The organism is Robertmurraya korlensis (assembly GCF_023715225.1).
Classification (GTDB): Bacteria; Bacillota; Bacilli; order Bacillales; family Cytobacillaceae; genus Robertmurraya_A.
On sequence record NZ_JAMBNS010000007.1, the window covers coordinates 115343 to 173013 of the forward strand.

Consider the following 57671-nt stretch of genomic DNA (forward strand, 5'->3'; position numbering starts at 1 on the left):
AACAAAAGTACATTCAAAACCTCCCCTTTAAAGATGCTGTTTATGTTAATTGGTTAAGAGAAAAGCATGTGGCATTGAATCAAAAAGTAGAAGAGGATGGAAATTTAATTGCTGTAGTAAAGTTATCTACTCCGAAGGTTCAGGTCCAATATGAAGATAATCTTAGTGCGCCTGTGTTTTCTTTAAACATCTCAGTAGAAGCGGATCTATTAGAAAAATTAAAAGAGGTTCCTATTAAAAAGGTAAAAGAAATTATTCAGAAAGATATCCAATCGAAAGTAAGAGAGCTTTATGGTAATGGAGTTGAAAAGAGGCTTGATGTTCTTAATCTAGGAGAAAGATGGTACAGAGCAAACCCAAAGAAATATCAAGAACTAAAAACCACCAAACGCTTTTATTTAGAAAAAAATTCGTTAAAGAATGTTAAAGTTACTGTTAAGATTCTTCATTATAATGGTTATAAATATGAAAAACGAGTCCATGAGGATTTTGAATAAGGTGAGACACTTTGTCAGGAGAGGCAAGGTGTTTTCTTTTTATATATATAAAAGTAGAACAAGCAATTGTTCATAAAACTCAACATAGGATAATAGCATTATGTTCTCTAAAAAGATTTTTCGTAGGTGTAGGGGGGGCACGATGAAAAAGACATGGCTGTTAGGCTTTGGTTTTTTTAGCATTAGCATCGGTTGGTCGCTGTATAACGGATTTGTACCATTTTTTCTTGAAAATTATTTAACGAGCACCGCATTGATTGGTTTTTTAATGACCATTGATAACTATATTGCTTTATTTTTACAGCCTTATATTGGCCAACGCAGTGATCGAACGAATACAACCTATGGCAGGCGAATGCCTTACTTGCTTGTGGGAATCCCACTAGCTGCTTTGTTTTTTGCACTAATTCCTTTTCACAATAGTCTTTTAACTTTAATTATTTTTATGTTGTGCATGAACCTGTCCATGGCTATATTTAGATCTCCGACCATTGCTCTCATGCCTGATATCACACCAGAATACCAGCGAACAAAAGCAAATGGAATTATTAATTTTATGGGTGGCGTTGGTGCCATATTGGCATTTAGTGTGGGCTCTTATTTGTTTAGTGTGAATGAATCCACGCCTTTTTTAGCCGTTAGCGTCATATTTTTGGTAGCATTATGGGTTTTGTACAAAAACATTATTGAAAAACGGGATGCCCTCTTCTATTCAGTTACAACTGCACCGAAGCTCAGCTATAAAAATGAGTTAAATCGTCCAACGATCATTTTATTAACGGCAATCTTTTTCTGGTTTATTGCGATACAAGGAATGGAAGCTTTGTTTACTTTATACGGAGTAAGTGAACTAGGATTAACCAAAAGCGCATCTGCCTTTTCATTAGCCTTCTTTTCATTAAGCTTTGTCTTGTCGGCCATTCCGTCGGGGTTGCTAGGGGCTAAGTATGGAAAGAAAAGAATTATTATGATAGGAATAATGGGTTTGATTTTTGTGTTTTTATTGTTAACTACTGTTCAAACCGTTCTATTTCTTCGGATCCTTTTATTCGCGGGTGGAGTTTTTTGGGCCTGTATTAATATTAATGCTTACCCATATATTGTCTCGACAGGTAGCGAACATAGTTTTGGAACTAGAACGGGTTTATATTATTTAGTTTCTTCGCTGTCGGCCATTATTTCACCACCTACATTAGGGGTCTTTATTGATCTCTTTGGTTTTGGAATTTTGTTCTATGCTGCTGCGGGAAGTATGGTTGTTGCGTTGGGGTGTATGGTGAAGGTAAAGAATTCGGATAACAATATGGTTTTGAAAGATAAGAGCTCTTGAACAATCAAGAGCTCTTTAATAAATTAAACACCTGGAAACCAACCAGGGCTATTCATAATGGCATTCCATAAAGGGTCAGGAATAACTAATTCCTTCTGCTTCTCTTTGTTCAGTTTGGTTACAATCTCATTCTCTCTATTTTCGGAGATTTTTTGAACCCAGTCTGGATCAATTATTAGTTCTCTTCCTAGAGCAAGAAGAGGAACCCCCGTCGCAAAAGCTTTACGAGCATCTTCTGCCGTGTAAATAGAACCTACTCCAATCAAAGGAACACGATCTTTTATGGTTTCTAGTAAATACTCTATTCTGCTCTTAGAAAGGTCTTCTACTCCTCTATGTGGGGTGGAAAAGAAATTCATTAATGATACATGTAGATAATCAAGGTCTTTATCAGCTAAGGCATCAACTAATTTCAAGGTGTCATCCATTGTAATTCCTGGCGTTTCAGGTTCCTCAGGGGAAAAACGATATCCTATTAAAAAGGGAGATTGTGCTTTTTCTCGGACAATACGTTTTACTTCATTTACAACTTCCAGAGGAAAAGTCATCCGTTTTTCCAAACTGCCACCGAACCGGTCTTCCCTTCGATTGGAATGAGGGGAAAAGAATTGCTGTATTAAATAGCCGTTTGCTCCATGAATTTCAACCCCATCAAACCCGGCTTCAATCGCTCGACGGGTAGTTTCACCAAACGCTTTGACCATTTCTTGAACTTCCTCTTCTGTTAAGGCTCGGGGATTTACATTTGGTTCTTCTGTGGAGACACCGCCTCTTTCAGCTGGAATATCACTGGCACTTACAATTTCACCGTTTGGAACAAGCTCGGGAGGACACATTCTTCCTCCGTGAAAGATTTGGAGGATTGCTTTTGCCCCTTGCTGCTTTATTGCTTCGGCTATACGACGTAAACTAGGAATCATTTCATCACGATCTCCACCAAACTCTCCGTGAAATCCCTTCCCATTTGCTGTTACATATGTACAGGCAGTAATAACCATGCTAACACCTGCTGAGCGTCTCGCGTAATAAGAAACTTCAGCATCGGTCACTGTGCCGTCTTGATTGGAAGAGAAATTAGTCATGGGTGCCATGACCATTCGGTTTTTTAATGTGATCCCACTCGAAAAACGAAAGGGGGACAACAAGTCTTCATTTTTTACACTCATATAAGAATTCCTCCTAAGTTTTGTACTTTACTATATTCACCTACATATAACATTTTATGTTTAACTGTTATTTTTTCTTGACCGTTCATACACAGACACTTATAATTAGAAAAAATCGTGGTAGCTCTTTTCAATGTAATCGGTACAAGGGGAAGGGAAATCATTTTATTTGTAATTATTACTTTATTTGGTTGCTTATGTAAACACAGTGTTTGTGAGTATAGAAGAGGCCAGCGAGGATGAATGTTCATCACCGCTGGTCTCTTTTTTATTGGGCAATTTTTTAAACTTAAGGAGGTTTTATATTTGAATCGTTGGTTAGTAGTATTGGGGGCTGTTCTTATTCAAATTAATTTAGGGGCGGTGTATGCTTGGAGTCTTTTTAATCAGCCGCTTATTGATAAATTTGGTTGGGCAAGGGAAGATGTAGTTGTGACCTTTTCGATAACGATTGCTGTTTTTGCATTTGCAACGATTTTTGCTGGAAGGCTACAAGACCAAATTGGACCTAGGTGGGTCGCGACGATTGGAGGTTTGCTGCTGGGAATAGGCTTGATGTTATCAAGCCAAGCGACTTCACTTTTACAGCTCTATTTCTTCTATGGTGTAGTCGGAGGAATTGGGATTGGAATGACCTACGTTTGTCCGTTATCCGCATGTGTAAAGTGGTTCCCTGACAAAAGAGGCTTTATAAGCGGTGTAGCTGTTGCAGGTTTTGGACTAGGTGGACTTATTTACAAACCGTTGATTGGATATCTCATTGAATTATCAGGAGTTTCTTCAACCTTTATGTATTTGGGAATCATATATTTATTGTTTGTTATTGCTGGGGCACAGTTGCTGAAAAATCCAACAGAAGAGCAAGTACTAAAGTATCAACCTAAACAACAAACATCTAATAGTCAGGTAAAAACATTTGTAGATGCGAGCAATCAGTTTACACCAAAACAAATGCTTCGAACTCAACAGTTTTATTTATTATGGTTTATGTTTTTATTTGGAAGTGTTTCCGGTTTAATGGTGATTAGTTTTGCGGTCGATATCGGAGTAGATATGGCAAATCTGGAACTTGAACAAGCAGGAAATGCGGTTATGGTGATTGCTTTGTTTAATGCTGCAGGGCGTATTGTATGGGGGAAACTATCTGATCGTTTTGGACGGAAACCTACATTAATCACCATCTATGGCTTAACAGCCGTCATGATGTTTTATATGAGTACTGGAATGATGAACTATCCTCTGTTTTTAATGGCTGTTTCCTTAATCGGGTTTTGCTTCGGTGGTTTTCTCGCTCTTTTCCCATCAGTTACTGCAGACTATTTTGGTGTTAGAAACATGGGAAGTAACTATGGCTTTATGTATCAAGCCTACGGGTTATCTGCTTTTGTTGGGCCGATTGTGGTAAAGGCCCTCCCGTTTACCTCTGCTTTTTTATTAGCGGGTTGTATCTGTATTGTGGCCATCCTTTTGGCCAGAGTAGTTGAAGTACCAAAGGTCATTCCTGGAGAAAGGCTTCTTGAAAGAGAAGCATAATATAAAGAATAAAAACCGAGTACTTTCGAAAAATAGTACTCGGTTTTTTGCATAACATCATAAGGTTTTGAGCTGGTCTTGAACTTTTTGAAATACACGATGACAAAGAAAACTGATACAAAAAGCACAGACACAGTAGATAAATAAAAAGGTAATTTGCCAAAAATAAAGGATCATCCCTGTAGCCACCATACATAGCAAAGACAAAAATGTGGTTGGTAAAAATCGTAGTGAAAAGAAAAATGAGTTTTTTACAATATCAATGGTTTTCATACGATAGTGGGACATCATTGGAAATATATAGATGGTTGTTAGTAATAATATAAATCCGATCAGTAAAAAGATAGAATAGAAGATAGGTTGTAAAGACCCTAGGCTATTCATTAAGGTAAAGTCTAAAAATAAAAGACCGGAGAGCACTAGCCAAATCAACCCAAGCACAAAGCTTTGTTTAAAGTTTTCTTTGAAAAATTTCATATACGAACGAAAGACACTATAGTCCTTGTGGGTAATCCATTGTCGAGTGACGCAGTACATCGCAACGGTCGCAGGGAAAATGGTGATAACGGGAAGACAAAATAAAAGCCATAAAATATTCAGTTGAAAAAAAGCGGTTACAATTTCTAGCATTCTAAAAAGAGCATTATTTTCGTATTTCATTTTTTCACCAAGTTTCTTATTTTCTAGGATTATCATAAAAATAGCATATTCTAACCGATAACAAAAGCTAGAAATTCTGTTATGTATTACGAGAGGAGAAAATGATGATGATTAAAGCACTTTTTTTTGATTTGGACGATACCTTACACGACTCGCAATATCCTTTTGAAAAAACGGTAGAAGAACTGTTTCCAGAAATAGCTTCAGAAATAAATATGAATGATCTATCTATCAAGTTTAGAGAAGCTAGTGACTGGTTGTGGAAGGACTATGTGGCAGGGAACCTATCTCTTGTTGACCTTCGAACGAAGAGGATTATGGTAGCTTTAAAAAGGATGGATATAACGATAGATTCTGAAGAAGCTCGGTTGTTTCAAAATCAATACGAATATAATCAGAGTCAGCTTAAGATGTTCCCTGAGGTACCCAATCTTCTTGGAATGTTGAAAAAAAAGGGGATCACTGTAGGAATGATTACAAATGGTCCAGTCGAGCATCAGCATAGTAAAATTTCTTCCTTAGGGCTGAAAAGTCATATTCCTATCGATCTCATTTTTGTGTCTGATGGAGTTGGGGTGGCCAAGCCTAATCCAGACATCTTTCATCATGTGAGAAAGCATGTAAATCTAGCGCCTCATGAATTACTATACATAGGGGATTCATGGGAGAATGATGTTGTTGGATCCTCTAAAGCGGGTTGGCACTCACTTTGGTTTAACCATCGGAATAAAGAGCCAGAAACAAATCATAAGCCTTTAGCGGTAATCCACAATCTATCAAGCATTTTGGATTATGTATAAATTGTTATGTACAAAAAAATTGTAGGTAAGGTGTTAATTTGCGATTCTACGCTCACACACATTACTAAGAGCGGACCAATCCAACCCAATAAAAAACGAACCCTGCCATAACAGGCAGGGTTCGTACCTTATCTAAATCAAACTCGTCTTTTTCAACTGCATCGTTGAATTTCTTACAACAAGTTCAGGTTCATAAACCTTCGACTGAGGAACTTCTTTATTTTCCACTGCGGATACAATCCATTTTGCTGCTTCAATTCCCATGTCCATTTTTGGATGGGTAACAGTGGTTAGTTTTACTTCTGTTGCTTCTGCTAAGAACGAGTCATCGTATCCAACAATAGAAACATCTTCTGGTACTTTTAAGTCAAGTTTACGGAGAACATCTAACACACTTACCGCCAGCTGGTCATTGTAGCACACAATGGCAGTTGGCTTTTCGTCCTTTGAGAAAAACTCTTCGATTTGTTTTAACGTTTTGCTATTCACATCTTCTGTTGAATAAGTAATGACCATCTCAGGGAAAAAGGTAACACCGTGCTCTCTAAATGCTCGAATAAAGCCTTGCATCCGATGAACTCCTTGCAAGTCATCTGTTTTGAACAAACCGATAATTTTTTCATGCCCCAATTTAATTAAGTGTTCGGTCGCGATAAACCCTCCATGCTCGTCATTCATAATGATATGAGGAGGCATCAGCTGAGAATAAAATTGGTTAATCATTAAATAAGGAATATTGTTTTGTTCGAGTTCAAGATAGTAGTTAATGTTTGGGTTATAGTTGCTACTCTTGGTTGGTTCGACAATAAGTCCATCAATATTTCTGCCTAACATGGTTTGTAAACATTGTCTTTCTTTTTCCACATCATTATCCGTACAAGATAAAGTTAACGTATATCCTTGTGTGGTAAGATACGATTCAATTCCTCTAATAATGGACGGGAAGATATAATCAGAAATATAGGTAGTAATAACACCAATATTTTTTCCTTTTATTACTGAAGAGGAAGATTGATTCTGTTTTGATTGCTTAGGATTATGCGAACAGAAGGTACCAGCACCTTGTTCTCTGTAAAGTAATCCTTCATGAACGAGATCACCCACCGCTTGTCGCACCGTATGTCTACTAACCCCAAATATCTGCACAAGTTCATTTTCGGAGTAAATTTTTTCGCCAGGGTTTACCTTCCCTGTTTCGATCCACTCCACGATTTTTTCCTTAACCATGTTGTATTTAGTTTTTTGTTGTGCCACTGAGGTATCACCGCTTTCTATTCCATGTACATAATGTAAAACAACTTATACGTACAACATATATCTAATAATACCATAGTATCAAATAAAATGGAAAAAAACTATTCCATACAAGTATATTTTATAAATAAACATGAACACGTACGGACATAATAAATATTTTTTGAAAAATCACATTGACATGTACGAACAGGTATATTACTATTTGAATTGTAGGGAATGCGCTTTCATAGAAAGAAACTCTAAAGGGTCAATAGCTTTTACTTGAAAACTACGAAATTACTAGGAGGGATTTATATGTAATCCTCTAACATGTACGTACATATAAAAAGGACTATTAATAAATTAGAGAATAAGCTATTATTTTTTTAATGTAAAGTGTTTGCGCTTTCAATTAGTTTGTCTTGATTTCATTCTTTTATAACTACAATAGGTTGAAGATGGAGGGATTAACTTGTTTAAATCATCTAAAAAAATTGGTGTCATAATGCTTCTAGCAATAATGGTGATTGGTGCCATCCTTAGTGGGTGCTCAGGTAGTGATAAGGCTAGTAGTGACGGCAAGGTTGAGCTTACTTTTATGTTTAGAGGAAATCCTCAAGAACTAGAAGCTTATAAAGCTACTGTAAAGAGATATGAAGAAGCAAACAAAGATGTAAAAGTTACAATGGTTCAAACAGCTCCTGATCAATATGATACGAAGCTAAAATCAGCAATCGCAGGACGTAAGATTCCAGATGTTTTTTTCTATAACCCAGCTCAAGTAAAAGCGTATGTAAACTCTGGAGTTCTATTAGATATTACGGAACAAGTTGAAGGGTCGACGGACGTGAAAATTGATGACATTTGGGAAGCGGGGGTTAATAAGTACCGTTTTGACGGTGAAACTCTTGGTCAAGGTGCCATCTATGGTTTACCAAAAGATTTAGGGCCTTTTGCATTAGGTTACAACAAAACCATGTTTGAAGAAGCAGGAATTCCACTTCCTGATAAAGACAAGCCGTACACTTGGGATCAATTCATTGATGTTGCCAAGCAGTTAACAAAAGATAATGATGGTGACGGCAAAATGGATCAGTATGGAACTGGATTTAACGTAAACTGGGCATTACAACCATTTGTTTGGAGTAACGGCGCAGATTGGATTAACGAAGAGGGAACAAAAGTTACGATTGATGATCCGAAATTTATCGAAGCCTTACAATTCTTTGTAGATCAACAAAACAAATACCAAATCACTCCTTCTATTGGTGATGCACAAACATTAGATACGTACCAAAGATGGTTGAAAGGTCAATTAGCCTTCTTCCCTGTTGGACCATGGGATATGGCTGCTTTTAAAGAACAATTAAAGTTCGAATATGATTTACTTCCTTGGCCTGCAGGTTCTACTGGTGAGTCCTCTGCTTGGGTCGGATCTTTAGGAATTGGTGTTGGTGCAACAACGAAGCATGCAAAAGAAGCAGCTGAACTAGCGATGTACCTATCTGCTGACCAAGAAGGACAACAAGCATTGGTTGATGCACAAGTCCAATTACCAAATAGTGTAGAAGTAGCTGATACATGGGCTGCTGACACATCCATTAAACCTGACAATAAGCAAGAGTTCTTAGATATCATTAATGATTACGGTCGTGGATTCCCGGCTGAAAAAACTTACACAGCTGAATGGTATGATGAGTTCTTCAAAAACATTCAACCAGTGTTAGATGGTAAAACCTCTGTTGAAGACTACGTAAAAGAAGCGCAACCGAAAATGCAAAAACTGTTAGATGCTGCAATCGAACAAGATAAACAAGCTAGTAAGAAATAAAAGACTAGCAATGTAAATGGTGCTAGATTCATAGAATGATAAGCTAGCATCATTTACATCTTTTAATAAAATGTACGTGTAAAAAGTGTATATTTATGCTTTTGTTGAAAGGGTGAGGAAAGATGAAAGCGACATCCAAGCTGTATCGCACAGAACAAAGATATGCCTATTTGTTTATTGCAGCACCAGTCTTAGGATTCCTCATTTTTGCAATGGTTCCTCTTATTTATTCAATGTACGGAGCCTTTACGAATTGGAATGGTCTAGGACAAATGGAGTTTATCGGCTTTGAAAACTTCATAAATTTATTTAAAGACGAGTATTTTTACAAGTCGATGTATAACACCTTCTTTATGATGCTAGGTATTCCAATTGGAATCGTGTTAGCACTTTTACTGGCTCTAGCTCTAAATAGAGGAATCTTTGGAACAAACACCTTTCGCGTACTTTACTATATTCCTGTTATTTCCTCCATTGCAGCGGTATCCATTCTTTGGCAATGGGCGTATAACGGAGATTATGGTTTAGTTAACCAATTTTTAGATCTCATCGGGATTGAAGGTCCTAATTGGTTGCAAAATACAGATACAGTAAAACCGGCATTAATTCTTATGGCAGTTTGGAAAGGGTTAGGTTATACGATGTTGCTGTATTTAGCGGCATTACAAAGTGTCCCTAAGACATTCTATGAAGCTGCGAAATTGGATGGAGCAAACGCTTTTCAAGCCTTCTGGCATATTACACTTCCAATGGTTAAGCCAGTAACATTCTTCATTATTGTTACCAATATTATTGGTGGAGCACAAATCTTTACGGAGATTAACGTTATGACACCTACTGGTGGTCCTGAGTATAGCTCAGCATCAGTGGTTTTCTACATTTGGCAAAAAGCATTTGGTAACTTCCAACTAGGTTATGCATCTGCAATGGCCTTAGTATTAGGACTCTTCATCTTTATTATTACCCTCATCCAATTTAAGATGAACGAAAAATCTTCCTTTGAATTGGATTAAGACTAGGTTAATAAAAAGACTAATAGAAAGGGGCACTTGATAATGGAAGTTGCAGTAGTAGAAAAAGAAGTAAAAGCAGAGCCGATGTCTGAGAAAAAGAAAAATAAGATTACCAATATATTTGTTTTTGTCTTCCTAAGCTTTGGGGCGATCTTTATGGTAGCACCGCTGTTGTGGATGTTCTCCACGTCATTAAAATCGAAGGAAGATGTTTTTGCCTTACCGCCAGTTTGGATTCCGAAAGATATTTCATTTGCTAAGTATTTTGAAATTTGGGATATGGGTCCTCTATTATCTGGTATTTGTAATAGTTTAATCGTTGCATTATCGGTAACGATCGTTGGAACCTTTACGTCAAGCTTGGCCGCTTTTGCTTTTGCTAAGCTACGATTTAATGGGAAAAACAAAATCTTCTTAATGTTGTTTGCGTCCGTTATGATTCCTTACCCAGTACTAATGATTCCACAATTTATCATGTTTTCAAGTATTGGTTGGGTAGATAGCTTACTACCACTTATCATTCCTGGGCTTTTTGGGAACCTGTTCATGATTTTCTTCTTACGTCAATTCTTGAACAGCATACCGAATTCAATTATTGAAGCAGCGAAGATTGATGGATGTTCGTATTTTCAGATCTTTTATAAGATTATCTTTCCATTAATTAAACCAGCTGTTGCTGCTCAGTTAATTTTATGGTTTATGGGAATCTGGAATGACTATTTAGGTCCGATTCTTTACTTGAACTCACCAGAGAAGCAGACTTTGCAGTTAGTTATTGCAAACTTTAACGCATCGTATGCGATCCAAAGCGATTATCCGCTCATCATGGCGGCATCGGTGGTTGCTTTATTACCGATGTTAATCGTATTTATTATCTTCCAGAAGCAGATTATCGAATCGATTGCTATTTCTGGTGTAAAAGGTTGATACATTGATTCAGGAGATGCAAATCAAAATACCGGGAATATTTTGATTGAAAAATTGAATACAAGAAAATGGGAAGGCACTTATCGAAAGTTACGACGGATAAGTGCTTTTGTTTTCATATTTTCATTTTAATTAAGAAACTACAAAGGGAAAGGGTAAGTTTTTGGGGGATAAAGAAAATGATGGGAGACTAGAGTGAAATGAAATTTCCAAAAGAACCAATACAGTATAAATTGTACGACAAGTCAATTATCCACGATGAAAGTCAGTGGAATATTAATAATGCTCACGATCCAGCAAGCTTCAAGGATGGTGATACGTATTATGTATTTTCGACGGATGCGAAGTATGGTGGACCTCCAACGGGTGGAATTCAAATACGGAAATCAAAGGATTTAATAAAATGGGAGTTTGTTGGTCATGCATTTGATGAGATTCCAAAGGATGCGTATGATTGGACGGGTGCTAAAGGTCTTTGGGCACCGGAAGTAGCCAAGTTCGGTGACACCTACTATCTGTACTATGCAGCTTCACAATTCGGAAAAACTCAGTCGTTTATTGGAGTGGCAACAAGTCAAAGTATTGAAGGACCATGGCAGGATCAGGGCGAGGTAGTGAAATCTCAGCAGGGTGTACCTGGGCCCAATGCGATTGATCCGAATATTACTTTTGACCGTGATGGAGATCCGTGGTTAGTCTATGGGAGCTTCTTTGGTGGATTATATGTTTTCCCTATTGACCCGGCAACAGGAAAAAAACGCGCAGGGAGGGAAGAAACCCTAGTTGCTAAAAGGTCTACCAGTGTAGAAGCTGCCATTGAAGGACCTTATATTGTGTATCATCCGGAATTTGATGAATATTACTTATTCGTTTCCTATGATTCCTTATTTAAGAATTATCATATTCGCGTGGGGAGATCTCATTCTATTGAGGGTCCTTATCTTGACTATGATGGGAATGAAATGACCAATTTAGAACTTCCACCAAACGAAGTAGGGATGAAAATATTAGGGGGATATAAATTTGGGGACAAGGAAGGCTGGATTGCGCCTGGGCATAATTCGGTGTTACAAGATGACGAAAATTATTATATCGTTCACCATGCAAGAGGAGAAAAGGATCCCCATTGGCATTATCTCCATGTGAGAAAGATTGTGTGGACAGAGGATGGCTGGCCACTTGTTTCTCCTGAGAGATACGCAGGAGAAGAGGAACAACCTGTTGATCCAGAATGGATGAATGGAAAATGGGAATATATTTGGATGGATAATAATGAACATGAACTGATTCCTTCGCGTACTATAACGCTTCCTGCTAAGGGTGAAGGGGTATGGGAGTATAAAAAAGACAATATTTTTAAAGTTCATTTTGATGAAAGGCTTTGTGAAATCATTGTATTACCAGCTTGGGATTGGGAGAATTGGAATCAAACACTCGTTTTTACAGGTAAGGACCAACAAGGAAATGTCGTTATTGGGAAAAAAGTAGAGTTGTAGATAGGAGTGGAGGAAATGGAGTTAAAGGCTTTTAAGTTAAATCGTGTAAAAGTGACTGGAGGACCACTGAAAAAGGCGATGGAATAAAATAAGGAGTATCTACTACAACTTGAACCGGACCGGTTACTCTCTCGTTTTAGAAAGTATGCTCGCTTAGAGCCAAAGGCTGAGAATTACGAGGGCTGGGAAGCGCAGGGGATCTCGCTAAGTGTAGATCCAGATTCATTACATGGGTTAGTCGCATGTATACGAAAGAGATCGAAACGATGAAGTCCTTTGATTTGAGTATAGAAGAGTATCGGTTGAAAGATGGATTAATAGAATTAGAAGAGATGAACAAGTTTGTACTTGTACGGTACGACATTCCTCGTTTATTAACAGAGAACAAGACAAGTGTCTGTGTACAATTTAAGGCACATAAAGACCGGAAAGTACCGAAAGTATTTGCTGTTCGTATGATAAAGAACTAGTTTTTAGCCAAATATGTCAAAGAAACTTTAATTTATTTTTAAAAATACCATTGAAAATATGGCGATAGGTGGTACAATCAAGTTAAAGGTTATGCGTACAAGTTGAAATAAAAAAGAACGAAAAACAGTCAACTTGTAAGGTTGAGTGTAAGGGATTACATAAAAATTCTCGATTATCTTGTACGCATGACATTAGTTTATAAGTAGAAAAGTTACATTTAATCCGATGATGATAGATAAAATAAATCTCGAATCATCTTTTATCTTAATGTAAACGCATTCTTTCTAAGGGCAGGGTGAGGTTAATGAGTAAGTATTCAATCGGTGTTGATTATGGCACACAGTCGGGAAGAGCGGTACTTGTTGAGATTGGAACAGGCAAGGAAGTGGCAACAGCTGTCAAACCTTATACGCATGGTGTGATGGATGAATTTTTACCAGATGGAACGACGAAGTTAGAACACGACTGGGCACTTCAACATCCAACAGATTATTTAGAAGTTTTGCAGATTACGATTCCAGAAGTGTTGGAGAAAGCTCAAGTTTCGCCTGAAGATGTTGTTGGGTTAGGAATTGACTTTACAGCTTGTACGGTTTTGCCAATTGATGAATTCGGAACACCGTTATGCTTAAAGCCGGAATATCGTGCAAACCCACATAGTTATGTGAAGCTATGGAAACATCATGCGGCACAGGATGAAGCCAATCGTTTGAATGAAATCGCCGAGCAACGTGGAGAGACATTTCTAAAGCGTTATGGTGGGAAGATTTCCTCTGAATGGATGATTCCAAAGGTTTGGCAAATTTTAAATGAAGCACCAGATATATATGAAGCGGCCGATCAAATTCTAGAAGCAACCGATTGGGTCATCTACCAGTTGACAGGTGAAATTAACCGGAATAGTTGTACGGCAGGTTATAAAGCTATCTGGCATAAGCAAGAGGGTTATCCGTCAAAAGATTTTTTTAAGGCATTAGATCCTAGATTAGAGAATGTCGTAGAAGAAAAGCTATCGACTAAAATCGTTCCCATTGGTGCTAAGGCAGGAGAAATTACGGAAGCAGCAGCAAAGCTTACAGGGTTAACGCCTGGTACAGCGGTAGCAGTTGCAAACGTAGATGCACACGTGGCTGTGCCAGCTGTAGGAATCACAGAAGCTGGAAAACTATTAATGATTATGGGAACGTCAACTTGTCATATTTTACTAGGAGAAGAAGAACGAATCGTTCCGGGTATGTGTGGTGTGGTTGAGGATGGTGTTCTTCCGGGCTTTATGGGCTATGAGGCAGGGCAATCCTGTGTAGGTGACCATTTTGAGTGGTTTACAGAAAATTGTGTACCGGAAAGCTATCAGGATGAGGCAAAAGCAAAAGGCTTGAATATTCACCAGTTGCTAACAGAAAAGGCTAGCAAGTTGAAAGTGGGCCAAAGTGGACTACTTGCTCTAGATTGGTGGAATGGAAATCGTTCAACTCTTGTGGATGCGGACTTAACAGGTGTTCTATTAGGAGCAACCCTTCTAACAAAGCCTGAGGAAATCTACCGTGCATTAATTGAAGCAACAGCATATGGAACTAGAATGATTGTTGAGACATTCAGAGAAAATGGCGTACCAGTCAATGAAGTATATGCAGCTGGTGGAATTGCAGAGAAAAATTCATTAATGATGCAAATCTACTCTGATGTGTTAAATATGGATATAAAAATTTCTGCTTCCTCTCAAACACCTGCACTTGGTTCGGCTATGTTTGGAGCAGTAGCAGCTGGTAAAGAACGTGGCGGTTACGACACCATCCCAGCTGCTGCAGAGGAAATGGGAAGTGTGAAAGATGAGTTTTACCAACCGAAGCTTGAGAATGCGGCTGTTTATAATGTGTTATACAGCGAGTATGCTCGACTTTATGACTACTTCGGTCGTGGAGAAAATAATGTCATGAAAACATTGAAAAAGCTTAAGAATGCTAGTTCCTCAGAAAAGAAGGAGGAAACCGTATGCTAGAACAATTAAAGCATGAGGTGTTACAGGCCAATCTAGATCTCCCTAAGCACGGCTTAGTGACATTTACTTGGGGCAATGTAAGTGGAATTGATCGTAAAGAGAATCTAGTCGTCATTAAACCGAGTGGTATTCCGTATGAAGATCTAAAAGTAGAAGACCTTGTTGTAGTTGATTTAGATGGCAATATAGTAGAAGGCCATTTACGACCTTCTTCCGATACGCCTACTCATCTTTCTCTGTATAAAGCCTTTCTTTCTATAGGGGGAATTGTTCATACTCACTCCCCTTGGGCAACGAGTTGGGCTCAAGCAGGACGTTCTATCCCTGCGTTAGGAACGACACATGCTGATTATTTTTACGGAGAAATTCCATGTACAAGAGAGATGACAAAAGAAGAAATTGATCGTGCCTACGAGTTGGAAACTGGAAATGTCATCATTGAGACCTTCGCAGTGGGAGGAATGGATCCAGTAGCGATTCCTGGAGTATTAGTGGCAAATCATGCACCGTTTAGCTGGGGAAAGGATGCCCATCAGGCGGTACATAATTCAGTGGTTCTTGAGGAAGTGGCAAAAATGGCCCTACAAGCGTATCAATTAAATCCAGGTGTTCGTCCAATTGCTCAAGCAATACTAGATAAACACTATCTACGAAAGCATGGGGCAAAGGCGTATTACGGACAAAAATAACATTACTTGTACGTATAACTTAATTATTTCTATCATTCTACCAATACATTTTCCATTTAGGGGGATTTACCTTGTTAACAACAAAAGCTTATGAATTTTGGTTTATTACAGGAAGTCAATTATTGTACGGAGAAGAAGTATTAAAAGCAGTAGAAAGCAACTCACGAGCAATAGTAGAAGGCTTGGATGCTAATGTTCCTCATAAACTAGTATTTAAATCTGTAGTAAAGGATGCAGAGGCTATTCGTAAAGTGATGCTAGAAGCGAATGCGGACGATAATTGTGCAGGTATTATTACATGGATGCACACATTCTCTCCTTCAAAAATGTGGATTGCGGGATTATCATCACTGCAAAAGCCATTTCTACATCTTGCTACACAATTTAACCGTGATATTCCGTGGGATTCGATTGATATGGATTTCATGAACTTAAACCAATCCGCACATGGTGATCGTGAGCATGGATTCATTACTAGCAGATTAAATGTAAAGCGTAAGGTGGTTGTAGGTCACTGGGAAAATCAAGAGGTAAGAGAGCGTGTGGGAAGCTGGATGAGAACAGCGGTTGCTTATTCAGAAAGCCAAATCTTGAAGGTTGCCCGTTTCGGTGACAATATGCGTCAAGTAGCTGTTACAGAAGGTGACAAGGTGGAAGCTCAAATTAAATTTGGTTGGACAGTGAATGGTTACGGTGTGGGAGACCTTGTTCAACGAATGAATGATGTCTCTGAACAAGAAATTGACCAGCTAATGGTTGAGTATGAAGAAAAATATTCAATCGTTCCAGATGGATTAACGGATGGTCCAATTAGAGAATCCATTCGGTACCAAGCGAGAATTGAACTTGGAATGAAGGCATTCCTAGAAGAGGGTGGCTACACTGCTTTCACGACTACTTTTGAAGACCTTCACGGGATACGTCAGCTACCAGGTTTAGCTGTACAACGATTAATGGAACAAGGGTATGGATTTGCTGGTGAAGGGGATTGGAAAACGGCTGCATTGGTACGCTTAATGAAGATTATTGCTGGCAATGAACAAACCTCATTCATGGAAGACTACACCTACCATTTTGAACCAGGAAATGAAATGGTTCTTGGTGCACATATGCTAGAAGTTTGTCCGACCATTTCTGCTACACGTCCAAGAATTGAAGTTCATCCGTTAGGTATTGGTGGGAAGGAAGATCCTGCAAGAATCGTGTTTGATGGAATTGGTGGGTCTGCACTAAATGCTTCCATCATCGACTTAGGACATCGTTTCCGTCTTTTGGTCAATGAAGTAGATGCAGTTCAACCAGAAGAAGAAATGCCTAATCTTCCTGTTGCACGCGTACTGTGGAAAACACAACCTTCTCTAAGCCAAGCGGTTGAAAACTGGATTCAAGCTGGAGGAGCGCATCATACTTGCTACTCTTATAAAGTAACAACAGAACAATTAAGAAACTTTGCTGAATTAACAGGAATTGAAATGGTTGTCATTAATAACGATACAAAAACAAATGATTTTAACAATGAATTACGCTGGAACGAAGTTATTTATCGATAAAAATCTAATAAATGATGGTGGGGCTATTAGGAATAATAGCCCCACATGCCAAAATCAAGGAATGTTTATCTGGGGGTAAAATAATGAGTAATCGTGTAATCGTTAATGCAGACGTGACTAAAGGGAAAATTAATAAAAATATTTATGGCCATTTTGCTGAGCATCTTGGCAGATGTATATATGAAGGAATTTGGGTAGGAGAAGATTCCTCGATTCCAAATACCAAGGGAATTCGAAACGATGTGTTAGCAGCGCTTAAGCAATTAAAGGTTCCGGTTCTTCGCTGGCCGGGTGGCTGCTTTGCTGATGAATACCACTGGAAGGATGGAATTGGTCCTAAGGAAAACCGAAAGCGTATGGTGAACACGCACTGGGGTGGAGTCGTCGAAAACAATCACTTCGGAACGCACGAATTTATGCTTCTTTGTGAATTGCTTGAGTGTGAGCCTTATATTTGTGGAAACGTCGGTAGCGGAACGGTTCAAGAAATGTCTGAGTGGGTTGAATATATGACCTTTGAAGGCGAATCCCCAATGGCGAACTGGCGTCGCGAAAATGGTCAAGAGGAGCCTTGGCCACTGAAGTATTTTGGTGTTGGCAATGAAAACTGGGGCTGCGGTGGAAATATGCGACCAGAATACTATTCGGACCTTTATCGACTTTATCAAACGTACGTCCGTAATTATGGTCAAAACAAGATTTATAAAATTGCTGGTGGTGCCAACGTAGATGACTATAATTGGACCGAAGTATTAATGAAAAATGCTCATTGGTTAATGGATGGTCTAAGTCTACACTATTACACCATTCCTGGTGACTTTTGGCTTGGAAAAGGATCAGCCACTGATTTCCCTGAAGATGAGTGGTTCATTACGATGAAAAAAGCACTTCACATGAACACATTGATTACGAAGCATAGCACCATAATGGATAAATACGACCCCGATAAGCGTATTGGCATGATCATTGATGAGTGGGGTACATGGTTTGATGTTGAACCGGGAACCAATCCAGGCTTCTTATATCAGCAAAATACGATACGTGATGCATTAGTGGCTGGCTTGCACTTTAACATCTTCCATGAACATAACGACCGTGTACAAATGACGAATATTGCTCAAACCGTAAACGTATTACAAGCCATGATTTTGACAGAAGGCGAAAAGATGATTCTTACTCCAACGTATCATGTATTTGATATGTACAAAGTTCACCATGATGCTGAGCGTATTGCAGTAGACTCAACATTCGGTGAGTATGAATACAACGGTGAGAAGCTTCCACAAGTAACGGCTTCTGCATCAAAAAATGCTGAAGGAACGATTCATGTAAGCCTATGTAATATCGATCATAAAAATGAAGCTTCATTAGAACTTGAACTTCGTGGAGTAAGTTCTGAAACGTCTAAGATCGCAGGTATGATCCTTACAGCAGATACAATGAATGCTCATAATACATTTGAACAGCCTGACGTAGTAAAGCCAGTTGAATTTACTAGTTTTAAAGTTGAAAACAATAAGTTAACAATTAAACTTCCACCAATGAGTGTGGTAACTTTGACTCTAGATTAGGCGGTGCATCTCATGAGCGAGAAGAGCTTATGTAAAGGCTGTGTCGAAAGCGTCATTGTTAGCGAGGAAGTCATTGAAGAACTAATTTTAGAAGCAGAAGAGCAAGCTTCACTCATCGTTTCAGAAGAGGTATACAAGGAACGACTACAAATATGTGAGGAATGCCCTTCCTTAAAATATGAATCAACTTGTGCCTATAGCGGATGTATTGTCCGCTATCGGGCGAAGTTTAAAAACAAAGGCTGTCCATATGCGGGGAAACCAAAATGGGAGAAGGTTAGCTAAAACTCGGATACTCTGTATGAAATAGAGAAAGGAACCGATACCATGAAAAATAAAGCGAAAATGATTTTAGAAAAGGACTTTAAAGTCTCTGAAATTGACAATCGAATATACGGATCTTTTATCGAACACCTAGGACGTGCAGTGTACGGGGGAATTTACGAACCAGGTCATCCGACAGCCGATAAAAATGGGTTCCGTCAGGATGTTTTAGAAATGGTAAAGGAACTTCAAGTTCCACTAGTACGTTATCCAGGCGGAAACTTTGTTTCAGGATATAACTGGGAGGATGGAGTCGGACCAGTTGAACAACGTCCAAGACGTTTAGAGTTGGCTTGGAGAACAACCGAAACAAATGAAATAGGTACAAATGAATTTATGAAGTGGGCGAAGCTTGCGAATGCTGAAGTAAATATGGCAGTCAACCTTGGGACGAGAGGAATAGATGCCGCTCGTAACTTAGTAGAATACTGTAATCATCCTGGTGGTTCGTATTATAGTGATCTACGTATCTCTCATGGGGTTAAAGAGCCTCATAAAATTAAGACATGGTGCCTAGGAAACGAAATGGATGGACCTTGGCAGATTGGGCATAAGACAGCAGCCGAGTACGGGAGACTTGCTCAAGAAACAGCGAAGGCAATGAAGTGGGTAGATCCAAGTATTGAGCTAGTTGCTTGTGGAAGCTCACATCGTAAGATGCCGACCTTCGCAGAATGGGAAGCAACAGTTCTTGATTTTACTTATGATCATGTAGAATTTATCTCCCTCCATCAGTACTACGGTAATCGTGATAACGATATTGCCAATTACTTAGCATTATCACTTGAAATGGATGACTTTATCCGTTCGGTTATATCCATCTGTGATTATATAAAAGCAAAGAAACATAGTAAAAAGAAAATTCATTTGGCATTTGATGAGTGGAATGTCTGGTACCACAGCAATGAGGCCGATAAAAAAATCGAGCCTTGGAGCATTGCCCCGCCCCAACTAGAGGATATTTATAATTTTGAAGACGCGCTATTAGTTGGATGTATGTTAATAACCATGCTTAAGCATGCAGACCGACTTAAGATCGCATGTCTTGCTCAGTTAGTAAACGTTATTGCTCCGATAATGACAGAAGATAACGGTGTTGCTTGGAAACAAACGATTTTCTATCCCTACATGCACACATCTGTATTCGGTCGTGGTGTGTCATTAAATCCAATCATTTCTAGTGAAAAATATGATAGTAAAGATTTCACAGATGTTCCTTTCCTAGAGTCTACAGCAGTATATAATGAAGAAGAAGAAACGTTAACCATTTTTGCCGTCAATCGTCACCTAGAAGAAGGGTTGGCCTTGGACGTGGATATCCGTAACTTTGAGGGGTACGAAGTGATCGAGCATATTGTATTAGAAAATGATGACATTAAGCAGACCAACTCGGCACAAGGGACACCAGTTACCCCGCACTCCAATGGAAATGCGACACATGAGAACGGTGGAGTGAAAGCGCTATTACCGAAGTTGTCTTGGAATGTCATCCGTCTAGCAAAGAAAAATTAAGCGGGAGATTCCATATCATCCTTGTGGTGATATGGAATCATTTCTATTCATCGGTGTTAGGAAGGGTGGATGAAAATGAAGGTCAATAAGGAACACTTTGGACAAATCAGTGGAAAAACCGTCGATATATACACGCTTATCAATGATAGCGGAATGAGTGTAAGCTGTATTACTTTAGGATGTATTATCACAAAGATACTTACTCCCGATCGAAATGGAGAGTTTGAAAACGTCGTGATTGGTTATGATTCTATCGATGAATATCTAGAAGACTCGTATTATCTAGGAGCGGCTATTGGTAGATTTGCTGGACGCATAGCGGGTACCTTGAATTAAACGACGAGCTGCTGCCGATACAGGCTTCAGATGTAAAGAATACCCCGTTTGATTTTACAGCTGGACGTGTGATACGAGAAGGAGCGGAATCCCACCATCCGCAAAATAAACTGGCTGGTGAAGGGTATGACCATCCATTTTTATTAGACTCACGTCATGACGATGAGATTGTATTAAAGGACGAAGAAAGTGGTCGTAAGTTAACGATTGAAACAGATGAAGTGGCTGTGGTTTTGTATTCTGGTACACAAATCAAAGCTGAAGGGGAGATCCGAGGTGTTCCCGCTCGAAAGTATCTAGGTCTTTGCTTAGAAACACAAGGATTACCTGATGCGGTTCATCATCCAGAGTTTCCTAGCTGTGTGATTGAGAAGGATCAGCTGTTTACATCAAGTACGATTTATAAATTCGGAACGTTTTAAATAGGCGAGGAAAAGGAGGAGTTCCATAATGGAGAATTATATAGCAGACGTTATGACTTTGAGCCAACAATGTGATTGTGGAAACCATCATAATGTGATTCCAATTGAAGCAATAAAAATAGGAAATGATGCTCTGAAGGAAGCCGCTCAATTTATTCAAAGAAAAGCGTATCAAAAAGTAGTTATTGTGGCAGATGCACATACATACAAGGCTGGAGTCGAAAGGTTCGCTGAACACTTAAAAGAAAAGAGTATTCCTTTTTCCGTAACGATTTTAAAACCGGACGAAAATAATGATGTCGTTGCCGATGAAACATGTCTTGTTCAGGTGTTACTTGACATTCCGGCAGAAGCAGATGTTCTCGTTGCTTTTGGGGCCGGAACGATCCATGACATCACACGTTTTTGTGCGACAAAGATAAAAGTTCCGTTTATATCTGTACCTTCTGCACCTTCCGTTGATGGATTCACGTCATTAGGTGCTCCTCTCATCGTTCGAGGAGTAAAAACGACTTTTCAAATGAGTTCGCCTATAGCTGTTTTTGCTGATTTAACGATTCTCCAGTCTGCTCCAAGAGAAATGATTGCAGCAGGGTTTGGAGATATGATGGCGAAATATACATCTCTAGCTGACTGGAAGCTCGGTCATGTAGCAGTTGGAGAACCATATTGCCCTCTTTCGGCACAAATCACTAGAGATGCTTTAGAGAATTGTGTGGAACATGCGGAGGAAATTGAAGCGGGAGATCAGTTAGGGGTTCGGATTTTAATTGAGGCGCTTATCAAGTCTGGATTAGCCATGCTTTTATTTGGGCAATCTCACCCAGCTTCAGGTGGAGAGCATCATCTTTCTCACTATTGGGAAATGGAGTTTTTAAAGCTTGGCCGCCCTGCCGTTCTTCATGGAGCAAAGGTATCTGTTGCTACTTTACTCTTAACTGATATTTATAAACGCGAGTTTCTAAAGCTTATTACAGAAGAAAAGAATAGGGAGAATGTAGAAGATTCAGTCATAGTTAAAAATATCAAGGAGCATCTTTCAGTGATCCAATCCATCTATGAAGAAATTCCTTCGCCCGAAAGGCTTCAAGAGATACTAGAAAAATTAAATGGTGCAGTGACTCCGGCAGAGCTGGGAATCGGTGAAGAGTTAGTCAATAGAAGCTTACAAGAAGCACATCATCTTCGTAAGCGCTTCACGGCATTGAAATTTCTGAATGAAGTGGCTAAAGTGAGTCCTCAATATGTTTAATAAGGAAAGGTGAAGACGATGCAAAAGGGAGAAACATTAAACAATCCAATTTTATTGCAAAGAGCAGACCCATGGGTGTATAAGCACACAGACGGCTATTATTATTTCACTGCTTCTGTTCCTGAATTTGATTTAATTGAGTTAAGAAGGGCAGAAACGATTCAAGGACTAGGCGAAGCGGAACCGGTTGTTGCTTGGCGAAAATACGGATCAGGACCAATGAGTGCAAATATTTGGGCACCGGAGCTTCATTACATTGATGGGAAATGGTATATCTACTTTGCAGCCGCACGAGCAGATGACATTTTTGACCACCGCATGTATGTCCTTGAAAATGATACAGCTAATCCTTTAGAGGGTGAATGGGTAGAAAAAGGTCAAGTGAAAACAGATTGGGAATCCTTTTCTCTAGATGCAACCACCTTCGAACATAAAGGGGAGAGATACTATGTATGGGCACAACGCGATCCAAACATTGTAGGGAACTCTAACCTATATATCGCTAAAATGGTAAGCCCTTGGGAAATTGAAGGTCCTCAAGTGATGATTACAAGACCAGAATATGACTGGGAAACGATTGGATTTTTAGTGAATGAGGGAGCGGCTGTATTAAAGAGAAACGGTAAGATTTTTATGACTTACTCTGCGAGCAAAACTGATTTCAATTATTGCATGGGGCTTTTAACGGCAGATGAGAATAGCGACTTGTTGGATCCTACGTCTTGGAAAAAAGCTGATCAGCCCGTTTTCCAAACCTGTGAACAAAATGGCCAGTATGGACCAGGTCATAATAGCTTTACCGTTTCCGAAGACGGCGCACAGGATATTCTAATTTACCATGCTCGTAACTACAAAGAAATTGATGGAGATCCACTGTGGGATCATAATCGTCGTACTCGTGCACAGGTGTTTTCGTGGAATGAAGATGGTACACCGAATTTTGGCGTACCTGTAAGGGATGCAAAATAGGAGGAGTCCATGATGGTGAAAACAGAAGATAAAAATCTAATTTTAGAACAAAGAGCTGATCCTTGGGTCTACAAGCATAGTGATGGATATTATTATTTTACGGCATCAGTCCCTGAATACGATCACATTGAGGTTCGACGATCGAAAACATTACACGGACTTGCAGAGGCAGAGCCAGTTGTCGCATGGACAAAACATGAGACTGGGCCAATGAGTTCATTAATATGGGCACCGGAGCTTCATTTTATTAACGGAAGCTGGTATATCTACTTTGCAGCTGCTAAATCAAAAGAAATCATCAACGGATTATTTGATCACCGTATGTTTGTGATTGAAAATAAATCTGCTAATCCATTAGAAGGTACGTGGGAGGAAAAGGGACAAATCAAAACCGATTGGGAATCATTTTCATTAGATGCGACATCCTTTGAGCATAATGGACAGCAATACTTGGTTTGGGCACAGAAGGATCCTCATATAAGAGGAAATTCGAATCTGTATATTGCTCCTTTAGAAAATCCTTGGACAATCAAAAGTCCTCAGGTGATGATTACCAAACCAGAGTTTGACTGGGAAACGATTGGTTTTTGGGTAAACGAAGGTGCGGCTGTAATTAAAAGAAATGGTCGAGTGTTCATTTCATATTCTGGAAGTGCTACCGATGAAAACTACTGCATGGGATTGATTTCAGCCGATGAAACTAGTGATCTATTAGATCCAAGCTCTTGGACGAAATCGGATAAGCCTGTATTTCAAACGAACCGTGAAGCGGGGCAATACGGTCCAGGTCATAATAGCTTTACTGTTTCAGAAGATGGAATGGAGGATATCCTTGTTTATCATGCACGAACCTATACAGAGATCGTTGGAGATCCATTGTACGATCCGAATCGACATACACGTGCCCAAGTGTTTACGTGGAAGGAAGATGGAACACCTTACTTTGGAAAACCTGAGTAATGTTTATATGGCTATAGAAAGAAATTCATATCATAGGTTGATATGGATTTTTTCTATTGCTTTTACCTCAATTTAAAACAGAAGAAGGGTTAACTATGGGAAAATCACTATCATCTAATGAACCACATAAGCTCACCTTAAGAGCCATTACTTGGCCGATTTTTATTGAATTATTTTTACAGACGATTATGGGAAGTACAGACACCATCATGCTCGCTCATATTTCAGATGAAGCGGTGGCAGCAGTAGGTGTCGCGAATCAATTGGTTTTCTTTGCTATTTTAATTTTTGCCTTTACTTCAACAGGGACAGCGGTTCTGATTTCCCAGTACTTAGGGGCAGGTATGAGATTAGAGGCAAAGGAGACCGCGGGTATTTCTATTACGATTAATTTATTGATTGGTCTTGTGGTAAGTGCACTAATGTTTCTTTACCAAGGGCCATTGCTTGACCTCTTTAAGCTCGAAGAACATTTATCGTCTATTGGCCATTCTTACCTTTCGATTGTAGGTGCAACTTTGTTCTTACAAGCCTTGCTTGGGACCGTGTCGTCCATTTTACGAGCTTATGGGTTTACGAGAGATGCAATGTTTGTATCTCTTATAATGAACATCATTCATTTAATAGGAAATGCACTAGTTATTTACGGTTTGTTTGGCATGCCAGTATTTGGGGTCGAGGGAGTGGCGATCTCAACGGCTGTAAGTAGGGCAATTGCGCTAGGTATTGCTCTTTATTTGATGTATAAAAGACTTCCAATTAAAGTCGAGCTTCAGGATTATACGCATTTCGACGCATCTAAGGTCAAAAAGATCTTGCGAATTGGTGTACCCGCTGCCAGTGAGCAGCTTTGCTATAACACCAGTCAAATGGCCATTACCGCCATTACTGCCTTAATGGGTGCTGCGGCTTTAACGACTCGAGTCTATACTTGGAACATTATGACGTTCATCTTATTGTTCGGACTCGCTATGGGGCAAGGAACGCAAATTCTAATCGGTTACCGTGTGGGTGCCGGTGACTTTGACGGAGCGTATCGTCAACTTCTTAAAAGTTTAAAATATAGCTTTATTATCACGATCCTGATTGCGGTCTTTGTAGCAGTATTTCGAATTCCGTTAATGACCATCTTTACAGATAACAAGGAGATTATTCATATGGGGGGTCAACTGTTGCTGCTCTGTTTAATCCTTGAACCGGGAAGAACGTTTAATCTATTAGTGGTCAATGCACTTCGGGCTACTGGTGATGCGACTTTCTCCGTAAAAATGGGAGTTCTGTCCATGTGGGTAATTGGGGTACCTGTTGCATATGTCCTTGGCATCCACTACGGATTAGGGCTTTATGGAGTCTGGATCGCCTTTATTGTTGACGAGTGGCTAAGAGGAATTGTGATGTATTTTAGATGGAGAAGCAGAGTGTGGGAGAAGAAGGTGCTTGTTGTGAAGGAGGAAGTCGCTAGTTTATAAGTAGCATGGAACTCAGGAATTCCTGGGTTCTTTTTTATAGATTCATGAATAGCATATAGGCAGATAAAGCATTAGTTAATGGAGGAGTGTTTATGCAACTTTTTTACACGGTCCGCCCTGGAGATACACTTTTTCAAATTGCCAGTCGTTGGAAGCTATCCTTTCAGTCTCTTGCTGCTGCAAATAATATACAGCCACCCTATACGATTTATGTTGGTCAGCAACTGTCAGTGCCACCGGGAGTGGATCGAGTACGGGTAAAATCAGGTGATACCGTTTTCAACATAGCTCAATCGTTTGGTGTGCCACAATCGGTGATTATACAAGCCAATCAGCTTCAGCCACCCTATACGATACAGGTGGGGCAATTGCTAAAGGTACCTCCAGGGAATTCCTTCTATATCGTTCAGCCTGGTGATACATTATTTCAAATAGCAATCAGATACAACGTCACGACAAGGGGACAAAGTAACTATGAGCTGATTCGACAGGTCAACCAGCTTCCAAATTACAATCTTTCACCAGGAATGCGATTAAGAATTCCGTATGCTCCACCAGGGGATCTTGGTATGATTGCGTATACTTCCAATCGTGGGGGAAGCTACGATCTATGGGTTTATCATCTTAGAAACGGACAAAATATTCAGCTCACTAATGGATTAGGAGAATTATATACAACTCCATTTTGGTCACCCGATAGTACAAAGATTGCTTTTGTAGGAAGAAATGGTGTCTTGTTCATCCTCGATGTGAGGGATGGGAGCACCTCTCAGATTGACCAATTCACTCAAGCAGAAGGGATCTTTTTAGATTGGTCCCCAGACAGCCAAAGGCTTGCTTATGTAAAAGATAATCAAATTAACTTATATCGAGTCTCTAGCCATCAGGCTCAACAAATAGAAGCAGTAAATGCGACGGATGTTCAGTGGTTTCCAAATGGGCGTGAACTCCTTTATCAAGCTCCTGATGAATTGGGGGTTAGTCAGCTTTATCGTATTGCTACGGATGGTACGGATAAACAGCAAATTACTGAAAATACGGGTGGAAGATTGAACAATGTTCGCTTATCTCCGAATGGTTTATATGTCTTATATACAAGTCCAGGTGTGAGTATTTCTATTATCTATACGATTGAACTTACAAGTGGACAAATTTTTGAGGTGAAGGGAGGCCCGCTTGCGAAGAATTATTATCCAATATGGTCCCAAGATTCCTTGACGATTGCTTATAGTGCGACAGCCTTTGAAGATGTAGGCTATTTCTCAATGATTCGAACCACAGGCAGAAAAGGGGAGAATGACCGGACGGTAGCCATATCGTCTTGCTACGCAACTCCTATTACTTGGTCATCAGAATCACCAAAATTAGCTTATCTTTCGGGTTGTAATGGAGAAGGAATAGGGAGAGAAATGTGGGTGCTAGATTTACGCCATCCCGTTCCCATAAAAATTGTGGAGGGAGGACAAATCACCTCATTACAATGGTCACCAGTTCCCATTTCATCTTTGAAAAAGACATTTACAAGTGATTCCTTTAACATTCAATTTCAGTATCCGGCACACTGGAAGCAGCAGAGTGATGAAAGATATGAAGGCCCTGATGGATTTTTTCAAGTAGCTGCCATATCTTCCGATGAACCCATACACGCTGTTTGCCAAAATGAAGCCTTCCACCAATTACTTCCATACGGTACCAAACCACTTATCCTACAAACAAACATACAAGCTCAAGACGCCTGTTATATATTTCCGTCAGAAGATCAACCGTCTGAAATGAGAGGGCAAGCAGCACTAATTGTCCGATACCCAGAACCGATTCAAATTGGAGACACCTTCTATAATTATTTCATTCTATGGGCAGACCAAAACCATCTATATGAAATTAGCTCAACACTTACTTTTTTACGATAGTGATAGACAAAACTAGAAAGATTAACGAAAAAAATCCTCATCTACACTTGATGAGGATTTTTTGATTTCAGTTTAAAATGGTTACTTTTAATTGTTTTACTCCAAAATTAAGTGCATCCTGTTGAGAAGGAATAAAGACATCAATTTTGGTGTTAATCGATTACGGCCATGGCATTTCTATTACAATAATCTTTCTAATATTAATTACCATTTTTAAAAATAAAAATTGAGGCTTGAGGAAAGTTCCCCAAGCCCTTAGAGTGTTTATTATATAAAATAAAATATTAAATTTTATCACTTCTAACCATTGAATTTAGCATTTACTATAGCAAAAACTTGCACCGACAATGATAAGTAAAATAAACAATACTACAATTAAGACAAAATCGTTCCGATAAGTAGGGCATCCATAACTATAAGCAGGAGCTGTATAGGTAGGCATTGGGGCAACATTTGGTGGAACATTAGCACCAAGAGTCGGTGGTGCGTTAAGGTTTGAATACATTTTCACACTTCCCTTCCTGTAAGGAATTTCTCTATATAATACTCTCGAAATAGAGTTTGGAGCCCGTCTATAAAAAAAATGGGTGAATGTCGGGGAGTGTGAAATGAACAAATTTTACATTGAATAATAAAGATAGTGAGCATATGAAATGGAACTTTTGTTATGGTGTACAATTGGACGCTGCATTTTATATGCTCTACCGTTTCTATACCAGCTTGCCACTCGGAATAAATACTTAAAAGAAGGCCTTGTTACCAATTTTGTTATATAAGCTGATTGATGACTGTCCATTTTTCTTTTTTCATTAAGAATTTGAATCATTTCTGTTGATGTCCGTATATTAAATCCATGTCCAAACAATCTCCCATCATTAAGCAGTACGGCATTAAGCCCTCTAAACTGTGGTGTGTTCCGATCAAAATCAGGATTATTAATGTAAAGGACATCTCCAGGTAAAAAATGGTTAGAATGAAAAGTAATGATTCCTAGGTCTGTATCAGTATGCCAGCTGTAGAGATATAGATCACGAAATAGTGAATTAAATAAATGGCTTCCAATACTATTCAATATGGCATGGTAATAGATGATTGGAATAGCTGTTGCACATTCAAATGCATAGAGTGAACTATTCCGATAAATATCCAGAATTGCCTCAGCCGGTTGCACATCGGGTCTTAAAAGGAACCCGCCTGCCTGTGTTAATTGCCAGTACCTGGGGTTGCAGCGGGCATAAACAAAGGTTGTAAACACTGCTTGACTATTGTTCATGTCTTTCGCACTTTGAATTATGTTCTTTCGCACTTTAAGTTCAAATAATAATTCATAATCGGAATAATAAGAATAAAAAACGGGATCATTCTGCATCTGTTGAATAATTGTTTTCTCTATGCTCCCAAGCTGCCAATTTTCATTCTGTTGAAACGGGCCTCCTGATATTTGGATCATACAATCCCCCATTCCTATACGGCTTTTCATCTGCATTCATATCTATCGTATTCTCATTTTTATTAATCATGTTAAGATGTTCGTGAAAAAATCAGCGGGAAGTAAGGATTGGCCTTGCTTAATTCTTCGGTACATTGTACCCAATATTATGGATGAATGGTTACTGCCGTACCGTTTGGGACAATCCTTGCTAATTCCTCAACATCTCTATTGTACATACGAATGCAGCCTTTTGAGACCGCCTTTCCAATCGAGCTGGGGTCATTCGTCCCATGAATACCATAGCTTTGCTTGGATAAGCTCATCCACATCGTCCCAAACGGTCCTCCGGGATTAGGTGCTTTATTGAGAATAATATAATTTCCTACTGGTGTTTCAAATAACATTCTTCCTACCGCAATAGGATATTGTTTTTGAAGCGTACCATTTCTAAATAATCGGAGAGTACGACTATTTATACTCACATCAATTCGATAAGGACTGCTCTCTGGCGAAGGAACGCCTGGAATATTGATCGATTGTCCGGGATAAATGAGGTTTGGGTTAATGGATGGATTAGCTCGTAGAATGGTTGCAAGCGGGGTTCGATAATCCTTTGCAATTTGATTAAGGGTTTCACCTGTTTTAACGGTATGAATCAGCGGGAACACCTCCTAGGTAACTTTTTATTACATTCTATGTTAGTGGGTAAAAGTGATTCATAGTTGGTTTCTTTTTTTCAAGGGAAAGCGAAAAAGGCTCATTCAGTAACCAACTGAATGGGTTTTTTTATTCCCATTTGTTTCTCCATTTCTTCCTCTTTTGGACATAGTTCCGCCATATTTGCTGACTATAATTTGTCTAGATAAAGCTTTAGGAGAAACAAAGGAGGGTGTCTTCACCTTGAAAAAAAGAAAACGAATTTTAACCATTTCAATCGTCATTACTAGTGTGGCACTGATTCTATATTTATTAGCTGACCGTTACCTGATTGAGCATGTGGAGGTCGAAAACGCACTTGTAAGTTCTGAAACGACGAACTCAACAACCTCATCTAGTGAAACGACTACAACAGTCGCTGAGACTTATGAAACGAATGATTTGAGTTATACGAGTGATACAAAGTCGATTGAAATTGAGAAAGTAGTGACAGGTTCAGGAAGTGATCAGGTTGTGTACTACGTAGCGGATGTTCAATTAACAGATTCAAGTAGTTTAAAGTCGGCATTTGCCAATAATCAATTTGGTAATAATATTGTCCAAGTCACATCAGAAATTGCAAGTAATAATAACGCCATCTTTGCGATTAACGGTGATTATTATGGTTTTCGTGAGGATGGGATAACGATTAGGAATGGGCAAATTTTTAGAGATAATCCGGCACGGACGGGCTTAGCTTTTTATGAGGATGGATCCATGAAAATCTATGAGGAGACAGAAACTTCTGCAGAGGAATTGATTGCCGAAGGAGTCACACAAACCTTCTCTTTTGGACCTGCTCTTGTTAAAAATTCAGAGGCAATTGAAGATTTTGGGGATGTGAGCATTGATAAGAATTTTGGAAATCGATCGATTGAGGACTCTAACCCAAGAACAGGGGTAGGTATCATATCTGAGAATCATTATGTGTTTGTCGTTGTTGATGGCAGAAGTGAAGGATATTCAAAGGGATTGACCTTAGGTGAATTTGCTCAAGTGTTTGAAGACTTAGGTGCTACAGAAGCCTATAACCTAGATGGTGGCGGTTCGTCAACCATGTACTTTATGGGCGAAGTCGTTAATAATCCACGTGGTACAGGAGAGGAACGTGGCGTCAGTGATATTATCTATATCCAGTAAGAGAGGTGAATGATATGATTATCGTCATTCCTGCGTATGAACCAAGCGAGAAAATGCTTCAATTAATAAAAGAAGTTCAACAAAACAGTAGCTACCGGGTATTAATTGTAAATGACGGGAGTTCGGTGGAGTGTGAAGGCCTATTTGAACAGGTGGCACAAAGAGGGGGCATCGTTTTAACCCATGAGACAAACCAAGGGAAGGGAGCTGCCTTGAAAACAGCCTTTACTCATATTCGCACGCACTTTCCAAAGGAAGAGGGGATCGTGTGTGCCGATTGCGATGGCCAACATCGATGGGAAGATATTCAGCGTGTAGCACTAGAGTTAGCTGATCATCCTCAAACCATTGTATTAGGGGCTAGGAAATTTGTAGGAAAAGTTCCTCTAAAGAGCTTAATAGGAAATAAAGTAACAAGAACCATCTTCTCATTAGTAGCTGGATATAAAATAAACGATACCCAAACGGGACTAAGAGGATTTTCTGTTGATATGCTTAAATGGCTGATAGACATTAAGGGGAAACGCTATGAATATGAGATGAACCAATTGCTAGAGGCGAAATCTGCTGGTTATCAAATTCACAGTATGCCGATTCAAACAGTCTATGAGAATAACAATAAAGGAAGTCATTTTCGCCCTATCCATGATTCCATCCGAATCTACCTTCCTATTTTAAAGTTTAGTTTATCTTCGGTTTCTTGTGGATTAATTGATTTCATCTGTTTCTTCTTGTTACATGGGCTAACGAACAATTTGTTATTCTCTGTAATTGGTGCAAGAGTAATCAGTTCCTTTATCAATTATTTAATTAACAAAAATATTGTTTTTAATAGAAAAAAACAATCACATATAAAGCCGATCCTCAAGTACTATAGCTTAGCTGGATTCATTTTAATCAGTAACTATTTGATGATTTCCTTATTTAACGACACTGGTAATCTCTCACTTTTTACTAGTAAAAGCTTTACCGAAGGAATTCTGTTTATAGTTAGCTATTATGTACAGAAAAAGTTTATTTTTTAATAGTCCTTTCATTAGGGCTTTTTTGTTGTTTAATAGAAATGATAAAATAAAATGACAGAATATGGTTCTTGATAATGAAGGGAGAAAGCTGATAATGAATATGGATGCCATCTTTCATGAATTTCCTTTGCTGCTGTCAGAAAAACTCGCTTTAAAGAAAATAGAAGACAAAGACTTCCATGGACTCTTTGCGATTTATGATAATAAGAGAGTTTTTGAGTATTGTGGAATTCTTCCGAAGCATAATATGGAGACTGTAAGAAAAATGATCAGTCACTTTGATCGTGATTATCAAAAGAAGACCCGTGTGAAGTGGGGTATTTTTATAAATGAAGAGTTAGTTGGAATCATAGAGGCTTTTGATTTTAATCAGAAGGTCAACATGATAACAATAGGATATTATTTGGCTGAAGCCTTTTGGGGTAGAGGAATTGCTACGGAAGCAGTAAAATTATTAGTAGAGTTTTTAATTTTGAAAGCTGATGTAAATCGGATTCAGGCGGAGGTCATGCCGCAAAATGAATACTCAAAGAGGGTATTACTCAAGAATGGGTTTGTTAAGGAAGGTTTGTTGAGACAAGCAACGGTCTGGACGGGACAAGGAATAGTCGATCTAGAGATTTACAGTCTGTTGAAGATGGATTATATGAACGCATAAAATAATGGACCAAACATGTACTAAGGAGGTTATTTTTAGTGGATTTTATTGCGATTGATTTTGAAATTGCGAACAATAGGATGAGTAGTGCTTGTTCACTTGGAATGGTCTTTGTTAAGGAGAATCAAATAGTTGACGAGAAATATTATTTAATCCAACCTCCAACTCTAACATTTCTCGAGGAAACAACAAAAATCCATGGTTTGACTGTGGAGGATGTAAAGAATGAAAGAAAGTTCCATGAGATTTGGGAGGAAATCAAACACCACTTCGAAGGAGCGACTATTATTGCACATAATGCTCAATTTGACATGAGTGTTCTTCACTGCTGTTTGATGGAATATTCTCTTGACATCCCTGAGTTTGAATTTATTTGCAGCATACCTCTGAGTGCGAAGGCTTGCAGAGAAAAGGTAGGGAATTCTTTAGTAGAAAGGTTACACCATTTTGATATCCTTTTAGAAAATCATCACAATGCCTTGCACGATGCAAGAGCTTGCGCGGAATTAGTTACCACTTGTGTAACAGTGAAAAATAAAAAATCACTTCAATCGTATTGTAAAACCTATCGTAGTATTCCGGTTAAGAAGTTTTCCGAGTTAAAACCACAAACATATTTTAAACAGAAAAAGCAGAAAAAGTCTTTTGCAAAAGTGGTGATTTCAGAGATTTCTGCCAATGTTCAAACCTTTAATGAGGAGCATCCTTTTTTTGGGAAGAATATTGTTTTTACCGGTGAATTGAAGCTTGATCGTAAAGATGCAATGCAAAAAGTGGTCAATGCAGGTGGTACGATTAAAAGTGGAGTAAGCGGAAAAACCCACTATTTAATTGTCGGAAAGCAGGATAAAACGATCGTGGGGGCTAGTGGAATCAGCACCAAGGAAGAAAAGGCATATGCTTTAATTGAAAAAGGCACGGCGATAAAAGTAATTGGTGAGGAAGAGTTTGTGGACTTATTAGGGAGTTAAGAAAACCGCTCAAATTGATAACGGGTTCTGTTACCTCGCAAATTGGACTGCAAAATGCTGTGTTTTCTTATTTATAAAACTACGTTCTTCTTTTGACTTTGGCTCTGTAATGATTCATGGATGATTTCGTATAGGTTAGAGAATATATAGGCGGAGAATTTCCGTCTAATGTATATAGAGGAAGCTTAAGAAGCAGAAATAAGCGGAGGAATTCCGGTTAACTGCTCTAAATATGCCAAAATACGAAGATTTGAATCACATAAGCGGAAAAACTCCGCTTATTCTTAAGGAAATATGGGTATTTCCCAAATTAAAAGAAATTTTTCCGGTTATTTTTCAAACACAATGAAATCAACAACAGTTTTATCATAGTACCTTGGCTTAAAATGCATTAAACATTAGGTGGCACTTTGTAATATTCTTACACAACAAAAAGCCCTGCATTTGGCAGGACAAAATGTATAACAAATATAAGGAGATTTTCAAACGTATTTTTATAAAAAGTGACAGGTATCTGAACACCTTATCGAATGGAGCGGTTTTCTATTGTTAAAGTATTTGTTTGATAAAAGGAAGCTTACGTAAAAAGAAATGACTAATAGCAAAACTTAAAATCATGCCAAACAACGAGACGAATAAGAACTGTGAAATCATAGAAATATCATATCTATCAATCCAGTATTGTAAGGTAACCAAAACCGGTACATGAATAATGTAGACGGCATAAGAGTTAGCAGATAAGGTCTTTGTAAAAGAGGCCGTTTGGTTAACCATTATTTTAAATAGGTAGATCAATCCTAAACATAATCCTGTACACAAAAAGGTTTCATAAAAAGAATAAATAAAGTTTCCTTTTGTTAAGCCGTACCGAGTTTCTACTGTAATTAGACCAAGATAGTACATTCCTGCTAGAAAACTCCCGATAATAAGCCACGTGATTCCGATTTTTGTGGAAAGAGTAGTAAACCAATTCCTCCTTGATGCCATAACCCCAACGATAAAGAAACTAGCGTATTGAGGGACATGAGCGTACTCCGCCTGAATAAATCCGAGGAAGCCCTCCCAATGATCAATTGGATATTTAATACGAGTAACAAAAGTTAATAAGCCAACAATTACGGCGAATAATAAGATGGATAAGTGATTGAGTGGTTTTGATGTAACCACATTATTTCTATTTTTAGTCCATCGGCTAACTAGCGTATAAATACAAGCATAAAATAGGAGGTGTTCGAGAAACCAAAGATGAGCAAACTGTAGGTCTGGCCAACTAGGTCCTGACCAATTCTCCGGTTGTCCACTTAATCCGAAATATACATGAATGTAGTATGACCAAAATGAAAGATCGGCATAGGGGCGGTAATGCAAGTAATACTGGTGCATCATGATAGGGACGATAATAAGAAAACCAAAAAGTGCTGGTATTCCGAGCCGAATAAATCGGTCACGTAGAAACTTTTTTGCCCCTTTTTTTCTTAATGAGGAAGGCAAAAAATATGCTGAAATAAGGAAAAACAAGCTCATAAAAAACCCTGCATTAACAGCAAAGAATCTACCAAGCTCAATTTCTGGACCATTTTGTGGTTGGAAATACCAAAATCCACCTGAGCCACCATAAGGCTGACCAGCATGGTGGACAACTACAAGGCAGGTAAGAGCGACCTTTAGAGTATCTAAATAATCAAGTCGTTGCCCTGCTGCAGGGATAGATTTTATGACTGGTGGTGAGCTTTTAGTTTGCAAATGATACAAATCATTCACCTCTGTAAATTATATGTACTAATGGAAGTGTAACCCAGTTGTTGGATGTAAACAATAGAATAATAGTTGCATGAGTCTAAATCAGTTGAATTAGGATAAAGAGAATCACAAGTATGAATGGCATTTATTGCCCATTTTATATTCGAAACTGAGCCACTTTCTATAGTTAATACAGGACTTTCCCAATCTAAAATAAACATCTCACGGAATAAGGTGTATACTAGATGAGTTATTTAGTTTATTAGAGGGGAATGAAATCATGAATAATACATACGAGAATGTGCAGAAATACCTTTACAATTATTCATGTCAAGAAGATGAAGTGGAGCTCTGTGCCTTAGAGATGCGTTCTTTTTTTGGACAGGACTCTGACGATTATATAATAGAAAGTAATATTAAAATAGATCCAAGCAGAAGCCCGTTTATTCGGGATCGAATAGATATCATATTTGAAGGCAGTGAGTTGGAAGAAATCATTACTAAGGTGAAAAATCTAACACCATTAAAGGAAACCTATAGGGTCATTTTTTTGAAGACTTTTTCATTAGAAAAAGTAAGCTTTGAAGAGCGTAGAAGAGTGGAAAGGGAAGTAGCTCTGCATGTACCAGGAGATCCGGATCTAAAGCATCCTGACATTTTGTTCGGAATTGTAGAAGTCAATGGAAAATGGGTATTTGGTTATTATCAAAAGGGTGAAGCTGTCTGGTTACAGCACCAAACAAAACCGCATGGCTATTCTACTGCTCTAAGTACTCGTGTAGCAAGAGCCGTTGCTAATATTGCCGTACCGCACCCGGAAGGAAGAAAAGCTATCGATCCATGCTGCGGGATTGGTACTGTACTCGTCGAGGCCTTATCTATGGGAATCGATATTGTTGGGAGCGATATCAATCCCTTGATCCTTCCGGGAACACGTGAAAATATTGCCCATTTTGGCTACCAATGTGAAGTTCTATTTAGGGACATTAGAAAGGTAACGGGAAGCTTCGATGTGGCGATTATTGATATGCCCTATAATCTTTGTTCTGTTATCTCCACACAAGAACAGCTTGAATTGCTTCAAAGTGCCTATTCGTTTGCTGAGAGAATCGTGATTGTCACGATTGAACCGATTGATTCAATGATTGAAAACGCTGGGTTTCGGATTGTGGATCGCTGTAACGTTAGAAAAGGAACATTTACAAGACAGGTAATTGTCGGGGAAAAATAAAGTAAGTCAAGGTTGTTACCATACAATAGGTGGCAACCATTTTTCTGTTATAGATGTTCGTTAGGGTGGAGGCTAGAGATTAATTAAATGTCATGCTTGCGCCTTTCATCAACAATGTCTTGAATAATCTCAATATGGACCGCTGCCCATGCATTTTCTCGAAAATGAACAATGACACTTATCGTAAGGGTTACCATATAGAAAATACCAAAAAGGAGAAAAAGGAAACTTCCTTCCTTGAAAAGAAATTCCTGTAGCTGCTTGGAAAATAGAAAAAAGAACCATGGGATGCTTGTAACAAAAATAGGTATGATTCCAGACCCCTGTTTTTCTTTTATCATACGATAATATATTAATTGTAAGGTTGCCGTTTCAATGGTTTGATAAAATGCTTGAATTTCTTGAACCTCCGCCAATTCATTCACTTGTCTCAAAGATTTATCCGCTTTGTTTGATTTTGAAAGTTTTATGTACAGTTTATGTGCGTCCCCACGAAAAGCCAATTCCATCACCTATTCTCAAAGTAATTCTACTAAACAATGCTTCGAAAAAATTCACTTTAAACTAAGCTAAAATTTTAAGATTCCCATTTTTTATAAATTCTATGCTACTTTCCCATGCAAAAATAATCGTTACATGGTGAGGACCAGTTTCATTCTAACTGAATGATTAATATACATAATTAGTCATGTATATTTATGGGAGTGGATAGGAATGAATGAAGAGCTTCAGAAGCTAATGAATAATTTGATTCAAATTGAGCATGTTTCTTCTACACTGTATCTGGCTATGTCAGCATATATGGGCAAGCTGAACTTCACCGGTATGGCAAGTTGGCTTCGTTTACAATCAGAAGAAGAAAGGACTCATATGCTTACATTGGTTGATTATGTAGTAAATAAGGACGCGACTGTTACGCTTCATGGTATTCCTACACAGCCAAGTGATTTTGGAACACCATTAGAGACTTTTCAAAAGGTATTAGAGCATGAGCAGTTTGTAACCAATTCATATCGCCAGGCATTTGCTTATGTAAATCAAGTTGATCCGCAAGCAGCCGTGATTATTCAAGATTTCCTAAGGGAGCAAATAGACGAAGAAGCACAAAGCCAAACCATAGTTAATCGCTTGAAAATGGCAGAAAACAATCCCTCCGCTTTATTATTAGTAGATCAGGAGCTAGGACAAAGGAAAAATGGTGGTGGAGCAGGAGCCCCTGCTGCAGGTTAAGACACCTTATAAAGGTTGCTAGATTGTAGATAAATATCGAGATTTTTCTAAAAAAGAAGCTCCAGGACATTCTAGAGCTTCTTTTAATATTACAAAGATTTACTTAGTTCCAATAATTCTTTTTGTTTCTTAGACTGAAAAATAAATAATCCACCATAAAGGAGCGTAGTTCCAATCATCAATATAACCCCAATATACACACTCATCATACTTGGTACTAAAAATGCTCCGAGTAATATCGTAGATCTTGCAATTAAATCGGCTCCACTAAAGCTAAGACCAGAAAATGCAGAATACGAACCTCGTTTATCTTCTGGCATCATGTTGGCCTTTTCTGCATTCGCAATCGGAGAATAAACAAGCTCTCCAATGGTCGCAATCAGGTTGAATGCAATAAGCACATACCAGACATTAGCAGCTGTAATGACCGTATAGCCGATTGCATAAAGGAACAGTCCAGAGAGCAATACTCTTTTTTTATCAAATCTGTCAGTAATTTTTGTAACGAGAAACGTTAGTAATACAACAAGAAGCATATTTTGAATGTTTAAGATGCTTAACATTCTAACCCCTGCAACCTCGAAATTGCCAATAAACACAGAACGAAACTCGTCCGCTAAGCGAACACCAATATAACTGTTAAGTGAAAATTCTGCCGCATAAATGCACATTCCTCCCACAACAGCCATCACAAACGGTTTATCTCGAAAAGCAATTTGATAATTAGAGGCCAAATCGATAAAAATGTTACGATGCTTTTTCTCCAACTGTTTCACAGATGAATCTTGTAGCCAAATTCCATATACGAGAGGTAAGCTTATTGAAACAATCGTAAGAACGAGAAACAAAGCGAGCTGCTGGTGAAGATAAAAGAGCCCTCCAAGCATGGCTCCTATAGCCATTGATAAGTTCGTAATCCAATAATCTAGTGAATAAACGGCTTTACGATTTTGAGCAGTAGTTGAGTCTATGATTATTGCCTGCATCGCGGGTCTTCCGAGGCTACTAGCAGCCATGAAAACCATATAACTCATAGCAAAAAGAATGATCCATTTATCCTCTGGTAATAGACTTAATGTCATTAAGGCGAATGTAAGAGAACTTATAGTTGAAGTAAGTATAAGTACGTTTTTTCTTCGGTATCGATCGGATAAATAGCCACCAAAAAGTGTGCTAATAAAGCTGATAAAAACATTTGCACCCAAAAATAATCCAGCCCAAACAGGTCCTTTATGCTCGGCAAAAAAGAGGGCCATAAATGGCATAACTGCACTTGAAATAGCTTTGTTAAAAAAAGATGTGATAAGGCGTACTTTTAAATTTTGTGGATAGCATTTCCAATTCATATTGCCAGCTCCTTCCTATATTTGTATAGTAAAGGAGACTAATGTGAGTAAAAATTCCCTTTTTAAAATAAAATGTCCACTTTTTAGAGGTGCTATATAATGTTGGATCGATATTTACTGACTATGAGAACCCAGGCAAACCCTGGGAAAATAAAAGTAGAGGATATAGCTAAACTGCTAAACTTAAGCACAAAGCAAACAAGGAGAAAGCTTCATCAGTGGGAAAAGGAAGGCTGGATTTCATTTTCATCTGGACTTGGACGAGGAAATTCATCTGTCTTTAAGTGGGTAAGGGATGTGGAAATGGAATATGAGAAGTATTTTCTGCAGACGCTTGAAGCAGGCAAAATTGAGGAAGTTAGTAAACTGTTACTTTTAGAATGGTCGGTGGAAACCAAACAACGGTTAATGATGGCGTTTCAAGAGAACTTTGGGTTTCATCAAGAGGAACAGGATCGCCTGATTATTCCAAGGTTCAATCCCTTTCTAACGGTACATCCGCTTAAGGCAGCTGATACTCATAGTGCCAATCTAATTGCAAATTTATATAATCGAGTCGTTACATTACATGCAGATAACAGGGTTACTCCCGAACTTGCTCATACATGGGAATATAACGATCGTTTTTTAATTTTGTATTTAAGAAAGGATGTCTTCTTTCATGATGGCTCTATTATGAAAGAAGAAGACGTAGTTGAAACCTTTAGACGTATGAAAAGCGAAGATCATTATTCAAAACTATGGGAACCAGTGACTGTGATTGATAGTCCGGCTCCACTTGTTGTAAAGCTAGAGTTTCCTAGGGGGTGTACCTATATCCTTCAACTGCTCAGTTTGTTAACAGCAAGTATTTTTAAAGAGTCTAATGGTTCATTGCTTGGTACTGGGGGCTTTTATTTAGCGGAAAATTCTGAAGAGAAAACCGTTCTTTCCGCTTTTAAACAATACTTTGGACAGCGGCCACTACTTGATTGTGTGGAATATATTCAAGTTCCTAAAGAGTTTGAGGTTATCTACTATGGAGCGAATGAATCTGATAAAGTGGACACGCAAAAGGTAGAGAGTGATTCAGGCTTTGGTATTGTTGTAATGAATCCATATCGTAATTCTGATATGGGTAGAAAGGAAGTACGTGAGTACATTCATGCATTAATTGCGAATCATCGTCATGAACTGTCAAAAGTGAATTCACGCATTAGTGGGAACAATGAAGGATGTCTAATCGGAATATCAGATACGTATACAATGCCTAACATACCAAAGCCAATATTCACTCAAGCCTTAAAGATGCAATTTGTGAACTATACAAGTGAAACATCTCACTGGTTAAAGGTCAAACTTGAACAGGAAGGGATTGAAGTAGAGCTCGAGGAAATCTCCTTTCGAGAAGCCGTGTATAATGCAAGTTTACGATTAGAAACGGATTTATTTATCCATGGCGAAATATTTGAGATGAATCAAACCTTTTCATATTTCTTTTTTCTGAAAAATAGTTACTCCCCTCTTCAGTTATTAACAGAAAGAGATCCTAGCCTGCAAAAACATATAAATGACTACGCTCATATCCTTTTTGAGGACTGGAATGACAAGCATATGGAGATTGAACGGTACTTACAAAGAGAGTCCCTATGCATCCCTTTATATTACGTAAAAAGGAGAATTCCCTTCTCGGTCAGTCTAATGAATATTGAAATTAAACATTTTGGATATGTGGACTTAACGAAGCTTTGGGTGAAGCCGAGTATTTCGTTATTATAATATTTATTTTGCCAAACATATGATAGTGTTAATGGTAAAATAAGGATAGCGGATAACCTTAGAAAGGCGGGGTTCGATGTTGTTAAACAGGGATACCCAATACATTCGAGAGGCATATTTAAAAACGGAACAAATTGTTTCATATGATGAGTTTCCTCTGAATCTACCCATCATCCGGAATTTTCAGGATTTAATCTTTCATCCTAATGTTACTTATATTATTGGTGAAAATGGAATGGGAAAATCAACTTTGCTTGAGGCCATTGCCATTGCCATAGGATTTAATCCAGAGGGTGGAACGTTAAACTTTAATTTCTCAAGTTATGATTCTCACTCAAATCTGGACAAATATATACGAGTCGTGAAGGGTGTTAATAAGGCAAAGGATCATTTTTTCTTCCGAGCAGAAACCTTCTATAATGTGGCCACCAACATAGAGGAATTAGACAAAGAACCTTCTTTAGCTCCTAGAATTATTGATTCCTTTGGGGGTAAATCCCTTCATGAACAATCACATGGAGAATCATTTTTTGCCGCATTCACTGAACGTTTCCGAGGGGACGGTTTATATATCCTTGACGAACCGGAAGCAGCTTTATCACCTCTAAGACAACTCTCTATGTTATCAAGAATCAATGACCTTATTAAAGAAGGATCTCAATTTATTATTTCAACACATTCACCTATTTTAATGGCTTATCCCCATTCAAAAATCATTCAATTGAGCAAAGAAGGGATGGGCGAAGTTAAATTGGAAGAAACCTATCATTATTCGATTATGAAACAGTTCTTTGAGGATAGAGAGCGGTTGCTTCACCATCTTTTTAATGAGTGAAACTTATTTGTTACATAAACGTATAACCTACTAAGCAATTAATAAAAAGTAAGGGGGTATATAAATGTCGATCGTATATAGCTTCATATTCTTTTTATTATTTATTATTTTTCTTATTATTCTTGGATTAAGAGGCGCCAATAGACCAACACATCGGTCAAATTCTTATAGAAACAGTTTCTTTACCAATCATTCTGGATCAAGTTCGAATGATTATTACTCTAGCGATTGTAATAGCGGCAGTGACAGTGGTGGTGGATCCTGCGGTGGTGGAGATTAGATTATACTGATGCCTTAATCCATAGGATGGGAGGAGAAGAGGAAGGATTAACCTTCCACTACTTTTGGATCTCTTGTAAAGAAGACCGTTTCGTAGTGGAAGTTAATAAATATGTCTGATGCCTGAAAATTGAATTGTTAATGGTTTGTGTGTTTCATCTTTAAGTAACAGGGATTGTTTGATGAGATCAAGTTTGTAAACACGTCCTTTAATCGTTTTCAACGAACCATTCGAATAATAATCAATGGATATTAACTTATTTACTGATAGCTTTTTTAAAAACATAATGGCTCCTCCTTTGATAATGTTTTAACAGTACTCATTATATAAGATGCTTTTTAACACGAAGTTAATAACATATTAAGAATATATTAAATAAGAACCAATTAATGGTAGGTGATTGTAATAATCTACAGGAGTGAACGAAATCGTGATTATAAACAACCAAGAATACCAGGTACATGGACTAAAATATACGATTAGGTCAGCATTTGAAACGGATGCAGAGACTTTGTCGGACCTAAGGCTACAAATTGATGGGGAAACGGAATATATGGATCGAGAAAGAGGAGAAGGATTCATAAATGCTGAGGGTTTTGAGCAGTTAATAAAAAGTGATTCAGAGAGTGCGAAAAACATATTCTTAGTGGCTGTGGTAGATGGTCGTATTGTCGGTTATTCAAGATGTGAAGGTTCTAATTTGAAGAGATTAGCACACAAGGTAGAGTTTGGTATATGTGTGTTGAAAGACTTTTGGGGTTATGGAATGGGAAGGAACTTATTAAAAGAGTCTGTAGCATGGGCTGACTTCAACGGAGTTAAGAAAATGAATTTACATGTATTAGAAATAAATACAAAAGCCATTCAACTATATGAAATGTTCGGATTTACAGTTGAAGGTGTATTAAAGAATGACAAGCTTTTGTCAGATGGAAAATATTATAATACCATTGTAATGGGGAGATGGAATAGTAAAAATTAAATATATGTGAATAATTTATAAAATTCCGTGGAAAATACCTCTGTTGGAATATAAAGGAGGATTAACCATGGAACAAACACTTTACGAAAAAGTTGGCGGAGAAGAGGCCATCGCAAAGGTAGTGGATTATTTTTATTCTGAGTTGGTTCTTAAAGATGAGACTGTTAATCATTTTTTTAAGGAAACCGATATGGAAAAACAACGTCGCCATCAAACAAAATTTATAAGCTTTGCATTAGGTGGTCCCAATCAATACTCAGGACAATCAATGGCAAAAGCCCATGAAGGAATGAATTTACAACCGGCTCATTTTGATGCGATTGCGAAGCATCTCCACGATGCGCTTGCTCATTTTGGTGTGAGTGAAGCAGATATCGATACGGCTTTAACAAAAGTAGCATCGCTTAGAGATGATATTATTTATAAATGATTAGCTGCCATTCGGTAGCTTTTTTTGTATTAGGCTGTAAAAATAAAAAAAGTATGAGAAAAAATGGAATTAACTCTTAAACTAGGATCTTTATTATGCTTTAATGTGGATAATAGAGAATTTTAGGAGTGAGTATGATGGATATTAGACTAGATGATTTAAGAGGTTGGGAGATTGCTGAGTTAATAGGTGATCATCTGCACAGCATGACATTACATTCTCCACCAGAAAGCATACATGCGCTTGATTTAGAAAAATTAAGACAACCAGATATAACGTTTTGGAGTGCATGGGAAGGTTCGGAGTTACTTGGCTGTGCAGCGCTGAAAGAACTTGATCCTCATCATGGGGAATTGAAGTCAATGAAAACAGCATCCAAACATTTGAGAAAAGGAGTTGCGAAGCAGTTACTTGAGCATCTAATTGAAGAAGCAAAGCGCCGTGGTTATAAAAGAATAAGCTTAGAAACTGGTTCCATGGAGGCATTTGAAGCTGCTAAAAATTTGTATGCAAAGTTTGGGTTTACGTATTGTGAGCCGTTTGCTGATTACAAAGAGGATCATAATAGTGTCTTTATGACAAGGGAACTATAAGGTGAGTAAAGGAAATTACATACGTTAATTCACGAAAACAAACCCCTCCTTGTTAAGAGGGGATTTGTTATGGTTTGTTTTCAAGTTTCTTAAATCGTTTTAAAATGATCCAACAAATAAGCCCTATTATCCAATAGATAGGAAAAGAATAAATATGCTTCCATGTTAATTCCTTGTAAATATGTAACCACTCCATAAAGGGTTCTGCCACAAAAGCAAGAAAAGCAGAAAGGATACCTGTTGATATGAGGAACGGTTTAAAGCGATGTCCCCACCTTTGATACAAATACATAAACGGTACGATTACGACCCCTACGTCATAAGGATAGTATTGTGGGTACAAGTAAGGGGTAAGGCGAACGGGATATACCCAAACAAGTGCACTGCTACCAATGGAATCTAGTATAATTGCCGTAATGCCATAAAACAATCCAAAAGCAGTAATTTCCGTAATTCTTTTTGTATCAATCGTTTTCCACCATACAATAGGCGATAAAATACTTAGAGAAACGAGCAGCCACCAGTTAAAGGTTAAGTAGTTATGTTCCCGCCAATACTCACGGAGAGTTTCATAAAACTCTTTCTCCGCTTCTATGACTTGATCCAAGGAAACGGAATACAGAAGAAAATCAAAAATGAAAGACAATGAGTTCACCACACTTATTCATATACCTACAGTCTACCCAAATTTATGATTAACCATAAATCTCCTGATTCTTTGAATTAAACTTTTTTATTGGTAAATATTTCTCGTAAAATGTTTGATAAATCTAATAAGGTAGCCTACTACTGAACTCCTATTAAGAGTATAATAAGAAATAGGACTATACGCCTAAGGGAGTGGCAGGACATGAAGGCAAATCATCAGAAATCTATAGGCGTTTTCATTTTTTTATACATACTTTTGTACTATTTTGTCGTGGTATTCGGAGATCCTAGCATTCGATTGATAGTGGTCATGAGAAATATTATTTCTACATTTGGACCATTGATTTCTAGTATATGGTTATTATCTAGATTCTTAAAAGGTGAAGAAAAAAGAGATTATTTTTCGTTATATCTTTCCCTTGGAACGTTTAGCTACTTCATAGCAGAAATATTGTGGATGTATTATGAGAGCTACTTGTTTGTTAATGTTCCTTATCCTGGGTCACCTGATATCTTTTACATGCTTCAAATTATGTTTTATTTAATTGCATTAGGTTATTACTTTTATCAGGTAAAAACCATTCATCGGTTAATGCGCTGGATTTTTGAAGTGCTTATTATTATGATTTCCGCTACCACACTCAGCTATCATTTCATTATGAAAAGCTTAATTGTGAACCCAGAGATCACAGGAGCCTACCTTTTAGTTTCCCTTGGATATCCAATTGGGGATTTAATTTTATTATTTAGTGCACTGATACTATATTTTGATTCAGATGATTTTGGTAAAAGAAATGCATTATTTTATATTTTGGTTGGTCTAGTTTTTCAAGTATTTGCGGATTCTGGTTACGTATATCTAACGCTAAGAGAAAAATATGAGACAGGCACCTTGTTTGATCCATTATTTACTCTAGCACTATTACTAGTTGGATTTTCAAGTTTTTATATGAAACCAGTCAATAAACAGCACTCAGATACAGTTCGTCCTTCAAAAGTGGGCTTATGGAGATTAATTATTTTATATACGTCCTTAATGGCACTGTTACTCATTTTTTACAAAATAGAAGAAATTAAATTTACTCCATTCACACTAAGTACAATGTTTATCATTTTTCTCATCCTTGTTCGACTTGTTTTTATCTTAGTGGAAAACAACCGATTACTTTTGAAATATGACCAAAATAATAAAGATTTACTACTTAGTACAGAACGATATATGTCTCTTTTTAAATATCATCCAGATGCAGTGTTTTCCCTTCGCTTGAATGGAACCTTTCAAAGTGCAAATGCCTCTTGTGCACAATTAGTTGGAATGGAAACTGTTCAGCTAATTGGAAAATCAATTTATCAGTTTATTAATCCGAGAGACCTTGATCGATTTGCCACTCATTTTTCAAAGATAGAAGAAGAACCACAAGTGTTCGAAGTGAATTTAAACAGTGAGAATGGAAGTGCTTATTCTGTAGTCATTACCCTTGTACCAATTATAATAAAGGGTAAAATTGAAGGAATTTATGGAATTGGGAAAGATATTACAGAAGTAAAGGTAAGTTTAGATAGGATTAATTATATGGCGTTTCATGATTTGTTAACAGGGTTGCCTAACCGAGCTCTGTTTGAGAGCGTGTTAAATACAGAAATCAAGGACGGTACTACAGAGAATAGAAGGTTAGCCGTCATGTATATTGATTTAGACCGGTTTAAAAATATAAATGATACACTTGGTCATGATGCGGGAGATGAGCTACTTGTCGAAATGGCTAAGCGTCTTTCGGATTGTGTTGGTGATCAAGCTATCATAGGTAGGCAAGGTGGCGATGAATTCACGTTACTTTTTAATCATATTGTAGATCGGGATCATGTTGTGACATTGGCAGAATCTGTTTGTCGTGTATTAAGTGAGCCTTATTCAATAAGAAATTATGAATTTTTAGCCACACCTAGCATGGGGATTTCCATTTTCGAACCTGGGAAATCAGAAACGGCTATTTCTCTTATGAAAAAGGCTGACTTAGCTATGTATAAAGCTAAAAACAATGGAAGAAATCAATTCAGGATCTTTGAACCGAAAATGGAAGAAGACTCAAGAAGCACGTTTGTATTAGGAAGTGACCTTAGTAAAGCCGTTCAAAACAATGAACTCGTTTTACACTACCAGCCACAATATGATACGGATGAAAATCGAATGTACGGTGTAGAAGCACTTATTCGTTGGCAGCATCCAACATTCGGATTATTATACCCTGGTGATTTTATTTCGATTGCAGAGGATACAGATCTAATCATCCCTATTGGAGAGTGGATACTGAGAGAAACCTGTAAACAAGGAAAGTTATGGGGAGAGCAACTAAGGGTTTCAGTCAATATTTCTCCGAAGCAATTCCAGTCCGTGCACCTTATCGAAACCATTAAGCGTGCTTTAGAAGAAACAAAATTTCGACCAGATCTTCTTAATATTGAGATCACTGAGGCAGTGGCTATGAGCAATATGAATGAAACGTTAAAAAAACTGGAAGCTATCAGAAATTTAGGTGTCAATCTATCCATTGATGATTTTGGTACCGGGTATTCTTCCCTCTCCTATCTTCCGAAGCTACCAATTTCAGAGTTAAAGATTCCTAGAGAGTTTCTAGTCGAAATGGAACACCATACAGCTTATAAGGCCATTATTCAGAGCATTATTGCCTTAGGAAAACGGTTGAGGGTAGACGTGATTGCTGAAGGGGTAGAAACACAAAAGCAAAAGGAAATGCTAGAAAAAATGAAATGTCATATGATGCAAGGTTATCATTTTAGTAGACCAGTTCCTGTAGATGAAATTGAGAAGATGTTGTATGTTGAAAGTTAGGTCGAAATATTAGGTAAATATAAGAACACCTTTATGATTGAAAAAGACACAGTCATAAAGGTGTTTTTTAATTGTTAAAAATTGTCTGAAAATTAAATTTATGGATAAAACACGAACATTAACTTAAAAAAATAATAAAATGTTCGATATTTGTATTGTTATTTCATTTGTAATTTGGTAGATTATTAATCAGGTATTAAACATGCATATGATGAAAACACACATAGGGGGAACGTCATGAAAAAGTTATTATCCGTATTGATTTTAGGATTGATTCTACTAGTTGCAGGTTGTGGTGGATCTGAAGAATCAGAGAATAATAGTAATTCAACAAGCGAAGATAAGAAAAAGATTGCCTTAGTACTACCTGAAAAAATGGGGGTTAATCCTTTCTTCCAGCAAATGGATGAAGGAGCGAAACAAGCGGCTGAGGAATTTGGAGTGGAATTAAAGACGATTGAATCAACCGATCATGCGGCTATTGAAGAAAATCTTCGTGTAGCAGTTGCTGAAGGTTATGACCTAATTATTACGTCTTCTTTTGAATCAGAAGATGCCCTTAAAAAGGTAGCGGCAGAAAATCCAGATCGTCAATTTGCGATCATTGATACAGTGGTAGATTTACCTAATGTTCAAAGTGTTAACTTTCGAGAACACGAAGCGGCTTATCTTTTAGGAGCGGCTGCTGGACTTTCAACAAAGACGGACAAAGTTGGTATGGTTGTGGCAATGGACATTCCATTAATGAAAAAGTGGACAGTAGCATTTGAACAAGGGCTTAAGGAAACGAATCCAGAAGCTGAGTTTCTAGTAAACTATGTTGGCAGCTTCTCGGATCCTGCTAAAGCTAAGGAATTAGCGTTGCTTCAAGCTTCTAAGGGTGCGGATTTTGTTGCTGGTGCTTCAGCAGTTGGTGATTTAGGAGTATTTGAAGCAGCGAAAGAGCAAGGTTTCTTCACATCAGGTCAAGATATTGACCGTACAGAAGTAGATCCTGAGCATGTTGTTCTTTCCCAGCTTAAAGGTACGGATGCAGCAGCTTATGAAACGGTAAAAGCTTTTGCTAATGGTAGCTTTGAACCTGGAGTGGTTGAGTATGGTCTTAAGGAAAAAGGTGTTGGTTTGACATATGTGACGCATGAAAGCAAAACACCACTACATTCTTTTGTTGGTCAAGAAGCTATTGATCAAGTAAAAGCACTTTATGATGAGATCATTGCAGGTAATAAAGTGATTGAAAATCCATTAAGTGAGTAAACTGAAAAAATTAAACCGACTGCAAATTGTAGTCGGTTTCCATTTTTACAGGGGGGAAAACAATGACTTATCGCTTAGAGATGAAGGAAATGACTAAGAAATATGGTGATTTCCTTGCGAATGACGGCATCTCCATTCAATTAAAAAAAGGAGAGGTTCTTGCGATTGTTGGTGAAAATGGTGCTGGTAAAACAACGCTCATGAGGATGCTTTACGGGTTAGAACAGCCAACAAGCGGAGAAATCATTCTGAATGGTAAACAAGCCCAATTTTATGGACCTCAAGATGCGATTGAACAAGGAATAGGCATGGTTCATCAGCATTTTATGCTATTTAGTGATTTTACAGTTACCGAAAACATTGTGATTGGGCATGAACCCATGAAGAATGGATTCTTTAATAGAAAAATGGCAGCGGAACAGGTTCAAAAATTGAGTGATCAATATAAGATTCAAGTGGATCCTAGTAAAAAAGCTGGAGATTGTTCAGTAGGAGAACAGCAACGGATTGAAATTTTGAAAGTACTGTATCAGGGTGCGGAAATTATTATTCTTGATGAGCCGACAGCTGTGTTAACCCCTTTTGAGGTGGAGGAGTTATTAAAAACGATTCGCTACTTAGCGGATCAAGGAAAAAGTATCATTCTTATCACTCATAAGTTACCAGAAGTCATGAAAGTAGCCGATCATGTGACAGTGTTACGAAATGGACGTGTCACAGGGAATGTAAGAAAGGTGGACACTTCGATTGATCAACTAGCTACGATGATGGTAGGTCGAGAGCTCCAACAGCTTTCAGAGCGTAATCAACACAATGGGGAGCCTTTACTAGAACTAGAAGCGGTTTCTATAAAAGGAAAGAGTTCAAAACCTGTATTGGATCAGCTTTCTTTAACGGTTCATCGCGGAGAGATCGTTGGGGTTGCGGGAGTATCAGGCAACGGCCAATCTGAGCTTATTCAAGCGATATCGGGCTTAATATCGGTTGATCAGGGAGATATTCGGTTAGATGGAACCAAACTAATGGGTAAATCCGTAGCATTTAGAAGAAATGTGGGGCTCGCACATATACCAGAGGATCGTTATTTATGGGGAGCTGCAAAGGAAGCTACGATTGAAGAAACCGGTGTAATGGGTTATCACAATAAAAAAGACTTTAACAAGTATTCCTTTATTTTAAAAAGCTCGTTCCAAGAGGTTGTAAAGACTTGGATTGACCGCTTCGAAATAAAGGTTAAATCACTAGATGACAAGTCAGGGAATCTTTCTGGCGGAAACCTACAAAAACTAATTGTTGCCCGAGAACTTGGATTTGAAACCGATTTTCTTATCGCAGCTGAACCTACTCGTGGTGTCGATATTGGGGCTATGGAATATATCCATGAGGCCATTCTTGAAAAGCGTAACCGTGGGGATGGAATATTACTTGTCTCTTCGGAGCTATCGGAAATTCTATTACTATCCGACCGAATTGCGGTCATGTTTGAAGGAAAAATCGTTGATGTTCTTGATAGACAAGATGCAACAGAGGAACGTCTGAGTGTACTTATGGCAGGAGGAAAAGAAGATGAATCTTCAACGAAAAATACAACAACTGCTTAAGCCTTTAATTCAACCAATGATAGCCGTGATGATTGGACTGTTAACCGGAGCACTTGCCATAGCACTTGTTGGAGAGTCCATTTTCGGTACGTACAAAGTCATGTGGGATGGAGCATTTGGCAACTTCTACTTCCTAACAGCCACTCTTGCTCGAGCCACTCCAATCATATTGGTAGGATTGGGCTTAGCTCTCGCCTTTCGAGCAGGTGTGTTTAATATGGGGGCAGAAGGTCAGATGGTATTAGGGGCCGTGTGCGCGGCACTTGCAGCCCTTTATGTACCAGGTTCAGGGATCGTTAAATTGTTTTCTGCGTTTTTTGCTGGTTTTATTGCTGGTGGATTATGGTCATTATTAGCCGGTTGGATGGAAGTGAAGTATAAAGTTCAGCTGTTGATTTCTACTCTTCTTTTAAACTATGTTGCTGTTTTGTTCGCTGGTTATTTGGTAGCGGAACCTTTTCAGGATAAGTCAGGCTCTGCTGCTCTAGCTCAGACTCCTATGATTGATCAATCCGTTTGGCTTCCAAAACTGTTTGCTGGGATGAGCGTGCATATGGGGTTTGTAATAGCCGTTGTTGGTGCGGTCATCTTCTATGTGTTTCTCCAATTTACTTCTTCTGGATATGAAGTGAGAATGCTTGGAAAGAACCCTTTCTTTGCTGAATACGGCGGTATTAATAAACATAAGGTTCTCCTTTTTAGCATGTTTTTTAGTGGAGGGATTGCTGGCCTAGCTGGAACAGTGGAGGTTTTGGGTTCTCAGTATCGATATGTAGAGGGAGCATTAACCGTCCCAGGCTATGCATGGACAGGTTTAATGGCCGCACTATTAGCCAACTCTAATCCATTAGGTACTGCAGTAGCAGCAATTTTACTGGCAGCCTTACAAACGGGTGCAATGGGGATGGAACGTAACACAGAAGTACCTTTGGAAATTGCTAGTGTTATTCAAGGTGTTCTTATTTTATTCGTTACTGCAAAGTTCACCTTAAGCTGGTGGAAAGTTAAAAAGAAAGCGGGTGACGTGAATGGAACTGTTTGATTATTCCCTTTTTGCTTCTGCTATCCGGATGGTTAGCCCGATTCTTTTGGCTGCTTTAGGAGGAGCGTTATGTGCTCGAGTCGGAATCTTTAATGTGGGTCTTGAGGGCTTAATTCTAGCGGGTGCCTTCTCCGCAATCGTTGGTAACTATTATAGCGGAAGTGTAATTGTAGCCGTTTTAACAGGAGCCTTCGGAGGTGTATTAGTCTCTTTATTATTTGGACTAGCCACGATCAAGTTTAAGGCCAATCCAATTGTAGCCGGTATTGCTATCAACTTTCTTGTTTTAGGATTAACTACTTTTGGCCTCCGAGCGATTTTTCAAGTAAAAGGAGCCTTTTATGATAAGGATATGAATGGACTTCCCAAGTGGGACCTTCCCCTTATTGAAAATATTCCTGTGATTGGAAAGCTTCTATACGGTCACTCGCCACTCGTGTATATGGCTTTTTTTGCAGCGATACTATTATATATTTTCTTGTTTAAAACCGTTGTTGGTTTTCGAATATTAGCAGTTGGAAAAAATGAAGCAGCGGCAAGAAGCTTAGGATTAAAGGTTACCGTTCTTCAGTATGGAGCCATTGTAGCAAGTGGAGTTTTATGCGGTCTTGCAGGTACCCAGCTTTCGCTTGGTCAAGTTACCATGTTTACTGAGGGAATGACGGCTGGAAGAGGATTTATTGCTTTAGTAGCGATGATGCTAGGTGGGTCACATCCAATTGGCATAATTGGATCAAGTTTATTATTTGGTCTGATGGATGCGATGAGTATCAGGCTACAAGGATTTTCTATGCCTACGCAATTCACGGCCATGCTTCCATACGTGATTACGATTATCGCAATGTTCTTTTTAAAGGATCGTGGCTTAGAATCACAAGCATCTGGACAGCAAAGCTCTAGATAAGAACAGGAGTGAAACACATGAGCTTAAATAAAGCAGACAGAATTAAACGAACACGAGTACCAGTAGCCGATTCCAAGCATGCGAAGCGGCTTCCGCCCGGACAAGCGTTAACAGAGCGTTTTCCGATTTTGCATGAAGGAGACGTTCCTGTTTACGATTTGGGAAAGTGGGATTTAAAAGTCTTCGGTGAGGGTAATAAAGAGGTCGTACTCACTTATAAGCAAATAAAAGAAATGCCTGAAACAACGGTGACCGTTGATATTCATTGTGTGACTCGCTGGTCTAGATTTGATAATCAATTCACGGGAGTAAAGTTCAGTGATTTCTTAAAGGCAATAGACATCACTCCTAAGAGCAAATACGTCATGCTGCATGCAGACCATGACTATACAGCAAATATTGCATTAGCTGATTTGTTACATGATGACGTACTTCTTGCACATACATTTGAAGGGGAGCCATTAACGGATAAGCATGGATGGCCGTTAAGGCTTGTTGTCCCTCATCTATATTTTTGGAAGAGTGTGAAATGGATTAGAGGAATTGAGTTTATTCACGAAAATAAACCGGGATTTTGGGAACAAAATGGATTTCATCTGAATGCAGACCCTTTTAAAGAGGAGCGGTTTTCGGGAGAGGACCTTCCTATTCCAGAGGATGAATGGGAGCGAAAAGACTTTGACTAACTTTCTACCAAACCTTAAATTAACATCTGATTGTTTACCAGAGCGAGTCATTGTTTGTGGAGACCAGGCACGTGCAAAAATCATTGCAGAATTAATGGACAATCCAATCAAATTAGGTGAGAACCGTGAATACCATAGTTTTTTGGGAAGCTGGAATGGAATAAAAGTAGCGGTGGTAAGTCACGGAGTAGGAGCACCTGGAGCAGCGGTTTGCTTTGAGGAGTTGATCATGGGTGGTGTTCAATCGATCATTCGTGTAGGGACGGCTGGCTCTTATCAAAAAGACGTGCAGCCTGGCAGTCTTGTCATTAGCACAGCTGCTGTAAGCTGTGATGGCCTAACAAAACAAATTATGCCTCCTGGATTTCCAGCGATTGCCGACCGCACCATTGTGGAGGCATTAATACATGCAGCTTCAACAAATGAGGAAGACCTATCCGTATCCGTGAAAGAAGGAATGACTCTTACTCTTGATGCGTTTTATTCCGGTGTACTTGAATTCCCTCATCAATTGTATAAAAAAGCTGGAGTGGCCGCCGTTGAAATGGAAAACTCTGCTCTTTTTGTTATCTCCTCTTTAAAAGGAGTTAAAGCGGGAGCTATTTTAGCGATTGATGGCTTTGCAGATGCGGAACTTCGAGAAGAATACAATCCTCATAATGAGGTAGTAGGTAGAGCAGTGAATGCAGGAATGAAAGTGGCGTTAGACGCTATTATACAAGTGTAGTTCAACTAGCGGATATAAGCTCCTTATTCGTAAAAATTAAAGCGTATTGGTCTTCAATAGGTAGATGAAGACCAATACCGGCAAAAGTTAAGCGCGTAACGGTCTTCCTAAGATCGATGAAGACCAAAATTTTCAACAATTAAGCAAGAAATGACCTTCACTCAAAAAGTGGAGGTCATTTTTTTAGGCCCGTATACTTTCTAGAATCAGGTTTAACCTTTGACCTCTCATGGGTATGAAATCTTTAACACTTGCAAGGGAGGGATGAAAGTGGAAGTACTCTCTGTAATTGGGTTACTTATTATCCTTTTAGTTGGGTGGATGATTTGGTCAAAACTGACTTGGAAAACCATCATGGTCGGTTCAGATCTTCGTTCGGAGGAAGCAATTAGAGACAAATATAGACTATATAAATCTGAAAAGATACGTTGCCGGTTGAGAAAAGAAGTGCAGACACCTATTGTTACTGGAGTAAATCCAGTGGTAACCAACCATGTGGATCCAAATGCTGGCTCATCCATTCTTAAGCTACTCGTTCACCGAAGAGATATCTATAAAGTCAACCAATTAAAGTCTTAGTATAAAGGGTATTCAAAGCGACAACCAAGCTTTGAATACCTTTATTGTTTTTCTAGAGTTCAGTTCCGCCCAAACGATTTTTCTCCTACTTGAATAGGCTGGTGTCAAGGGGGTGAATCATTTGAAATGGGGGAATTTCTTGCTCATCTTCATTAGTGCATTAGTTTTATTATTGATTCCAATCTTCTATCTTCAATCTGATTCAAAGGAAACCAGTCATAACGAAAATGAAGTTACTACCACCAGTACAAACGAGCAACCCGATCAAACTACAGAAGAAAACGCAAATAATGATGTAGGAAATGAAAATGCCAACACAACTATCGATCCAAACACTGATTATTGGGGAGTCGATTCTGCATCATATACCACAGAAGAGTTATACGCCTGTGTAAATGAAAATTTCGGAAAGCCTACTGTTTGGGGGAGATATCTAGGGACGATTGATGGTGTTTCTAGTGGGTTAACAACAGAGGAAGTGGAATATTTACATGCAAATGGAGTAAAGATCCTTCTTATTAATAATCAATTTAACAATGCAACTGGATATGAAAATGGGGTGGAGCAAGCGAATATTGGGATCTCTTTGGCAGGGGAGTTAAATGTGCCAGAGGGTGTTGCTATATTTGCAGATATTGAACCAAATTATCCTGTTGATTCTGCCTTTATTCAAGGCTGGTATGATACGATGATGGCCTCTCCTTATGAGCCAGGAATTTATGGGGTATTCTCTCCGGATAGTGCATTAGTTAAGGCGTACCAAGCTGCTATAAACGAAAATCAAGATATTCAAAATAAGGTAATTCTGTGGACGGCTTATCCTCATATAGACGTTACCACACAAGCAAATGCACCAGTAAATGAGGCAGGGGCTCCTGAAGGTTCACTTTTGTATGGTTGGCAGTATGGAATTGATGCAGCAACATGTAATATAGATACAAACCTGTTTAAAGGCAGTTTATTCGATTTTCTTTGGTAATAATCCCAATCAAAAACCTCTTTCCTTAAAGGAGAGAGGTTTTTTGTATATTTAATAATATTAACTAATAAATATGCTGGAAATTTAGGGGCACTTATATTATATTAGAAAAATAGTAATAAAGTTGAATAAATATTTAATACTATGTAATTTTATAAATATACCTCTTTCAATATATAAAGGAGTGTTACTAATGAACAATCAATTAAAACAATATGTAGAGACGATACAAAACAAGCTATGGGATATAAGCGATTCCCTTTACAACGAACCTGAGTTAGGTGATCAAGAATATAAATCTATGGAAAAACTAGTCGCGTTTCTAAAGGAACATCAGTTCGCAGTAGAAACTGGAATTGTCGGGCGGTCGACTTCCTTTAGAGCGGTATACGACAGTAAAAAAGAAGGACCAACGATTGCCTATCTCTCCGAATACGATGCTCTACCAGGAGTAGGACATGGATGTGGTCATAATATGATAGGAACAATGAGTGCCGGTGCTGGCGTGTTGTTGAGCAAATTGGTAGATGAAGTAGGAGGACGAGTGGTAGTGCTTGGAACTCCTGCAGAAGAAACAAATGGAGCGAAGGTTCCAATGGCTGAGCAAGGAATTTTTGATGATATTGATGTAGCTATGATTTTACACCCAGCTGACGAATCCTATGAAAGTGGGGATTCCTTGGCTATGGATGCAATTCAATTTACTTATTCAGGTCAGTCAAGTCATGCGGCTGCATCGCCTGAAAAAGGAATCAATGCTCTTGATGCAGTAATTCAACTCTTTAACGGTATTAATGCTCTTCGCCAGCATGTGACATCAGATGTACGGATTCATGGAATCATTAAAGAGGGTGGAGTTGCTGCAAACATTGTTCCCGATAAGGCAGTTGCCCAATTTTATGTTCGAGCAAAAAACCGTAGCTATTTAGATGAAGTTGTTCAGAAAGTAAAAAATATTGCTCATGGTGCGGAATTAGTAACAGGGGCGAAAGTTGAAATTACCAACTATGAACTTAGTTACGATAACATGCTAACCAACCAAACGCTTTCCGAACTTTTTACAGAAAATCTTCTTGCTACAGGGGTAAAAAAGGTTTTAAAAGCAAAGGACACATATGGATCCATTGATATGGGAAATGTAAGTCATGTTGTCCCTGCCATTCATCCGTATATTGGACTTGATTCACCCGGTCTTGTTGCCCATACAAAAGAGTTTGCAGATATCACCATTACGGAGAACTCTCATCAAATCTTGAGTAAAGGTGCACTTGCACTTGCTTCAACTGGGTATGAATTACTTACGAATAAAGAGATCTTTGAAAAAGTGGTAAACGAATTCCGAGAAACGAAAAGAATGCATGGATAATCGTACTGATTTATTAAGATAATAAAATTATAAATACAGTTCAAAGAATAGTCAGAATATTTTTATATTAAAAAAGCTACTTTTCAAAATTATAAGCATGTGTTATTATTCATTCAGTTGAATAATTATTCGTATACATCATATAAGCATTTTATTAGGGAGGAAACAACATGAAAAAGTTCGGTTTACTTATTACTTTAATTTTAACGTTAGTATTAGCGGCATGTGGCCAAAATAACGATTCTGGAAACGGTGAAGCAGAAGAGGGCAAAAAAGTATTAACGATGGGAACCTCTGCAGATTTTGCTCCATTTGAATCTCGAAACACATCAGGAGAAGTAGAAGGCTTTGATATTGATCTAGCTAAATACATTGCAGAAAAATTAGGTTATGAGCTGAAAATTGAAGATATGAAATTTGATGGACTCATTGGCGCGCTGCAAGCGAAACGTGTTGATCTAGTATTATCAGGTATGTCTGCTACAGAGAAGCGTGCACAGAACGTAGATTTTTCTACTCAGTATCATCATTCAGGTGAAATGTTTATTACATTAAAGGACTCTGAAGTGACATCCCTTGAACAATTGAAAGGAAAAACGGTGGGAGTTCAGTTAGGTACGATTCAAGAAGAGGGTGCTCGTAAGCTTCAGGAAACAGTTGATTTTGAAATCAAGGCTGTTGACAATGCAACCATCTTGATTCAAGAATTGCAATCGAACCGTATTGATGTAGCATACTTGGATAAGTCAGTAGCTAGAGGA

Annotated in this window: 53 protein-coding genes and 3 pseudogenes (2 of these 56 running past the window's edge); 45 read left to right on the forward strand and 11 right to left on the reverse strand. The window is 38.4% G+C overall.

Features of this window, described 5'->3' with window-relative positions; genetic code table 11:
- Both M3175_RS13915 and M3175_RS13920 read left to right on the forward strand, forming a co-directional pair.
- On the forward strand, positions 1-497 hold the 3' portion of the coding sequence (locus M3175_RS13915) for a Ger(x)C family spore germination protein (protein WP_251519857.1). Its footprint begins 664 nt before the window's first position; the window shows 497 of its 1161 coding nt (coding positions 665-1161); the start codon falls outside the window, past its left edge; its stop codon occupies positions 495-497.
- Between the two features lie 142 nt (positions 498-639).
- Entirely contained in the window at positions 640-1827 is a 1188-nt protein-coding gene (locus M3175_RS13920; protein ID WP_251519858.1) for an SLC45 family MFS transporter, read from the forward strand.
- A 23-nt stretch (positions 1828-1850) separates the two neighbouring features.
- Here the strand turns inward: M3175_RS13920 and M3175_RS13925 are convergent, their stop codons facing one another.
- Positions 1851-2993 (reverse strand): NADH-dependent flavin oxidoreductase, encoded by a 1143-nt coding sequence (locus M3175_RS13925; RefSeq protein ID WP_251519860.1) that lies wholly within the window; start codon positions 2991-2993, stop codon positions 1851-1853.
- Positions 2994-3299: 306 nt separating this feature from the next.
- Here M3175_RS13925 and M3175_RS13930 point away from each other — a divergent pair, with 306 nt between their 5' ends.
- Positions 3300-4526: an L-lactate MFS transporter gene (locus M3175_RS13930; RefSeq protein ID WP_251519862.1), complete on the forward strand. Its 1227-nt coding sequence runs from the start codon at positions 3300-3302 to the stop codon at positions 4524-4526.
- Positions 4527-4583: 57 nt separating this feature from the next.
- Here the strand turns inward: M3175_RS13930 and M3175_RS13935 are convergent, their stop codons facing one another.
- Positions 4584-5222: a YesL family protein gene (locus M3175_RS13935; protein ID WP_251519864.1), complete on the reverse strand. Its 639-nt coding sequence runs from the start codon at positions 5220-5222 to the stop codon at positions 4584-4586.
- A 71-nt stretch (positions 5223-5293) separates the two neighbouring features.
- Between M3175_RS13935 and M3175_RS13940 the strand changes: the two genes are divergently transcribed.
- Positions 5294-5986: an HAD family hydrolase gene (locus M3175_RS13940; protein ID WP_251519866.1), complete on the forward strand. Its 693-nt coding sequence runs from the start codon at positions 5294-5296 to the stop codon at positions 5984-5986.
- Positions 5987-6118: 132 nt separating this feature from the next.
- Here M3175_RS13940 and M3175_RS13945 read toward each other — a convergent pair whose 3' ends face one another.
- On the reverse strand, positions 6119-7213 hold the full coding sequence (locus M3175_RS13945; protein ID WP_251520311.1) for a GntR family transcriptional regulator: 1095 nt from the start codon (positions 7211-7213) through the stop codon (positions 6119-6121).
- Positions 7214-7727: 514 nt separating this feature from the next.
- Between M3175_RS13945 and M3175_RS13950 the strand changes: the two genes are divergently transcribed.
- The 18 genes and pseudogenes from M3175_RS13950 (at position 7728) to M3175_RS14035 (ending at position 27923) form a co-directional block, all read left to right on the forward strand.
- Positions 7728-9053, forward strand: a complete 1326-nt coding sequence (locus tag M3175_RS13950) for an ABC transporter substrate-binding protein (protein WP_251520313.1) — start codon at positions 7728-7730, stop codon at positions 9051-9053.
- 122 nt (positions 9054-9175) lie between these two features.
- Positions 9176-10066 (forward strand): carbohydrate ABC transporter permease, encoded by an 891-nt coding sequence (locus tag M3175_RS13955; protein ID WP_251519869.1) that lies wholly within the window; start codon positions 9176-9178, stop codon positions 10064-10066.
- 84 nt (positions 10067-10150) lie between these two features.
- Entirely contained in the window at positions 10151-10993 is an 843-nt protein-coding gene (locus M3175_RS13960) for a carbohydrate ABC transporter permease (RefSeq protein WP_251520315.1), read from the forward strand.
- 200 nt (positions 10994-11193) lie between these two features.
- Positions 11194-12489 carry an arabinan endo-1,5-alpha-L-arabinosidase gene (locus tag M3175_RS13965; protein ID WP_251519871.1) on the forward strand — a complete coding sequence of 432 codons (1296 nt, stop codon included), beginning with the start codon at positions 11194-11196 and terminating at the stop codon, positions 12487-12489.
- 15 nt (positions 12490-12504) lie between these two features.
- Positions 12505-12693 (forward strand): annotated as a pseudogene (locus tag M3175_RS13970) (beta-L-arabinofuranosidase domain-containing protein); the annotation flags it as partial.
- A gap of 38 nt (positions 12694-12731) precedes the next feature.
- The gene (locus M3175_RS13975; RefSeq protein WP_251520330.1) at positions 12732-12959 is read left to right on the forward strand and encodes a hypothetical protein; all 228 of its coding nucleotides are present in this window, start codon (positions 12732-12734) and stop codon (positions 12957-12959) included.
- Between the two features lie 305 nt (positions 12960-13264).
- Positions 13265-14959 carry a ribulokinase gene (gene araB / locus M3175_RS13980; protein ID WP_251519874.1) on the forward strand — a complete coding sequence of 565 codons (1695 nt, stop codon included), beginning with the start codon at positions 13265-13267 and terminating at the stop codon, positions 14957-14959.
- Entirely contained in the window at positions 14953-15648 is a 696-nt protein-coding gene (araD, locus tag M3175_RS13985) for an L-ribulose-5-phosphate 4-epimerase (RefSeq protein ID WP_251519876.1), read from the forward strand. The genes araB and araD overlap by 7 nt, the downstream gene beginning before the upstream one ends.
- Before the next feature lie 71 nt (positions 15649-15719).
- Entirely contained in the window at positions 15720-17198 is a 1479-nt protein-coding gene (gene araA, locus M3175_RS13990; protein ID WP_251519879.1) for an L-arabinose isomerase, read from the forward strand.
- Between the two features lie 83 nt (positions 17199-17281).
- Positions 17282-18769 carry an alpha-N-arabinofuranosidase gene (locus tag M3175_RS13995; RefSeq protein ID WP_285852281.1) on the forward strand — a complete coding sequence of 496 codons (1488 nt, stop codon included), beginning with the start codon at positions 17282-17284 and terminating at the stop codon, positions 18767-18769.
- Positions 18770-18781: 12 nt separating this feature from the next.
- On the forward strand, positions 18782-19054 hold the full coding sequence (locus M3175_RS14000) for a DUF6171 family protein (protein WP_251519882.1): 273 nt from the start codon (positions 18782-18784) through the stop codon (positions 19052-19054).
- 42 nt (positions 19055-19096) lie between these two features.
- On the forward strand, positions 19097-20605 hold the full coding sequence (arfA, locus tag M3175_RS14005; RefSeq protein ID WP_251519885.1) for an arabinosylfuranosidase ArfA: 1509 nt from the start codon (positions 19097-19099) through the stop codon (positions 20603-20605).
- 75 nt (positions 20606-20680) lie between these two features.
- Positions 20681-21363, forward strand: a pseudogene (locus tag M3175_RS14010) (aldose epimerase family protein).
- A gap of 28 nt (positions 21364-21391) precedes the next feature.
- Positions 21392-22615: a sn-glycerol-1-phosphate dehydrogenase gene (locus tag M3175_RS14015; protein WP_251519887.1), complete on the forward strand. Its 1224-nt coding sequence runs from the start codon at positions 21392-21394 to the stop codon at positions 22613-22615.
- An 18-nt stretch (positions 22616-22633) separates the two neighbouring features.
- Positions 22634-23584, forward strand: a complete 951-nt coding sequence (locus M3175_RS14020) for a glycoside hydrolase family 43 protein (protein WP_251520319.1) — start codon at positions 22634-22636, stop codon at positions 23582-23584.
- 12 nt (positions 23585-23596) lie between these two features.
- A complete protein-coding gene (locus M3175_RS14025; protein WP_251519890.1) occupies positions 23597-24544 on the forward strand; it encodes a glycoside hydrolase family 43 protein in 948 nt (315 codons plus the stop codon).
- 95 nt (positions 24545-24639) lie between these two features.
- Positions 24640-26013 carry an MATE family efflux transporter gene (locus M3175_RS14030; RefSeq protein WP_251519893.1) on the forward strand — a complete coding sequence of 458 codons (1374 nt, stop codon included), beginning with the start codon at positions 24640-24642 and terminating at the stop codon, positions 26011-26013.
- 92 nt (positions 26014-26105) lie between these two features.
- The gene (locus M3175_RS14035; RefSeq protein ID WP_251519896.1) at positions 26106-27923 is read left to right on the forward strand and encodes a LysM peptidoglycan-binding domain-containing protein; all 1818 of its coding nucleotides are present in this window, start codon (positions 26106-26108) and stop codon (positions 27921-27923) included.
- A 313-nt stretch (positions 27924-28236) separates the two neighbouring features.
- On the opposite strand, the pseudogene M3175_RS25165 reads toward M3175_RS14035, so the two are convergent.
- From M3175_RS25165 to M3175_RS14050, 3 genes and pseudogenes are all read right to left on the reverse strand, one after another.
- Positions 28237-28341: pseudogene (locus tag M3175_RS25165) on the reverse strand (YjcZ family sporulation protein); the annotation flags it as partial.
- A gap of 201 nt (positions 28342-28542) precedes the next feature.
- On the reverse strand, positions 28543-29373 hold the full coding sequence (gene tgl / locus M3175_RS14045) for a spore coat transglutaminase TGL (protein ID WP_251519898.1): 831 nt from the start codon (positions 29371-29373) through the stop codon (positions 28543-28545).
- Positions 29374-29519: 146 nt separating this feature from the next.
- Positions 29520-30014 carry a L,D-transpeptidase family protein gene (locus M3175_RS14050; protein ID WP_251520321.1) on the reverse strand — a complete coding sequence of 165 codons (495 nt, stop codon included), beginning with the start codon at positions 30012-30014 and terminating at the stop codon, positions 29520-29522.
- Positions 30015-30255: 241 nt separating this feature from the next.
- Here M3175_RS14050 and M3175_RS14055 point away from each other — a divergent pair, with 241 nt between their 5' ends.
- The 4 genes from M3175_RS14055 (at position 30256) to M3175_RS14070 (ending at position 33845) form a co-directional block, all read left to right on the forward strand.
- Positions 30256-31191 (forward strand): phosphodiester glycosidase family protein, encoded by a 936-nt coding sequence (locus tag M3175_RS14055; protein WP_251519901.1) that lies wholly within the window; start codon positions 30256-30258, stop codon positions 31189-31191.
- 14 nt (positions 31192-31205) lie between these two features.
- Positions 31206-32216, forward strand: a complete 1011-nt coding sequence (locus M3175_RS14060) for a bifunctional glycosyltransferase family 2/GtrA family protein (RefSeq protein WP_251519904.1) — start codon at positions 31206-31208, stop codon at positions 32214-32216.
- A gap of 94 nt (positions 32217-32310) precedes the next feature.
- Positions 32311-32874 (forward strand): GNAT family N-acetyltransferase, encoded by a 564-nt coding sequence (locus M3175_RS14065; RefSeq protein ID WP_251519907.1) that lies wholly within the window; start codon positions 32311-32313, stop codon positions 32872-32874.
- 38 nt (positions 32875-32912) lie between these two features.
- A complete protein-coding gene (locus tag M3175_RS14070) occupies positions 32913-33845 on the forward strand; it encodes an exonuclease domain-containing protein (RefSeq protein WP_251519909.1) in 933 nt (310 codons plus the stop codon).
- A 549-nt stretch (positions 33846-34394) separates the two neighbouring features.
- On the opposite strand, the gene M3175_RS14075 is transcribed toward M3175_RS14070, so the two are convergent.
- Entirely contained in the window at positions 34395-35597 is a 1203-nt protein-coding gene (locus tag M3175_RS14075) for an acyltransferase family protein (protein ID WP_251519911.1), read from the reverse strand.
- 268 nt (positions 35598-35865) lie between these two features.
- On the opposite strand from M3175_RS14075, the gene M3175_RS14080 reads away from it, so the two are divergent.
- Complete coding sequence (locus M3175_RS14080) at positions 35866-36816, forward strand: TRM11 family SAM-dependent methyltransferase (protein WP_251519913.1); 951 nt, start codon at positions 35866-35868, stop codon at positions 36814-36816.
- A gap of 83 nt (positions 36817-36899) precedes the next feature.
- Here the strand turns inward: M3175_RS14080 and M3175_RS14085 are convergent, their stop codons facing one another.
- The gene (locus M3175_RS14085; protein ID WP_251519915.1) at positions 36900-37319 is read right to left on the reverse strand and encodes a hypothetical protein; all 420 of its coding nucleotides are present in this window, start codon (positions 37317-37319) and stop codon (positions 36900-36902) included.
- A gap of 211 nt (positions 37320-37530) precedes the next feature.
- Here M3175_RS14085 and M3175_RS14090 point away from each other — a divergent pair, with 211 nt between their 5' ends.
- Positions 37531-38046 carry a ferritin gene (locus M3175_RS14090; RefSeq protein ID WP_251519917.1) on the forward strand — a complete coding sequence of 172 codons (516 nt, stop codon included), beginning with the start codon at positions 37531-37533 and terminating at the stop codon, positions 38044-38046.
- A gap of 89 nt (positions 38047-38135) precedes the next feature.
- Here the strand turns inward: M3175_RS14090 and M3175_RS14095 are convergent, their stop codons facing one another.
- The gene (locus M3175_RS14095; protein ID WP_251519918.1) at positions 38136-39392 is read right to left on the reverse strand and encodes an MDR family MFS transporter; all 1257 of its coding nucleotides are present in this window, start codon (positions 39390-39392) and stop codon (positions 38136-38138) included.
- A 99-nt stretch (positions 39393-39491) separates the two neighbouring features.
- Between M3175_RS14095 and M3175_RS14100 the strand changes: the two genes are divergently transcribed.
- The 3 genes from M3175_RS14100 to M3175_RS14110 all read left to right on the forward strand — a co-directional run bounded on the left by M3175_RS14100 (position 39492) and on the right by M3175_RS14110 (position 42265).
- Positions 39492-41150: an ABC transporter substrate-binding protein gene (locus tag M3175_RS14100; protein WP_251519922.1), complete on the forward strand. Its 1659-nt coding sequence runs from the start codon at positions 39492-39494 to the stop codon at positions 41148-41150.
- A 76-nt stretch (positions 41151-41226) separates the two neighbouring features.
- Positions 41227-41985: an AAA family ATPase gene (locus M3175_RS14105; RefSeq protein ID WP_251519925.1), complete on the forward strand. Its 759-nt coding sequence runs from the start codon at positions 41227-41229 to the stop codon at positions 41983-41985.
- A gap of 64 nt (positions 41986-42049) precedes the next feature.
- Positions 42050-42265, forward strand: coding sequence for a YxzE family protein (locus M3175_RS14110; RefSeq protein WP_251519928.1), 216 nt, complete (start codon positions 42050-42052; stop codon positions 42263-42265).
- 102 nt (positions 42266-42367) lie between these two features.
- Here the strand turns inward: M3175_RS14110 and M3175_RS14115 are convergent, their stop codons facing one another.
- Positions 42368-42550, reverse strand: a complete 183-nt coding sequence (locus M3175_RS14115; protein ID WP_251519932.1) for a YolD-like family protein — start codon at positions 42548-42550, stop codon at positions 42368-42370.
- Between the two features lie 145 nt (positions 42551-42695).
- On the opposite strand from M3175_RS14115, the gene M3175_RS14120 reads away from it, so the two are divergent.
- The 3 genes from M3175_RS14120 to M3175_RS14130 all read left to right on the forward strand — a co-directional run bounded on the left by M3175_RS14120 (position 42696) and on the right by M3175_RS14130 (position 44270).
- Entirely contained in the window at positions 42696-43247 is a 552-nt protein-coding gene (locus tag M3175_RS14120) for a GNAT family N-acetyltransferase (protein WP_251519935.1), read from the forward strand.
- A 67-nt stretch (positions 43248-43314) separates the two neighbouring features.
- Positions 43315-43677 (forward strand): group I truncated hemoglobin, encoded by a 363-nt coding sequence (locus M3175_RS14125; RefSeq protein WP_251519938.1) that lies wholly within the window; start codon positions 43315-43317, stop codon positions 43675-43677.
- A gap of 137 nt (positions 43678-43814) precedes the next feature.
- Positions 43815-44270: a GNAT family N-acetyltransferase gene (locus M3175_RS14130; RefSeq protein WP_251519941.1), complete on the forward strand. Its 456-nt coding sequence runs from the start codon at positions 43815-43817 to the stop codon at positions 44268-44270.
- 67 nt (positions 44271-44337) lie between these two features.
- Here the strand turns inward: M3175_RS14130 and M3175_RS14135 are convergent, their stop codons facing one another.
- Positions 44338-44925 (reverse strand): CBO0543 family protein, encoded by a 588-nt coding sequence (locus M3175_RS14135; protein WP_251519944.1) that lies wholly within the window; start codon positions 44923-44925, stop codon positions 44338-44340.
- Between the two features lie 195 nt (positions 44926-45120).
- On the opposite strand from M3175_RS14135, the gene M3175_RS14140 reads away from it, so the two are divergent.
- The 11 genes from M3175_RS14140 to M3175_RS14190 all read left to right on the forward strand — a co-directional run.
- Positions 45121-47769 (forward strand): putative bifunctional diguanylate cyclase/phosphodiesterase, encoded by a 2649-nt coding sequence (locus tag M3175_RS14140; protein WP_251519948.1) that lies wholly within the window; start codon positions 45121-45123, stop codon positions 47767-47769.
- Between the two features lie 237 nt (positions 47770-48006).
- A complete protein-coding gene (locus M3175_RS14145) occupies positions 48007-49026 on the forward strand; it encodes a BMP family protein (protein WP_251519951.1) in 1020 nt (339 codons plus the stop codon).
- A 62-nt stretch (positions 49027-49088) separates the two neighbouring features.
- Positions 49089-50627: an ABC transporter ATP-binding protein gene (locus M3175_RS14150; RefSeq protein WP_251519954.1), complete on the forward strand. Its 1539-nt coding sequence runs from the start codon at positions 49089-49091 to the stop codon at positions 50625-50627.
- Entirely contained in the window at positions 50593-51669 is a 1077-nt protein-coding gene (locus M3175_RS14155) for an ABC transporter permease (protein ID WP_251519957.1), read from the forward strand. Before M3175_RS14150 ends, M3175_RS14155 begins: the two co-directional genes overlap by 35 nt.
- Positions 51656-52573: an ABC transporter permease gene (locus M3175_RS14160; RefSeq protein ID WP_251519960.1), complete on the forward strand. Its 918-nt coding sequence runs from the start codon at positions 51656-51658 to the stop codon at positions 52571-52573. The genes M3175_RS14155 and M3175_RS14160 overlap by 14 nt, the downstream gene beginning before the upstream one ends.
- A gap of 17 nt (positions 52574-52590) precedes the next feature.
- Positions 52591-53259, forward strand: coding sequence for a sulfite oxidase-like oxidoreductase (locus tag M3175_RS14165; RefSeq protein WP_251519963.1), 669 nt, complete (start codon positions 52591-52593; stop codon positions 53257-53259).
- Positions 53252-53986, forward strand: a complete 735-nt coding sequence (locus tag M3175_RS14170; protein ID WP_251519966.1) for a nucleoside phosphorylase — start codon at positions 53252-53254, stop codon at positions 53984-53986. The genes M3175_RS14165 and M3175_RS14170 overlap by 8 nt, the downstream gene beginning before the upstream one ends.
- Positions 53987-54256: 270 nt before the next feature.
- Positions 54257-54565: a hypothetical protein gene (locus tag M3175_RS14175; protein WP_251519969.1), complete on the forward strand. Its 309-nt coding sequence runs from the start codon at positions 54257-54259 to the stop codon at positions 54563-54565.
- A gap of 121 nt (positions 54566-54686) precedes the next feature.
- Positions 54687-55544 carry a glycoside hydrolase domain-containing protein gene (locus M3175_RS14180; protein ID WP_251519972.1) on the forward strand — a complete coding sequence of 286 codons (858 nt, stop codon included), beginning with the start codon at positions 54687-54689 and terminating at the stop codon, positions 55542-55544.
- Between the two features lie 193 nt (positions 55545-55737).
- Positions 55738-56910, forward strand: a complete 1173-nt coding sequence (locus tag M3175_RS14185; RefSeq protein ID WP_251519975.1) for a M20 family metallopeptidase — start codon at positions 55738-55740, stop codon at positions 56908-56910.
- Positions 56911-57080: 170 nt separating this feature from the next.
- A protein-coding gene (locus M3175_RS14190) for a transporter substrate-binding domain-containing protein (protein ID WP_251519978.1) crosses the window boundary here: on the forward strand, positions 57081-57671 show its 5' portion. It continues 177 nt past the right edge of the window; 591 of the gene's 768 nt are visible here — the first part of the coding sequence; the start codon lies at positions 57081-57083; the stop codon falls past the right edge of the window.

What these genes read in the sequence shown, in the direction of transcription:
- M3175_RS13920 (WP_251519858.1), top strand. Translation starts at nt 640, where the DNA reads ATGAAAAAGACATGGCTGTTAGGCTTTGGTTTTTTTAGCATTAGCATC.
- M3175_RS13925 (WP_251519860.1), bottom strand. Translation starts at nt 2,993, where the DNA reads ATGAGTGTAAAAAATGAAGACTTGTTGTCCCCCTTTCGTTTTTCGAGT.
- M3175_RS13935 (WP_251519864.1), bottom strand. Translation starts at nt 5,222, where the DNA reads ATGATAATCCTAGAAAATAAGAAACTTGGTGAAAAAATGAAATACGAA.
- M3175_RS13940 (WP_251519866.1), top strand. Translation starts at nt 5,294, where the DNA reads ATGATTAAAGCACTTTTTTTTGATTTGGACGATACCTTACACGACTCG.
- M3175_RS13945 (WP_251520311.1), bottom strand. Translation starts at nt 7,213, where the DNA reads ATGGTTAAGGAAAAAATCGTGGAGTGGATCGAAACAGGGAAGGTAAAC.
- M3175_RS13950 (WP_251520313.1), top strand. Translation starts at nt 7,728, where the DNA reads ATGCTTCTAGCAATAATGGTGATTGGTGCCATCCTTAGTGGGTGCTCA.
- M3175_RS13955 (WP_251519869.1), top strand. Translation starts at nt 9,176, where the DNA reads ATGAAAGCGACATCCAAGCTGTATCGCACAGAACAAAGATATGCCTAT.
- M3175_RS13960 (WP_251520315.1), top strand. Translation starts at nt 10,151, where the DNA reads ATGTCTGAGAAAAAGAAAAATAAGATTACCAATATATTTGTTTTTGTC.
- M3175_RS13965 (WP_251519871.1), top strand. Translation starts at nt 11,194, where the DNA reads ATGAAATTTCCAAAAGAACCAATACAGTATAAATTGTACGACAAGTCA.
- M3175_RS13975 (WP_251520330.1), top strand. Translation starts at nt 12,732, where the DNA reads ATGTATACGAAAGAGATCGAAACGATGAAGTCCTTTGATTTGAGTATA.
- araB (WP_251519874.1), top strand. Translation starts at nt 13,265, where the DNA reads ATGAGTAAGTATTCAATCGGTGTTGATTATGGCACACAGTCGGGAAGA.
- araD (WP_251519876.1), top strand. Translation starts at nt 14,953, where the DNA reads ATGCTAGAACAATTAAAGCATGAGGTGTTACAGGCCAATCTAGATCTC.
- M3175_RS13995 (WP_285852281.1), top strand. Translation starts at nt 17,282, where the DNA reads ATGAGTAATCGTGTAATCGTTAATGCAGACGTGACTAAAGGGAAAATT.
- M3175_RS14000 (WP_251519882.1), top strand. Translation starts at nt 18,782, where the DNA reads ATGAGCGAGAAGAGCTTATGTAAAGGCTGTGTCGAAAGCGTCATTGTT.
- arfA (WP_251519885.1), top strand. Translation starts at nt 19,097, where the DNA reads ATGAAAAATAAAGCGAAAATGATTTTAGAAAAGGACTTTAAAGTCTCT.
- M3175_RS14015 (WP_251519887.1), top strand. Translation starts at nt 21,392, where the DNA reads ATGGAGAATTATATAGCAGACGTTATGACTTTGAGCCAACAATGTGAT.
- M3175_RS14020 (WP_251520319.1), top strand. Translation starts at nt 22,634, where the DNA reads ATGCAAAAGGGAGAAACATTAAACAATCCAATTTTATTGCAAAGAGCA.
- M3175_RS14025 (WP_251519890.1), top strand. Translation starts at nt 23,597, where the DNA reads ATGGTGAAAACAGAAGATAAAAATCTAATTTTAGAACAAAGAGCTGAT.
- M3175_RS14030 (WP_251519893.1), top strand. Translation starts at nt 24,640, where the DNA reads ATGGGAAAATCACTATCATCTAATGAACCACATAAGCTCACCTTAAGA.
- M3175_RS14035 (WP_251519896.1), top strand. Translation starts at nt 26,106, where the DNA reads ATGCAACTTTTTTACACGGTCCGCCCTGGAGATACACTTTTTCAAATT.
- tgl (WP_251519898.1), bottom strand. Translation starts at nt 29,373, where the DNA reads ATGATCCAAATATCAGGAGGCCCGTTTCAACAGAATGAAAATTGGCAG.
- M3175_RS14060 (WP_251519904.1), top strand. Translation starts at nt 31,206, where the DNA reads ATGATTATCGTCATTCCTGCGTATGAACCAAGCGAGAAAATGCTTCAA.
- M3175_RS14065 (WP_251519907.1), top strand. Translation starts at nt 32,311, where the DNA reads ATGAATATGGATGCCATCTTTCATGAATTTCCTTTGCTGCTGTCAGAA.
- M3175_RS14080 (WP_251519913.1), top strand. Translation starts at nt 35,866, where the DNA reads ATGAATAATACATACGAGAATGTGCAGAAATACCTTTACAATTATTCA.
- M3175_RS14090 (WP_251519917.1), top strand. Translation starts at nt 37,531, where the DNA reads ATGAATGAAGAGCTTCAGAAGCTAATGAATAATTTGATTCAAATTGAG.
- M3175_RS14095 (WP_251519918.1), bottom strand. Translation starts at nt 39,392, where the DNA reads ATGAATTGGAAATGCTATCCACAAAATTTAAAAGTACGCCTTATCACA.
- M3175_RS14100 (WP_251519922.1), top strand. Translation starts at nt 39,492, where the DNA reads ATGTTGGATCGATATTTACTGACTATGAGAACCCAGGCAAACCCTGGG.
- M3175_RS14105 (WP_251519925.1), top strand. Translation starts at nt 41,227, where the DNA reads ATGTTGTTAAACAGGGATACCCAATACATTCGAGAGGCATATTTAAAA.
- M3175_RS14110 (WP_251519928.1), top strand. Translation starts at nt 42,050, where the DNA reads ATGTCGATCGTATATAGCTTCATATTCTTTTTATTATTTATTATTTTT.
- M3175_RS14115 (WP_251519932.1), bottom strand. Translation starts at nt 42,550, where the DNA reads ATGTTTTTAAAAAAGCTATCAGTAAATAAGTTAATATCCATTGATTAT.
- M3175_RS14125 (WP_251519938.1), top strand. Translation starts at nt 43,315, where the DNA reads ATGGAACAAACACTTTACGAAAAAGTTGGCGGAGAAGAGGCCATCGCA.
- M3175_RS14130 (WP_251519941.1), top strand. Translation starts at nt 43,815, where the DNA reads ATGGATATTAGACTAGATGATTTAAGAGGTTGGGAGATTGCTGAGTTA.
- M3175_RS14140 (WP_251519948.1), top strand. Translation starts at nt 45,121, where the DNA reads ATGAAGGCAAATCATCAGAAATCTATAGGCGTTTTCATTTTTTTATAC.
- M3175_RS14145 (WP_251519951.1), top strand. Translation starts at nt 48,007, where the DNA reads ATGAAAAAGTTATTATCCGTATTGATTTTAGGATTGATTCTACTAGTT.
- M3175_RS14150 (WP_251519954.1), top strand. Translation starts at nt 49,089, where the DNA reads ATGACTTATCGCTTAGAGATGAAGGAAATGACTAAGAAATATGGTGAT.
- M3175_RS14155 (WP_251519957.1), top strand. Translation starts at nt 50,593, where the DNA reads ATGAATCTTCAACGAAAAATACAACAACTGCTTAAGCCTTTAATTCAA.
- M3175_RS14160 (WP_251519960.1), top strand. Translation starts at nt 51,656, where the DNA reads ATGGAACTGTTTGATTATTCCCTTTTTGCTTCTGCTATCCGGATGGTT.
- M3175_RS14165 (WP_251519963.1), top strand. Translation starts at nt 52,591, where the DNA reads ATGAGCTTAAATAAAGCAGACAGAATTAAACGAACACGAGTACCAGTA.
- M3175_RS14185 (WP_251519975.1), top strand. Translation starts at nt 55,738, where the DNA reads ATGAACAATCAATTAAAACAATATGTAGAGACGATACAAAACAAGCTA.